Origin of the sequence: Streptomyces sp. NPDC101225, from assembly GCF_044767585.1 — a bacterium.
In the GTDB taxonomy this organism is placed as follows: Bacteria; Actinomycetota; Actinomycetes; order Streptomycetales; family Streptomycetaceae; genus Streptomyces.
In genome coordinates this window covers 1-42,021 of record NZ_JBIWOE010000061.1, presented here as the reverse complement: position 1 = coordinate 42,021, position 42,021 = coordinate 1, and the positions used below count along the sequence as shown (strand labels likewise).

The window sequence follows — 42,021 nt, the reverse complement described above, 5'->3', positions numbered from 1 at the left end:
GCCGGCAGCGACCGCCGCGCCGCGGCCCGCACCGACCGCCAGGCCGACCGGGACCACGACGCCGAACTCACCGCCTACAACGCCTACCTCGCCCGCCTCGCCGCCCGCGACACGCCGACCTGACCCAGGCCCGGATCACCATCCTTCCTCGGGACAGGAGGGCGGTCCGCCGGTCCGGACGAGCTGCTCACATCCCCAGCACCATCGCGAGCATGCCGATGGCCAGCGACAGACGGCATGCCCTGCCCACCTCCGACGCTTGCCACACACTCGACCGTGCGCGGACCGGCCGCCCCGGTACAGTCGGCGCCGTGGCGCATCCGACGGTCGCTGCGGGGACCAGCCGAACCCCGGACCACAGCACATAGATGATGTAGTAGCCCAGCAGCGTCAGGTTCACCAGGGACGGACCCATCGTGGCGTGGCCGCCGTCGTGCATGCCCGCCATCGTTCCCCTGGTCGAGCCACCGGCCGCGAGCGCCATCAGGACCGCCATGTAGGCCATGGCTGCCGCATCGACAGTGTGGTGGAGGCGGTGCGACTCGCCGTGGGCGAACAGCACCACCCGTACGGCGAGGGCGGTGAACAGCACGCCCAACGCCATTGGGCCCCAGGCACCTGTTCTGTGCGCGAGGGCGGGAGCCGCCATGAGGGCCATCCCGATGCCCATCGCCCCCTCGGCCCGTGTGGTACGGCGCTTGTACGGGTCGGCCGCCGCCCCTGCTCTGGACCTCAGCAGACACAGCACGCCCGTGGTTGTGCCGAGGGCTGTCAACAGCCATCCCACCAACGGTGGTTCTCCCATGGAACCCACCCCCGCTCTCCTCCTTCCTCCGCGCGGCGGGGCGTAACCGGGCGCGCGGGGGCAGGGCCCGCGCACAGGAGCCGCGGCACCGGGTGGTGGGCTCCTGCGGTGCTCGGCCATCCGTGAGCTTGCTCGACCATGGGCGGCCGGGGAAACGCGGCAGGCCGGGGTACTGGCGACCAACGAACCGATTGACGCAGAGCCCCGGCGGCCTGGCGCAACGTCAGCGCTCGCGGTTGACGGCTGTCGGAAACCTGACGGCCAACACATCGCGCTGGGCCAGTGGTCACCGATCCCCCGGACCGGACTGATGATGTCGGAGCCGAAACAGTGACGACTCACCTGTTCCCATGCCGGGTTGCCCGGTTCACCACCGTGCGGGGGCATGATTGCCGACTGGAGTGCTGACGCCGCTCTTCGGCCGCACCGCACGGGGCCGACCGGGTCGTGTCCCAGCGAATGGTCTGCGTCCGAGTCCGGGGGCATCGAAGATGCGCGGGCACGCGGGCACTGGTACGCAGCGGCGGGCCGCTCACATGGTGAGTAGTCCGCGGCCGAACCAGTCCTTGTCGTCGCGCACGTCGGGTAGGGCGACGAAGTAGCCGCTGCCGGTGGGTGGGGTGTAAGCGCTTCCTCGACCAGGACGACGACCTGCATGGCACGAACGTCCCGGCCGGTGACTCGGTGATCGTCTCGCTCGACCATCGGCGCCTGGCCGCATTACGCCACGGCGCCATGCCCGCACGTCTCCCGGAGGAACGACATGTCGCTGACGACCGCACCGGATACTCTCCCCACGAGCACTGGCGTCGCGATCATGAACCTGCTCCTGCCCCACCACCGCACAACCGACCGGGACCGCGCATCCGCCGCGGCGTTCCCTCAGCAACGGCGCCGGATCACCGACTTCGTGTGCGACGGTGCTCCAGTTGCCTTCACCCTGCCCGGCTTCCCCTGCAAATCCCCGATCCCGGCAGGTCCTCGGTCATCGCCCCGGCATGGGTGAGCGTCTCTCTCACGTTCCTCAACGCCCTGTGCCCGGAGATGGAGCGCATCTACCCACCAGGCGCCCGCGTGACCATCTGCTCCGACGGCCACGTCTTCGGCGACCTCATCGGCGTCCCTGACGAGCACATCGACGCCTACGCCGACGAACTGCGCATCCTCCCATAAGCCAACTGGGCCTGGAGAGGCTGTCCGTCTTCGACCTGCGTGACGTCCTCGGCGACCTCCCGCACGAGCCGAAACGAGCTCACGTCCACGGTCGGCGCGCCCCCTCCGTCGAGGCGCTGCGGGCCGAGATCCGCGCCGATGACCACGTTCTGGCTCCCTACTGCGGCGTCACCCGCTTCCTCCTCAAGGACGCCGCCGACTACGTCGGCACCCGGTCACCCCCCAGCGCAAATGTCGACAACACGCCTACGGCGTCATCCAGCGCAGCCGCGCCTGGGGCGACCTCGTCGCCGACCACCATCCCCACTCCGTACGCTTAGACATCCCCCATCCCGTCGGCACGCCCAACCTCGGTATCCGTCTCCTCGGCGCACCCGATGTCTGGACCACACCGTGGCACTCCGCGGCTCTGCGCCGCGGGAACGGCAAATGGACTCTCGTGCCCTGAGCCAGAGCCGCCGAGCTGGGGCGTCTGATACTGCGCGGCGGCAGAGCAAGCCACGTCGAGCAAAGCTGAAACTGACTGGCTGAAACCCTTGCGGCAAGCCTGATGCCGGGGCGGCCAGGCAACGGACTGCGCGGCTCGGGCCCACCCTTGAAGTGATCGCTCTCAATGCTTCCGTCGACGCCCGCCCCGGCCCGCAGCTGCTGGCCCGGCCACCACCATGCCCGCTGCCGCCGTTTCTGTTTGCGCACCTGGACGATCGGCGGCGACCACCAGTGCCGCGAGCAGCGTCGTGACCGGGACCGAGGCGACCAGGCCGATCGAGCCCACCAGTGTGCGCACGATCTCCTCCGCCACCAGTTCGCTGTTGGCGACCGTCCCCACGCCGCTCTGCGCGATGGAGAAGAGCAGCAGCAACGGCAGTGCGGCGCCCGCGTAGGCGAGGACGAGGGTGTTGACGACGGACGCGATGTGGTCCCGGCCGATACGGATACCGGCCCGGTACAGCCCTCGCCAGCCCATCGAGGGGTTCGCCTCGTGCAGCTCCCAGACCGCCGATGTCTGGGTGACCGTCACGTCGTCCAGGACACCGAGCGAGCCGATGATGACGCCCGCGAGCAGCAGGCCGCTCATGTCGATCGACGGATACAGGCCGTGGATCAGGCCGGTGCTGTCGTCCGTGTTGCCGGTCAGCGCGGCCCAGCCGATGAACCCCGAGCCGAGCACACCGATCAGCACGAGCGAGAGCAGCGTGCCGAGCACCGCGACGGACGTACGGGCGGACAGGCCGTGGCACATGTAGAGGGCGAGCAGCATGATGGCGCTCGACCCGATCACCGCCACGAGCAGCGGGTTCGAGCCCTGGAGGATCGCGGGCAGGATGAAGAAGGTCAGCACCATGAAGCTCACGGCCAGCGCGATCAGCGCCATGAGACCGCGCATCCGGCCCACCACCACGACGGCGAGCGCGAAAATGCCGGCGAGCAGCGCCATGGGGAACCGGCGGTTGACATCGGTGACCGAGTACTGCAGGTCCTTGGGGGCGGAAGGCTCGTAGGCGGCCACGACCTTCTCGCCCTGGTGCAACTGCCGCGACTGGTCCGGCTGCACGATCTCGGTGAACGTACGGCCCTTGTCCTTGCCGGAGTCGACCCGGATCGTCGCCTTCTTGCAGGTGCCCTTCGCCTGCTGCGAGGCGGAGGAGCCGGCGCTGCCGGCCGGTGCCTGGCTGGAGGCGTTCGCCGACTTGCAGCTCAAATCCACCACCTTGGTGACCGTCGCCTGCTGCGTCTGCCGGTCGAAGCCCACGCCGCTGCGCTGGTGGGCCGGGGCACCGCCGGGCCACAGCACCACCAGCCCGACCAGCACGGCCCCGGTGAACGGGATGAGGACCGCCGCGATGACCTTGCGCAGGTGCTTGGAGACCGGCGCGGCGGGCCCGTGGCTGTGGCTGTGGCCGCCGGGGTGCGGGCGTCCGTGACCGCCCGCGCCCGCTCCGGGGCCGTGATCGGGACCATGTCCGATGCCGGTCACTGTGGCGCGCCCGTCGCCCATGGCGGTGGTGTGCCCGTGGCCTATGGCCGGCGAGGGGATGTGACCCGTGCCGACATCGGGTCTGTAGCCGGGGCCGGGAGGACTCCCGAACTCGTAGTCGTGGCCGTATTCGCTCGCGCGATCACCACTGAGACGGGGCGGGTCGCCGACCCGGTTCCAGTCTCCGGCACTCTGCCGGTCAGCGGCTCCCATGCCGTCTCCCTCGCGGTTGTCCGTGCCCCCTCTGAAGCCGGTCCTGCGCGGCGGCTCTGAGGAAGAGTACGGGAGCGGCTGCGTCATGGACTCAGCCCGAGCATCGCCAGAAGATCAGGACCGGCGCACGTCATCCGGCCCGCCGAGACTGCCGCAAGCACTGGTGCCTCGGTGGAAAGAGCGCTTGCGGATCTTCCCGTGACCGCTCAAGTCCGGCTCGCCTCTCTCCAACGGAGTGACCATCCCCATCCTATGGAGAGGCAAAGAAATCCCTGTGGCGCTCCCGGTTCACGCCCTTCGGGCGTATGTTCCTCCACGTCCTGTCATGTCGCGTTCATTCGGCATGTGGGATGAACGTCGTTTGTCATGCTCATGACTGCGCGGTTTCCGCCGCTGCTACGCGCAATCACAGGCCTGCCCATCCAGTGCGAATCCCCACGTCAACCGGAGGCAGTACCCCATGCGTGAGTCACACCCGAGCGGGCGGAGACGGAGTCTGCGAAGACTCGTCGGTGTCGCCTTTCCCGCCCTCGCTCTGACCGTCGCCGGATTCACCGCCGCACCGACGGCCGGCGCCCAGCCTGCCGCGACCCACCCTCAGACCTCCAAGGTCACGCAGAACAACAAGGCACTGACCGCCCCCGAGCGGCAGACCTACCACTCGACCGGCAAGGCCGGCCAGAAGGTGCCGACCCAGCACTTGTGTGCCACCGCCACGCCCGGTCAGGCGTCCTGCTTCGCCCAGCGCCGCACCGACATCAAGCAGCGCCTGGCCTCGGCGCTGGCCGCCGCGCCCTCCGGCCTCTCCCCGGCCAACCTGCACAGCGCCTACAACCTGCCCACCTCGGCCGGGTCCGGTATGACGGTCGCCATCGTGGACGCCTACAACGACCCCAACGCCGAGTCGGACCTGGCCACCTACCGTTCCACGTACGGCCTGTCGTCCTGCACCAAGGCCAACGGCTGCTTCAAGCAGGTCAGCCAGACCGGCTCCACCACCTCCCTGCCGACGAACGACAGCGGCTGGGCCGGTGAAGAGATGCTCGACATCGACATGGTCAGCGCGGTCTGCCCGAACTGCAACATCATCCTGGTCGAGGCCAACGCGCCCACCATGGCCGACCTCGGAACCGCCGAGAACGAGGCCGTCTCGCTCGGCGCCAAGTTCGTCTCCAACAGCTGGGGCGGCGGCGAGTCCTCTTCCCAGACCAGCGACGACGCCGCCTACTTCAAGCACCCGGGCGTTGCGATCACCGTCTCCTCGGGCGACTCCGCCTACGGCGCCGAGTACCCGGCAACCTCCCAGTACGTGACCGCCGTCGGCGGCACCGCTCTCACCACTTCCTCCAACTCGCGCGGCTGGAGCGAGTCCGTCTGGAAGACCAACTCCTCCGAGGGCACCGGCTCCGGCTGCTCCGCCTACGACCCGAAGCCGAGCTGGCAGACCGACACCGGCTGCTCCAGGCGCATGGAGGCCGACGTCTCCGCGGTCGCCGACCCCGCCACCGGCGTGGCCGTCTACGACACCTACGGCGGCTCCGGCTGGGCCGTCTACGGCGGCACCAGCGCCTCCTCCCCGATCCTCGCTTCGGTCTACGCCCTCGCGGGCACTCCGGGCGCGAGCGACTACCCGGCGAAGTACCCGTACTCCCACACCGGCAACCTGTACGACGTCACCAGCGGCAACAACGGAAGCTGCTCCCCGTCGTACTTCTGCACCGCCGGCACCGGCTACGACGGCCCGACCGGCTGGGGCACACCCAACGGCACCGCAGCCTTCACGTCCGGCGGCGGCACCGGTGGCAACACGGTGACCGTCACCAACCCGGGCAGCCAGTCGTCCACCACCGGTGGCTCGGTCAGCCTGCAGATCTCGGCCTCCGACAGCGGCGGCGCCTCGCTCACCTACAGTGCCTCCGGCCTGCCGACCGGGCTGTCCATCAACAGCTCCACCGGCCTGATCTCCGGTACGGCCTCCACCGCGGGCACCTACCAGGTCACGGTCACCGCCAAGGACTCCACCGGCGCCTCCGGCTCGACCTCCTTCACCTGGACCGTTGGCTCCGGCGGCGGCTGCACCTCGTCCCAGCTGCTGGCCAACCCGGGCTTCGAGTCCGGCAGCACAGGCTGGAGCGCGACCAGCGGCGTCATCACCACCGACTCCGGTGAGGCCGCCCACAGCGGCTCCTACAAGGCCTGGCTCGACGGCTACGGCACCACTCACACCGACACGCTCTCCCAGTCGGTGACCATCCCGGCCGGCTGCCAGGCGACCCTGACCTTCTACCTGCACATCGACAGCTCGGAGACCACCACCAGCACCCCGTACGACAAGCTGACGGTCACCGCCGGTTCGAAGACCCTCGCGACCTACTCGAACCTCAACAAAGCCTCCGGCTACAGCCAGAAGACCTTCGACCTGTCCTCCCTCGCGGGGCAGACGGTCACCCTGAAGTTCAACGGCGTGGAGGACTTCTCGCTGCAGACCAGCTTCGTCGTGGACGACACAGCCCTGACGACCAGCTGATCTTCCGATACGGCCCCCGGGTCCCGCACGCGGAAGCCGCCCGCGTGCCGGGTACGCCGTACCCACCGGCTTGCCGCAGAACGCCACGAGCCGGTGCCGCCGCCCGCCCGCCGTTCAAAGGGGCGGGAGGCGCGCTCGAAACCGGGCACGGATGCGGGCTGCGTCGCTGGCGCGCCCGTCGTGAGCCCCTGGCGTGCCGGGTCACCAACTGCTGTTGGTCACGCCAGGGAGCTCGCCCGCGTGGGCCATCTCACGTACGCGGATGCGGGACAGGCCGAAGGCGCGCAGGTGGCCGCGGGGGCGCCCGTCCACGGCGTCGCGGTTGCGCAGGCGGGCGGCGCTCGCGTCGCGGAGCTGCCGACGCAGTTCCCTCTGCGCGGTCGCGCGGTCCTCGTCGGATGTCTGGGGAGACGAGATGATCGCCTTCAGCTCGGCGCGGCGTGCGGCATGGGGGGCCACGACGAGGCGCCGCTGGTCATTCTTCGCGATCTTGCTCTTCTTCGCCATCAGACCTTCCCTCCCCGGGCGCGGATGCGAGCCACCGCGGCCTCGATGCCGATCGTGTCGACCGTCTTGATGGCCTTGGCGGAGAGAGTGAGCCGGACGTGGCGTCCTTCGCTCGGCAGCCAGTAGCGCTTGCTCTGGACGTTGGGGTCGAAGCGGCGCTTGCTGCGCCGGTGCGAGTGGGAGATGCGATGGCCGAAGCCCGGCTGTCGGCCGGTGAGTTGGCAGTGGGCGGACATGGTTCCTCCTCGGTGGTGGATACCGCAGGACCCTATCTCTTGATGAAAATGAAAACCAGTTCACTGTATGGTGCTGTCCATGGCCCGCAACGAACTGCGCCCGATCATCAAGCTGAGGTCCACCGCTGGCACCGGCTACACCTACGTCACCCGCAAGAACCGCCGTAACGACCCCGACCGACTGACACTCCGCAAGTACGACCCGGTCGTCGCCCGCCACGTCGACTTCCGTGAGGAGCGCTGAGAGCCGTGAAACCCGGAATCCACCCCGCCTACCGCCCGGTCGTCTTCCGTGACCGGGCCGCCGACTTCGCCTTCCTCACCCGGTCGACGGCCACCAGCGACAAGACCGTCGAGTGGGAGGACGGCAACACCTACACGGTCATCGACGTCGAGATCTCCTCGGCGAGCCACCCCTTCTACACCGGCACCCAGCGAGTCCTGGACACCGCAGGGCGGGTCGAGCGCTTCGAGCGGCGCTACGGACGCTCACGGAGCGATCAGTGAGCGCGGACCCGGGGCGGCTGCCGGTGGCGATCTTCGCCGGGTTGCACGCCGACGCCCGCCGGACCGCCGTCGAGAAGATCCTGCGTACGGTGCCCGGCGCGGTGGTGCTGCACCACGACCTGACAGATGCGACGGCTCGGTGCACCGCACGGTGCGCGATGTTGGCGGTCAGCTGGGCAGGGGCGACGCGCCCCTGGTGAACGACTGTGCGTGCTGCGTGCTGCGTGCGGACCTGGTCCCGGAACTGCTGCGGCTCGCGGAGGAGGGACGGTACCGGCTGGCCGTCGTGGAACTGTGGGACTCCGTCGAGCCCCAGGCCATGGCCGCGGTCATCGCCGCCGCGGGCGCACCGCTGGCGCTGACCGGGGTCGCCACCGTGGTCGACCCCGCACTCGTTCTGCCGTACCTGCCGAACGGCGACGACCTGGCCGATGTCGGCCTCGCCGCCGCCCCGACCGACCAGCGCACTGTCTCCGACACCTTCGCGCGGCAGTTGGAGTACCCCGCGGTGATCGCCGTCGTCGAAGGGTATGCGTGCGGTGCGGGCGGCGAGGTCGCCGACGACACCGACCATGCGCTGCTCGCCCAGCTCACGCCGGGCGCACGCAAGCTACGCGTGGAGAGCGGCGCCCTGGGAGAGAGGAACGACCTCACCATGCCTCGACGCACAAGCACCGGGCGGCAGCCCGCCAAGCGTCAGCGCGTCAATCCGCTGGAGGCCGCCGGTATCACGTACGTCGACTACAAGGACACCGATCTGCTGCGGAAGTTCATCTCTGATCGCGGGAAGATCCGCAGCCGTCGGGTGACCCGTGTGACGCGTCAGCAGCAGCGGCCGATAGCGCAGGCCATCAAGTACGCCCGCGAGATGGCGCTCATGCCCCACAGCTCCCGATAGCCGAGACGACCGTACGGAGAAGAGTCACCGCTTTTCGTACGGGTCCGACGGCTGCTTGACCTGCCTGACCGTCTTCGCGTCCAGCACTGGGGGCCAGGCCGCCGACATGCCCAGCCGGCCCTTGGGGTGCCAGGTGCCGGTGACCGTGACCCAGGTGTCCGTCGGCGGGGCGTCCGCGCCGCGCACCTGTACCTTGCTGGTGGTCGCGTCGGCCGCGCAGCACGAGACCAGCAGCCGGGTCACGTACCAGGTGTCGCCGTCGGCGTGGGTGACGAAGCCGGTCAGCCGGACGGTACGGCCCTTCAGCGAGTGACCGCTGTCGTAGACAGCGCGGGAGCTGAACTGGGCCACGCTGAGGTCCACCGGATCACCCGTGGGCAATGCCGGGAACGTGCCGACGCCCTGCGCCGCGCGCTGCGCGTCCTCCCGCGCCGCACTGTAGGAACCGAGTGCGGGCGGCGGGAAGAGCAGCAGCGCGGCGGCGGGCAGCACGAGCAGCCAGGCAAGGCGCGGGCCGGTCGTATGGGCGTGCCCGTGGTCGTGCGGGTCTTCGTCCTCGTCCGGCACCTCCCGCGCGGCCCTCACTCCCGCAGCCACGCCCAGCAGCACCAGCAGCGCCGCGGACGCGATCAGATACGGCCTCAGTCCGGACTGCACGTACCGCAGATACAGAGCACTGAACAGTGAGATGCGCAGCACCGCGGCGCCCACCAGCAGCAACAGCACGGCCGGCCCGTACCGTCTCACAGCAGCCACCACCCAACGAGCACACTGCCCAAAAGCGCGACCGCCCAGGTCACCGAGGAGAAGCGGACGGCGAAGGCCCGGCCGAAGGTGCCCGCCTGCAGCGCGATCAGTTTCAGGTCGACCATCGGCCCGACCACCATGAACGCCAGCCGGGCGGTGGGCGCGAACCCGCTGAGCGAGGCGGCCACGAACGCGTCGGCCTCGCTGCACACGCACAACACCACGGCGAGCAGCGCCAGCAGCGGCACGGACAGCCACGCCGATCCGGTGAAGACGTCGAGGACCGTGCGCGGCACCGCGATGTTGAAGGTCGCCGCGGCCGCCGAACCGAGCACGAGGAACCCGCCGGCGTGCAGGAAGTCATGCTGCAGCCCGGCCGCGAAGGCACCCGCGCGGGAGGTATCGGATCCGGTCGTACGCGCCGCCGGCAGCCGCAGCCACTCCTCCCGCCCGAAGCGCGCCCACAGCCAGCCCATCACGACGGCCGTGGCCAAGGAGGCCACCAGCCGGGCCACCACCATCAGCGGCTGCCCGGGAAACGCGATCGACGTGGCCACCAGGACGACCGGGTTGATCGCGGGCGCGGAGAGCAGGAAGGCGAGCGCGGCGGCCGGGGCCACCCCGCGCCGCATCAGGCTGCCGGCCACCGGCACGGACGCGCACTCGCACCCGGGCAGGACGGCACCGGCCGCGCCCGCGACGGGGACGGCGAGCGCCGGGTTGCGCGGCAGCAGGCGGCTGAAGACGCGCTCGGGTACCAGGGCGCCGATGGCGGCGGAGACGACCGTGCCCAGCAGCAGGAACGGGACGCCCTGGACGACGACAGCGGTGAAGACCGTCCACCAGGCGGCGACGGGCGGGGTGTACAGGTCGAACGCGACCTCCGGCCCGAGAACACCGCCAACCGTGACGATCGCGATGAGCGCGAGACCGCCGAGGACGACGTACACGAGTGCCCGTACGACCAGGCGTACGACGTCGCCGAGCCCGCGCGGGACCTCTGTGTACTCCTGCTCGCTCACACCACTCGCTTCGCCCTACGACACCACGAACGCGCCGACTCTAGCGACACCGGCTGTGCGCCGACCGGGCTTCGCCTCGCGGGAAGTTGTCAAGGTAACGGCTGCGCAGACCCCGGACCAGGGCACCTCGCGGTGTCACCGGCAGCGAACCCGGGTGGCTGGCCGGTGTCCAAACGGCGATGTCGGGGCGCCGGGCGGACTGGATCTGTTCCAAGACGTTCGGCCGGATCGGTGTGCATGCCGGGCCGGGCGGCGCCGTGGCTGCGTTCGCCGCCCGGCCCGGGGTCTTCAGGCGCCTGCTACGAGTTCGGGGTGCTCGTGCTCGCAGGTGTCGTCGATGCCGTAGGTGTCCCAGGCGGGGAATGGGTCGGCGGGCGGCAGGCTCTCTCCGTCGGCCATGAGGCAGTCGGTCAGTGCCGCGTGCAGGGCGTCCGGACGCAGGTGCGTGCCGATGAAGACAAGTTCCTGGGCGTCCGGGCTGTCGGCGTCGCGTGCGGCTGAGGGCTCGAAGCGTGCGACGGAGCCGGCCTGTGACCACAGGCCCGTCACGTGCGGGCGGCTGGCGAGGGTGAAGAAGCCCTTGGAGCGCAGGATCTGTCCGTACGCGCCGCTGTCGAGTTCTGCCGTCACGAACGTCCACAGCTGGCCGGGATGGAAAGGCAGTTCGGAGCGGAAGACGGTAGAGGAGATCCCGTACTCCTCCGTCTCGGGGACGTGGTCACCGTTGAGCTCCCTCACCCAGCCGGGAGCCTGCTGGGCTCGTTCCAGGTCGAACAGCCTGATGCCCAGTACGTCGCTCACCTTCACGCGGCCGTGGACGGCCGGGATGACCGATGCGGCCGGGTTGAGGCGGGTGAGCGTCGCACGCAGCCGGTCGGCGGACTCCTCGTCGACGAGGTCGAGCTTGTTGAGGACGATGACGTCGGCGAACTCGATCTGGTCCATCAGCAGGTCGCTGACGGTGCGTTCGTCGTCCTCGTACTGGTCCAGGCCGCGCTTTGCGAGTTCGTCGCCGCTTGCCAGTTCGGGCAGGAAGCCAGCGGCGTCGACGACCGTGACCATGGTGTCCAGGCGCACGATGTCGCCGAGGGTGGCTCCGTCGTCGCGGGCGAAGGCGAAGGTCGCGGCCTCCGGCATGGGTTCGGAGATGCCGGACGACTCGATGAGCAGGTAGTCGAAGCGGCCCTCGCGAGCAAGCCGGTCGACCTCCTGAAGCAGGTCGTCGCGCAGGGTGCAGCAGATGCAGCCGTTGGTCATCTCGACCAGGCGTTCCTCGCTACGCGACAGGGCCGCCTCGCCGCCGCGCACCAGGGCGGCGTCGATGTTGACCTCGCTCATGTCGTTGACGATGACCGCGACGTGCAGTCCCTCGCGGTTGCCGAGGACGTGGTTGAGGAGGGTGGTCTTGCCCGAGCCGAGGAACCCGGACAGGACGGTGACGGGCAGTCGGCCGGAGGGATCGGACGGCATCAACCCTCAGCCCTCGGGGCGCAGCAGCCCGCGCTCGTACGCCTTCACCAGCCGCTGGGGCACCAGGTATGGCACTCCGTCGACGGTGACCGGCACGAGCACCGGCGTCGTCGCCTTCCACTGAGCGCGGCGGTGGCGGGTGTTGCTGCGAGACATCTTCCGCTTGGGAACGGCCATAGGGGTCCTCCTGGATCGGGTAGCGAGTAGAGGATACATGAAAATGAACACCATTACGGACTGGCTTCCTTCCGGTTCACGCTTTCCTGAATTCAGGAATCTGTGTACCGTTGATCTGTGCTGACTGGCGCCTCCGACATCGACGTGCTGGTCCGGTTCGGCCGGGCGCTCGCCGATCCGATCCGCTGCCGCATCCTGCTCGCCCTCCGGGAAGCGCCCGCCTACCCCGCCGACCTCGCCGACGCGCTGGACGTCTCCCGCACCAGGCTGTCGAACCACCTGGCCTGCCTGCGTGACTGCGGCCTGGTCGTCACCGTCCCTGACGGCCGCCGCAGCCGCTACGAACTCGCCGACGAACGCCTCGGTCACGCACTCGACGACCTGCGCACCGCCGTGGTCGCCGTCGAGGGCGACCGGACGTGCACCGAGGCAGACGACAAGGGGTGCTGCTGACCATGAGCGCAGCGACATCCGTGGTTCTCGGCCCTGGTCCGGCCAGGCGCGGCGCCCTGGCCAGGCGGATACGGCTGCTGGTCGCGGCGACCATCACCTACAACGTGATCGAGGCGATCGCCGCCCTCACGGCCGGGGCCCTGGCATCGTCCACGGCGCTGATCGGCTTTGGCCTGGACTCCGTGATCGAGGTGTCCTCCGCCACGGCCGTCGCCTGGCAGTTCTCCGCCCGCGAGCATGCGGTGCGCGAGGCCAGGGAGAGGACAGCGTTGCGGATCATCGCGCCGTCGTTCTTCGCGCTCGCCGCCTACGTCGCCGTGGACGCCCGTACGGGCCCTGACCGGCACGGGCGAGGCCACGCGCTCCCTGCCAGGCATCGCGCTGGCCGCACTCTCGCTCGAGGTCATGCCGTTCCTGTCGGCGGCCCAGCGCCGCGCCGGACGGCAACTCGGCTCCGCCTCCGCCGTGGCCGACTCCAAGCAGACCCCGCTGTGCACCTATCTGTCGGCGGTCCTGCTGAGCCTGGTCGCCAACGCCGTGCTCGGCTGGTCGCGGGCCGATCTACTGGCGGGCCTGGTCATCGCCGCGATCGCGGTGAAGGAAGGGCGGGACGCGTGGCGCGGGGAGGGATGCTGCGCGGCACCGGCAGCCGTCGCGCCGGGCGAGGACCGGCGGGAGGAGGATGCCTGCGGTTGCGCCGCCGGGGGCGGCTGCTGCCCGTGACGGAGACCGCTCTGCGGTGACCGGTCCTCGAACCGCCGTCCCTGGCCGGGAAGCTGGGGAGGTGCTGCCCGGCCAGGGACGCGAAGGGCCGGCTCTCAGGCGGGCTGGGGAGCCGCTGTTCGGGCTCCCCAGCGCCGGGCACGGTAGGTGCCGGCCAGTCGGCAGACGGCGTAGATGCCGAACGAGATGGTCGTGACGTAGGGGCTGATGGGGATGGAGCTGCCCAGCGCGAGCAGGATGCCGCCCTCGATCGAGGCCACCGCGAAGACCACGCTGAGCAACGGCAGCAGGACCGGTGAGGCGGTGACGCGGGCGGCGGCTGCGGCGGGGGTGACGACGAGGGTGAGGACCAGGAGCGCGCCGACGACCTGTACCGACAGGGCCACCGCGAGCCCGAGCACGAGCATGAAGGCGAACGACAGCCCCCGTACCGGCACCCCGCGGGCGGCGGCGACGTCCGGGTCGGCGCTGGCGAAGGTCAGTGGCCGCCACATCACCACCAGGGCGGCGAGGACCACGGCGGAGGTGCCGAGGAGCCAGGCCATCTGCGGGGTGTCGACGGCGACGATCTGACCGGTGAGCAGGCCGAACTTGTTGGCGGCGCGGCCTTTGTAGAGGGCGAGGAAGAGGACGCCGAGGCCCAGGCCGAACGGCATGAGGATACCGATGGCGGAGTTGCGGTCCCGGGCCCGCGTGCCCAGGACGCCGATCGCGCCGGCCGCGAGCAGCGAGCCGACGATCGAGCCCGCGACGATGTTGGTTCCCAGCAGCAGGGCGGCCGAGGCGCCGGCGAAGGACAGCTCGCTGATGCCGTGCACCGCGAAGGGCAGGTCGCGCATGATGACGAAGACCCCGGCCAGGCCGCCGATCAGGCCGAGGGCGGCGCCGGCGATGAGGGAGTTGCGGACCAGGGCGAGGAGTTCGCCGTAGTTGTCGAAGGCGAAGATCTGCTGCCATATGCCGTCGGCGAGTGTCATGGGCGTACTCCTTCCCTCTCCGTGTGGTGCGGTGGGGTGGCCGGCTCGTCGGGCACGCCGACGACCACGACCCGGCCGCGCACGCGGACGACGTCGACCTGGGTGCCGTAGAGCCGGGACAGCGACTCGGAATTGAGTACTTCGTCCGGGGTGCCGACGCGGTGGCCGCCCGGGGCCAGGTACAGCACGCGGTCGACGAGGTCGAGCACAGGGTTGATCTCGTGGGTGACGAAGACGACCGCCGTGTCGTGGGAGCGGCGGCGGGCGTCGATCAGTTCGGTGACGGCCCGCTGGTGGTGCAGGTCGAGGGAGACCAGCGGTTCGTCGCAGAGCAGGATGCTGGGGTCGGTGGCCAACGCCTGGCCTATGCGCACGCGTTGACGTTCGCCGCCGGACAGCATGCCGAGCGGGACGTCGGCATAGGGCGTGGCGCCGACCGCCTCCAGGATCTCGTCCACCCGGCGGCGGACGCCGGCCGTGCGCAGCTGTGGTCCGAAGCGGTGGCCGTCGATGCCGAAGCGGACCAGGTCGCGGGCGCGCAGCAGCGCCTGCGCGGACACCTCCGCCTGCTGGGGGATGTAGCCGATGTGCCGGGCGGCCTCGCGCGGGGCGCGGCCCAGGACGGTCACCGTTCCGGCGGAGAGGGGCTGTCGGCCCAGCAGGGCCCGCACCAGGCTGCTTTTCCCCGATCCGTTCGGTCCGAGCAGGGCCCAGAACTCGCCCGGCCGTACGTCGAGTTCGAGGTTCTGCCACACCGTGCGCGCGCCGTAGGACAGGGCGGCGCCGCGCAGGCCGATCACCGCGGCGGGGCCGGTGCCGTGGTGATCGGTCTTTTCCTGGCGGGCCTGGGGTACGGAGGCCATGACCGGCCGGCTCACTTGTCCAGCGCGCTGGCGAGCGCGTCGACGTTGGCGGTCATCCAGCCCAGGTAGTCCTTGCCGTTGGGCAGGGTCTCGGTGACGGGGACGACGGGGATGCCGCCCGCCTTGGCCGCGTTCTCGATCTTCTCGGTCTGCGGGCCGGAGGTCTGCGCGTTGTAGACCAGGGCCTTGACCTGCTTGGCGCTGTACAGGGCGACGGTCTCCTGCAGGATCTTGGGGGAGACGTCGTCGCCTTCCTCGATGGCCTCGCTGAACTCCGCAGGGGTCTTGTTCACCAGGCCGCTCGCCTCGGTCAGGTACAGCGGCACAGGTTCGGTGATGCCGATGGCCTCGCCGCCGTGCTTCTTCTTGATGTCCGCTTCCTTCGCCTCCAGTCCGGCGAGCTTGCCCTTGAAGGTCTCGGCGTTCTTGGTGAAGGTGGCGGCGTTCGCGGGGTCGGCCTTGCCGAGAGCGGCGGCGATCCGGTCGGCGATCTTGGCGACGGTGGGGAAGTCGTACCAGACGTGCTCGTTGAGCTCGCCGCCCTTGGGAGCGGTGCGGCCGGAGACCTTGACGGCGTTGATGACCTCGGCGGAGGAGTTGTTGCCGCTGCCCAGCATGCGGTCGACGAAGTCGTCGTAGCCGCCGCCGTTCTCGATGACGACCTTCGCCTTCGACAGGGACAGCTGGTTCTGGGTGTTGGCCTCGTAGGAGTGCGGATCCTGGTCGGGGTTGCTCATGACCGAGGTGACGTCGACCTTGTCGCCGCCTATCTGCTCGGCGATGTCGCCGTAGACGTTCGTGGAGGCGACCACCTTGACCTTCGACGAGGAGGCGGCGCCCTGCGCGGTGCTTTTGTCGCTGCCGGAGTCCGACGAACTGCCGCAGCCCGCCAGGAGAGCCAGGGAAGCGCCGGTGATCAGCGCCAGGCGCCGGGACGGGGACGAGGGCATGTATTCCTCCACGACAGATGAGAACGGGGTGCTTGCCCCTCACGCTAGATGAAAACGAATGTCATCAGCATGCCAGATCTGATCGATATGAAAATCGTTGCCAAGACTTGACGTCCCGGCTACGGGTGCGACGCCTGCCCCTCCGGTCGGCGCCCGCAGCGGTTGCAGATCCCCGTGAGCTCGACGGTGTGCTCAACCTCGGCGAAGCCGGTGGCCGCGGCCACGCCGTCGGCCCAGCGTTCGACCGCCTCCGCCTCCACGGCCAGGCTGATGCCGAAGTCGCGGCAGACGAGATAGTGCCGGTGCCCGTCCGCGGGCCGGGGCGGGTAGAGGCGCTCCCCGGTCTTTTCCCGTACGACGTCGACGTGTCCTTCCCGCTCCAGCATCCGCAGGGTCCGGTACACGGTGGTCAGTCCCACGACAGCACCCTCGGTGGTCAGTGCCGCGTGCAACTCCCGCGCGGAGACGAAGCCTTGGCGGCCGTGCAGCCCCCGGAGAACGGCGGCCCGCTGCCGGGTCGACCGCCAGGCCGGCGCACGTTCGCCGGTCGACACCCCGTGCATGACGCCTGCCTCCCGCCCCGTTGGGGACCGATTCGCCGCACAGGCTAATTGAATATGAATTCCATGACTACTGGCGTCTGAGTCCCGAGAGGGCGCCGCTGCGGTGGCGGCGCCCGACGAGATGACCGCGTGCGGCGCCTCGTCTCAGCAGTCGCGGAGCTCCGGCGACTGGTTGAGGATCTGCGCGCGCTGGGAGGTGAAGCGCGTGTGGGTCTCGCCGCCGCGCGCCTCGGGGTGGAAGGCGGCGACGCGGTGGCAGTTCTGGAAGGCGAGGGCGATGCCGAAGTGGCGCTCCAGGCTGCCGCGGATCGCGTCGCTGGACAGGGCGCGCAGCAGCTGCCCGCGCTCCTTCTCGGAGGGCGGCGGGGTCTGGTTGTCGGCGAACTCGGCGGTGCTGCCGCGTAGTTCGCCGGCCAGGCGGGCGATGAGGTTGTAGGCGTAGGGGAGGGAGGTGCGGACGGTTTCCACGAAGTCCTGCTCCCGCACCTGGCCGTTCTCGGCTTCGGCGAGCAGCTGCGGGGAGACGTCGAGCGACATAAAGGGGGTGTCCTGTTCTGTAGTGCTGTTCTTGAGGCGGGTGTCTGGGGGGTGAGGGTCAGACGAGGGCGGCCAGCGCCGCGGGGCCGTGCCGGAAGTCCGGGTCGACCTGGGCGGCGAGGTCCTGGCCGGTGGCTGCGTTGGCCCAGGCGGCGGCGTTGCGCAGATGGAAGTCGACGGCGTGCTGCTGGAAGGCTGCCCAGTCCTTGGGCCGGGCGTCCACGGCCGCCCGCAACCGGTCCAGGGTGCGGGTGTTGTGCGGCTCCAGCTCGCCGTGGTCGCGGCCCTGTTCCTGGGCGCGGACGTAGGAGGACTGCTCGCAGTGGGCGAGCAGGTCCTCACCCACGTGGGCGCGCAGGAAGTCGAGGTCGTTCTCGCCGGTGACCTTGTTGCCGACCACGGCGACGGGGATGCCGAACTCGGCGGCGTGGTCGCGGTACTGGCGGTAGACCGAGACGCTCTTGCGGGTCGGCTCGACCACCAGGAAGGTCATGTCGAAGCGGGTGAACAGGCCGGAGGCGAAGGCGTCGGCGCCGGCGGTCATGTCGACGACGACGTACTCGCCGGGGCCGTCCACGAGGTGGTTGAGGTAGAGCTCGACCGCGCCGAGCTTGGAGTGGTAGCAGGCCACGCCCAGATCGCTCTCCTCGAAGGCGCCGGTGACCATCAGCGGGACGCCGGCGACCTCCTGGACGTGCGGGGTGTGGATGTCGTCGTCGCCCAGCAGCCGCAGCAGACGGGAGCCGCGGCCGGGCGGCGTCGTCTTGACCATGGCGTCGCGGGAGGGGATCCGCGGATTGGTGCCGCGCAGGTAGTCCTTGATCTCGCCGGTCCGCGCGCTGAGCGGCGGGGTAGTGAAGAGCTCGTCCTCGCCGAGGCCGAGGGCGTAGGCCAGGTGCTGGTTGATGTCGCCGTCAATGGCGAGGAGCGGGGCGCCGGAGCGCACCAGGTGACGGGCGAAGAGAGCGGACAGGGTCGTCTTGCCACTGCCGCCCTTGCCCACGAAGGCAACGCGCATGACTAGGCCCCCCTATTGGAAATGGGTTTCATGAGCATAGGCTGGTGGTGCGCGGAACGGGAGTCAAATCACCCGCGCCCCAACTCACTCGCCTGCCAGGTGAATTGGGGCGCCCATGGTGCAAACGGGAGCTCTCTTTGACCATCACCAAGGAGGTATGGACGTGAGCGATGCCGCCGGCAGTCCGCGTCTCCGCCCTTTCACCCTCGTCGTCTGCGGCACCTGCCGTGCTGCCGTGACCGGACGGGCGAGAGACGTGTTGCGCCGCGCAGTCCGGGACTGCCCACACGCAGTCATGGTCTCCACCGGCTGCCTGGAGAAGGTGCTGCACTGCCGACGCGGCCGTGGGCTGTACGCCGCCGTGCAGCCGTGCGGGTCGACCGCCGGCCCGCCGGGGCCGTCGTGCGCCTGGGCCCGCTCGTGGGCGAGGCCGACGCCGAGGCGATCGGCAGCTGGCTGCGGGCCGGCATGCCCGACGACGGATCGCTGCCCGACGGGCTCCGTGCGGCCCCCGCTCCGTGGCGGGTCGCCCGCCTCAACTGATGGGGCTACTCCGGGGCGTGCCGGATGGCGTCCAGCACGATGTGGGCGACGTGGTCGTCGGCCAGGGCGTAGTGGATCTCGCGGGCCTGACGGTGCGCCGTCACGATGCGGGAGGTGCGCAGCACGCGCAGGTGCTGGGAGACCAGCGGCTGGCTCACTCCCAGGGCCGCCACGAGTTCGTGGACGTACTTCCCGCCCTCCGACAGCTCACGGACGATACCGATGCGGACGGGCGAGGCCAGCGCCCGCAGGAGATCGCTGGCCGCCTGCAGTGCGCGTATCGGTTCGTCCGTCGAGGCTGCCGGAGAAGGTGGGATTGTCACATGCGCAGATTAGCATGTGACAATGGTTTTCGGTTTGTGAAGCCGTGGAACGAGGTCCTGGTCAGTGGTCGTCCCAGTGTCCCGCATGGGCGGCGTGGCGGTGGCCGTCGTGCACGTAGTCGACGTGGTCCTGGTGCGGGACGGACACGTGGCCGCAGCCCTCGCCGTGCTGGTGGTCGTGTCCCTCGTGGGTGGCATGGCCACTGCTCGCGCACTCGTCTACGTGGCCGTGGTGGGCCTTGTGGAGGTGGCCGTCGTGCGCGTAGTCCGTGTGGTCGCCGTGCGGGATGGCGACGTGGCCGCAGCCCTCGCCGTGGGCGTGGGTGTGGCCGTCGTGCGTGCGGTGTTCGGTGGCGGTGGTCATGTCGCGCTCCTGGGTGTGCTGTTCGGGGCCCTGCCGGTGGTGCTGCCGCAGGACGCATATGGCGAAGTTAATATATAGCAATCCATGCATGTGTGGTGGGAGGGGCACCCACGTCGGTCGGGACGCGTGGTCAGCCGGGGTCGCGTGCCCCGAGGCGCAGGTGCTCGATGTGGTGGACGGCCTGGCCGAGGAGCTGGGCGACATGGTCGTCGTAGAGGCTGTAGACGATGCTGCGGCCGTCGCGGCGGCCGGTGACCAGGCCAAGCGCGCAGCAGGCGCAGTTGGTGGGAGGCGCCGGACTGTTCCATGCCGACGGCAGCGGCGAGTTCGCCGACCGGGTACGGGCGTTGCCGCAGGGCGGTGAGGATCAGCAGGCGCGACGGGGTGGCCAGGGCCTGGAGCGTGGTGGCGACGGAGGCGGCGGTGGCCTCGTCGAGCCGGGCGGCCGCGAGGACGTCACGGCCGCCTGCGGCGTCGAGGTCATCGGCGTGCACGGGTGCGGGCCTCGCGTGGCGGACGGATGCGCTGGAGCTCCAGCATGGCCGGTGGTTCGGCGACGCCCGGGCCACCCGCCGCCGCCCAGTCAAGCAGGTCGTCGGTGCAGTCGTCGTCCATGGCGAAGCCGATCCAGACGGCGCGGCCGCCGTCCTGCGGTCGACGGCTGGACGACGATGACGTTGGCCTGGTCGCAGGGGCCGAGGCAGTCTGTCGTGCGGACTTGTAAGCCGCCTTCCGCCGCGTCCGCGCGCAACCGGTCGAGCTGCCAGGCGTGGTCGGTGCCGGGGGACTTGCGGGGGTTGCCGCAGCAGCAACCCCGGCACACGACGAGCGTGCAGGGCCGGGGCGCCGCCGCCCGGATCACGGAGCGGTTCACAGTGCCGTCCGGGAGGGAACGCCGTACGTGCGGACCCGACCGTCCCGCCAGGCGACGGCCAGCAGGTGCGGGCCCGCCCAGGCCAGCGCGGCGACCGCCGTCCCGTCCCCGTCCAGCTCCCGTGCCGGACGCAGGCGTTGCTGCGGCCGTCCGGCGGTGGCGTACCACAGGGCTACGCTCCCGTCCACGCCCCCACTGGCGAGGTGACCGAGGGCGCCCGGCCGCCAGGCGAGCGCGGTGATCGTCTCGTGGCAGCGCAGCGAGCGCGGGGCGGTGCCCTCGGGGCCCTTGCCGGAGAAGTCCCAGACGGTCACGTCGGGCGCGCCGTCGGCGGCCAGCCAGAAGCCGCTGTCGTCGAAGGCGAGGCGGGAGACCTTCTCCGGATAGCCGGACATGGTCAGTTCGCCGCCGTCCCGGGCGCGCCAGATGTGGATGGAGGCGTCCTGGTTGCCGCTGCAGATCCACTGCCCGGAGGGCGCGACGGCGAGAGCGAGGTGCGAGCCGACGTACGGATAGGTGGCGACCGGCGTTTCGGTGTGCCGTTCGTGGCAGCGCACGGCGCCATACGCGGCCACCGCCAGGCGCCGCCCCTGCCGCATCCAGGCGAGGTCGGTGACGGTGGACGCGGCGGGCTCCGTACGCCACAACTCCCCTCCGTCCGCATCGAGTACGAGGGCGCGTCGGCCGGAGGCGACGGCGACCCGCATGCCGTCCGCCCAGGCGGCGGCCGACGACCAGCTGCCGGACTCGCGGACCGTCGTCCGTCCGTCGGCGCGCCGCCACAGGGCGTACCCCATCGGACCGGTCGCCACCAAGTGCCCTTCATCCGGCGCGAGTTCGACGCTCAGTGCGCCTCCGGGGAGCTTGAAGGATCCGATCTCGGCGCCCATCGCCGCGTCGAGGACCGTGACGGTGCCCTCGGCTCCGGCGGCGGCCACCAGGTCACCCCGGGCGCTGAGCGCGACGGGTGCGTCGTCTACGCCGATGTCCCAGGTGAGCGGGGACTCCACAGTCGTATTCACGCGACCGCTCCCGCCGTGGCCAGGCAGTCGGCGAAGCCGCCTTCGAGTGCCTCACGGTCGAGGTTGCGGCCGATGAACACCAGCCGATTGCGGCGTACTTCGTCCTCCCGCCAGTCGCGCGCGAAGGTGCCGTCCAGCAGCATGTGCACGCCCTGGAAGACGTACTGCTTCGGTGCCCCGGCGATGGCGAGGATGCCTTTGGAGCGGAAGAGGTCGACACCCTTTGTGCGCAGCAGGGTGCCAAGCCAGGCGTTGAGCCGATTCTCGTCGAGTTCGCCGTCCAGCTCGATGCCGACCGAGGTGACGGTGGTGTCGTGCTGGTGCTCGGTCTCGGTGAGGAAGGCCGGGTCGTCGGCGAGCACCCGCTCCAGGTCGAACGCGCCCACGTCCAGCACCTCGTGCAGGTCGATGCGGGCGTGCTGTGAGGGGATGATGCGGACTGCGGCGTTGATGGCGCGGATGCGGCTGACGACTTGCACGATGGCCTCGTCGTCGGCCAGGTCGGTCTTGTTGAGGACGATCCGGTCGGCGAAGGCGATCTGCTCCACGGCCTCGTTCTCCACGCCAGCCGGCTTGACCTCGTCCAGGTGCTGGAGCACATGGGCGGCGTCGACGAGGGTGACGATGGCGTCCAGGCGCAGCTGGGCGGCGATCTCGTCGTCCATGAAGAAGGTCTGCGCGACGGGGGCGGGGTCGGCCAGGCCGGTGGTCTCGATGAGGATGTGGTCGAACTTCTCGCGCCGGCGCATCAGCGCGATCAGGATGCGGATGAGATCGCCGCGCACGGTGCAGCAGATGCAGCCGTTGTTCATCTCGAAGATCTCTTCCTCGGCATCGAGGACGAGGGCGTCGTCGATGCCGACCTCGCCGAACTCGTTCTCGATGACGGCGATCCGCATGCCGTGGTTCTCGGTGAGGATGCGGTTGAGGAGGGTGGTCTTGCCGGAGCCGAGGAAGCCGGTCAGGACGGTGACGGGGACCCGCTCGTCGTGCGGCTCGCGGGGTTCGGGGGTGGTCAAGTCTGGCTCCTGTCAGTGCAGTTGGTCGGTGAGCAGGGCGGCGCGCAGGTCGTCCGCGGTGATCTGCTCGGCGGGCTGGTGCAGCGTCCAGCGGCGGGCATCGCCGTCCATGGGGAGCACGGCGATGACCGTCTCCACCGGTGGGCAGCCCGGTTCGGTGCAGGTGAGCTGGCGGACCATGACGGCGGTGTCGTCGTCGAGGCCGAGCAGAGTGCGCACGGTCTCCTTCAGCTCGCGCAGCTGCGGACTCGGCTGCGCGGGTCCGGGGCGCGATCCCAGTGGCATGGCGGTTGTTCTCCTTCGTCCCCGGACGATCGGCGTGCGTCCGTGCGGGGCAGACAGTCGGCGCAGATGCCGGTGAGTTCGACGGTGTGCTCGACGGCGGCGAAGCCGGTGGCGGCGGCGATCCGGCCTGCCCACTCCTCGACGGCCTGGGAGTCCACCGGGCGGCTGCGGCCGCAGTTTCGGCACATCAGGTAGTGGCGGTGGCCGTCGGCGGGGCGCAGCCGGTAGAGCCTCCCTCCCGTCTCGTCCCGTACGACGTCGACGCCGCCGTCCGCCTCCAGCCCGCGCAGGGCGCGGTAGACGGTGGTCAGGCCGATCGCGTGGTCGTCGGCGACCAGCAGGGCGTGCAACTCCTGGGCCGACAGGAAGTCCTGGCAGCCCCTCAGCGCACGCGTGACCGCCGTGCGCTGCCGTGTCATCCGGCCGCCCATGGCGCATCACTCCCTTTGGCTCGTGTGGAGTCGGTCGGCACCTCCTACCGTAGATAGAAATGAAATCCATGTCCATATGAATCGTGGGTCATGTATTGAAACGGCTGGAATGGCAATGGTCCGCCGCACCGGGGTGGGTGCGGCGGACCATTGGAGGGTGGATGGGCCGGGACGGGTCAGCGGCGGCCCTCGGCGCGAGCCCGGACCCAGGCGGACTCGCGCAGCAGCCTCAGGCCGTTGAGGCCGACGATGACGGTCGAGCCCTCGTGGCCGAGGACGCCGAGCGGCAGCGGCAGGGTGCCGGCCAGGTCCCAGACGACCAGGCCGGAGATGAACACGGAGGCGATGACCAGGTTGTGGACGACGAGTCGACGGGCCCGCCGGGAGAGCGCCACGACAGTCGGCACGGTGCCCAGTTCGTCGCGCACGATGACCGCGTCGGCGGTCTCCAGGGCGAGGTCGGATCCGGCGCGGCCCATGGCGAGGCCGGTGTGGGCGGCGGCCAGAGCGGGGGCGTCGTTGACACCGTCGCCGACGACCAGCACCTTGCGGCCGGCCCCCTCCAGTTCCCGGACCGCGGCGACCTTGTCCGGCGGGAGCAGTCCGGCACGTACATCGGTGATGCCGACCTCGGCCGCCATGCGGGCGGCGGCGCGGGAGTTGTCGCCGGTGACCAGCGTCGGCGCGGCGCCGGTGAGCGCGGTCAGGGAGGCGACGGTAGCGGCGGCGTCCGGGCGCAGCCGGTCGGCGATGCCCAGAACCCCGGCCGGGACGCCGTCGACCACCACCAGGACCGCGGTGCGTCCGCCTTCCTCCAACTCGGCAGCGACCGTGGTGTGCGCGCCCTCAGCACCGGACAGCAGCCGGGCAGGGGCGCCGACCGCGATCTTGCGGCCGTCGACGGTGGCGGTGACCCCGACGCCGGGGGTCGAGGTGAAGTCCTCCGCGACGGGCAGGGCGAGACGGCGGGCGCGGGCGGCGTCCACGACGGCTCGGGCCAGCGGATGCTCGCTGGGGTGCTCGGCCGCCGCTGCAAGACGCAGCAACTCGTCCTCGGTGAGCCCTGAGCCGAGCAGCGGTCGGACGTCGGTCACGCGCGGGGTGCCCTCGGTCAGTGTCCCGGTCTTGTCCAGCGCGACGGCGTCGACCTGACCGAGGCGCTCCATCACCACGGCGGACTTCACCAGCACGCCGTGCCGCCCGGCGTTGGCGATCGCCGACAGCAGCGGCGGCATCGTCGCCAGCACCACCGCGCACGGAGAAGCGACGATCATGAACGTCATGGCCCGCAACAGCGACCCGGTCAGCGCGGCACCGAAGGCGAGCGGCACCGCGAACACGGCGAGCGTGGCGGCCACCATGCCGATGGAATAACGCTGTTCGACCTTCTCGATGAACAGCTGGGTCGGCGCCTTGGTCTCGGACGCCTCCTCGACCATCTGCACGATGCGGGCGATCACCGAGTCGGAGGCGTCGCGCTCGACACGCACGCGCAGGGCGCCGTTGCCGTTGAGGGTGCCGGCGAACACCTCATCGCCCAACTCCTTGGCCACCGGAAACGGCTCGCCCGTGATAGTGGCCTGGTCCACCTCGCTCGCGCCGTCCAGCACCCGGCCGTCGGTGCCGATCCGCTCGCCGGGCCGGACCAGGACGGTGTCGCCGACGGCGAGGTCGGCGGTGGGCACGGTCTCTTCGGCGCCGTCGGCACCAATCCTGGTCGCGGTGGCCGGGGCCAGGTCGAGCAGCCCTCGCACCGAGTCGGCGGTGCGCGCGGTGGCCAGCGCCTCCAGCGCGCCGGAGGTCGCGAAGATGACGATCAGCAGGGCGCCGTCCATCACCTGGCCGATCGCCGCAGCGCCCAGCGCGGCCACGATCATCAGCAGGTCGACGTCGAGGGTCTTCTCCCGCAGCGCCTGCAGCCCGGCCCGGCCCGGCTCCCAGCCGCCGGCTGCATAGGCGAGGGCGTACAGCGAACCCCACACCCAGGCGGGCGCACCGGCGAGTTGGAGGGGCAGCGCGAGCAGGAACAGCACCGTGGCCGCCGCGGCCCACCGGGCCTCGGGCAGCGCGAAGACCCGGGTCCGCCGCCGCAGCGTGGCGGCCTCGGGATGCGCGGTCGGGACGGCCGCAGGCCGCTCGGTCAGGGCGGAGGAGGGCATGGCAAAGGAACCCTTCATCAGGGCAGGACGTACCGACCCATCCACCATACAGGTACATATGAACAGCTCTTCAAGTGTTGCTTGTATGATGGCTACCATGGGCCATGAGCCAGTCCCCGCGAACAACCCCGTCCCGCACACCCGGCTGGACGCGGACAGCGCCGCCCGCGTGGCCACCACCCTTCAGGCCCTGGCCACCCCCTCCCGGCTGCTGATCCTCTCCCGCCTGCGGGAAGGCCCGTGCGCCGCCACCGAGCTCGCCACCGAGGTCGGCATGGAACAGTCCGCCTGCTCCCACCAACTACGGCTGCTGCGCAACCTCGGCCTGGTCTTCGGCCGGCGCCAGGGCCGCTCGGTGATCTATGCCCTCTACGACAACCACGTCGCCGAACTCCTCGACCAGGCCGTCTACCACATCGAGCACCAGCGCCTCGGCCTCAGCGGCGCCGACGACGCGGACCAGACGGAGGAGACCACGCCCGGCCTGACGCGCTGATCAAAAGTGCGGGATGTGCTTCCCGCGGATGTCCTGGACTGCGGCGTCCTACGGTCATGCCGGTCCCTCAGGCGTGTCGGACAGACACGGCGGCAACGAGTGGTCAATCCAGTCGGGGCAGCCGACCGGGCCTCTGCCCAGCGGGTAGAACACCGGTATCTGTTCGGTGTGCTCCGTCCGCTTGGGATGGCGGTGATGCGGATGCCGCACTCGTTGCATGCCTCCGGGGACAGGTCCCCAGTTCGACGAGCAGGCCGCGCACGCGCTGTTCGATCACGTCCCGGATCGGCCGGACGGTGGCGAATCCTTTGCCGGGATGCGGTGACCGCGCTGCCGATGACCGTTCTCACAGTGGGCAATGCCGATGCGTTGCATCGCCGGTTCAGGGCGGCCAGCCCTGCGCCGCCTTTCCTTGGCAGACGGCTGAGGGCGGTGTCCTGAGCGCTACATGTAGTAGGCGTAACGGGTGGCGATGCGGGCGTCGGCCGGGACGTGTTTGAGGATGGAACCGACTCGGTAGGCGGTGCGCAGGGTGAGCGGGTCGTGTTCGTCGAGCTGGGCGTTGTTCCAGTTCATCTTGGTCAGGGCGAGGATGTCGGTGCTGGCCGTCAGTAGATCTGTGCCGTGTGTTGCGGGCCGGATCAGCAGTGGCTGGGGGACGTACAGGCCGGGGTAGGTCCGGAAGTACGGCACGGAGCCGCGGGTGTACAGGAGCAGAGAACGGGCGTTCAGTGGGACGCTGGTGCCGCGTAGTGGCGGGAGTTGCCCGGTGCGGTACAGGCGCGGGGCGCCGCGCCGCTGGATCCACAGCAGGTCGACATGGTCGATGTCGCGCAGGTCGGCGGCCTCGTGGAAGCCGTCGATCTCCCCGGTGGTGAAGTTCGAGGTCTTGTGTACGCCGGGCGTCGGAGAGCGTCAGGTGGGGCTGGCGGTCGGACTTGGAGACCTCTACGGTGCCGCCGCGGACGACGCGCCGCTGTCGCCGCGTTCGTTGAACACCTGGGCGACGGCGGCGTGCAGCGCGATGGTGGAAAGGAGTCTGCCGTGGCTCCCAGGCCAGGTTACACAGCCGTGCAACCTGGCCTGCGGCTGTGGGAGCTGGTCGTGAGCGCTTCCCTTCAGTTGCGCAGCAGGACTTGACCGTGAGCTGGTGAGCACACACAGTTACCCCTGTGATCCGGGGGGTGTAGTTGGACGCGAACGCAATGGGCCCGACCGCTGTTGAGCTGTTCTGGACGGTGCCGCAGCCGGACGATGCCGGCGCGCAGACGGCTGACCTGTTCGATTGGCAAGCGGCGATGGCGACCGTCGATGGTCTGTCCCTGTACGAAATGGCGCTCGACGATGATGGCCTCCTCGCAGCCGACAACACATGCCGTATCGTCTGCGAGCGCCACGAAGACTGGGCAGTCGCGGTTGACGATGACGTCGAACTGGTTTCAGCCAAACACCGAGACGCCCCCTACGGCGCCTACACCACCGTCAACCAGCTTGCCGACGACGGTGGGATCGCCCACCTGTTCAACCGATGGCACACTCTGGGCGAGAAGCCTACCTGCCGCCTGGTGACCACTCCTGGACTGTCGGGTGCCGCTCAAGAACTGGCCGCCGCCATCGAGCACCTCCGCAGGCTGCGCATGGCCAGCCTTCCGCTCGCCCCCGGCGAGGAGCATCAGAAGTCCATCAAGGACTTGTGCAAGTGCATACGGCAGCACACCAAGTCGGAGCGCCTCCCATCTGCGTGGAATCAGAACAGCAACCCGAGGGAACCAGCAGAGGAAGAGCAGGCCCAGGTCGCCCGGTTCCTCTCCATGCTCGTCATCGACCACACCCGTCTGCCGCGGGGCTTCGTCGCCTACGCAGCGGCCAACATGTACGCCAAATCCGCACTGGAAAGACTTCGTGCAGATGTAGCGCCAGACCCGGTCTGGCAGGCCGTTCACGACCTCATGCGCGCCCGGATGAGAGCCGCTGGCCCCATGCCCCGGGGGAAACTCCCAGCGGTCCTCGCCTACAAACCAGGTACCCCGCTGCCGAGTGCCGCGGACTTGGAGCGCTCGGACGTCAGTCGCATCGTCTCCATGACGGATATCGACATCGCGATCAGAACGGCGATTGCCCATCCGCGCGGCTTCCAGCCGCTCGTTGCCCAGCCACGTCTGAGCCGCCTGGCAGTCAAGATGGCCGCCGGTCACTGCGGCGACAACAGCATCGAACGGGCAGAGGAACTGCAACGGGAGTACCGGGACTACTGGCGCCACCGGCTCGACGGGGATCCCGCTGCCCGCGCCGAGCAGGCCAGGCTTCGCCGACGCCTGCACCGCGTGAGCGACGAGGCGGCAGCCGCGACATCGAATGCCACTGTTCAAGGCCAGGCGCTGTGGCAAGAGATTCAGCGGCGCGTCGATGACCTTCCCGAGGAGGCGCTGCCCGTAGGCATGGACGGAGACCTGGCCCTGGGCGGCATCTGCGACCTCACCAGCCAGTGCAAGGTGTGGTTCAGCGAGCGCTTCGACATCGACGCTGAAATCACGCGCCGTCGAGCTCAGCGAGAGGAGGCATCATGAGCCACGATGCCTTCGAACTGGCCCTGCTGCGCGAAGACCTGGCCTACCACCAGGCCCGAATCCTGCTCCTCGTGACGGCTGTTGCTGCCACGCCCGGACACCAGAACAAGCTCGACGGTCTTACCAAACTGGCGAAGCTCGACTTCCTGGTCCGCTACCCGGCACTCGCACCGCAGATCCTCGAAGAACTCCAACCTGCAGATCCACGGCTACACCTCACCCCAGCCGACGATGCGCACCCCACAGATGTCGAAGCTCCCATGACCCGCTACAAGTACGGCCCCTGGGACGATCGCTACTACTCCGTGATCGGAGCCCTCGTCGGACGAGGGCTCCTCACCTACAGGCGCGGCCGACAAGGAAGCGTCGCCCTCGCCCCCACACCGGCCGGCAAGCAACTCAGCCGAGACATGTCCGCCACGAACCAGTGGGCGCCTATCAGCGACCGGTGCCACGCAGTCGCCGAAGCATCCTCCGGACTCACAGGGAACGCCTTGAAGGACCGCATCTACCAGCGACTCGCACCGCTCATGAACCGCCCCCACCGGCAGGTGATCCGATGAGCACACCGTTCCGGATCAACGCTGTCACTCTCGCCACCACGGAGGGCGAGGCCAACTACCAGTTCCCTTCTGATCTGACCGTACTTGCCGGACCGACTGGCGTCGGCAAGACCACCCTGCTGGAACTCATCAAGTTCGGCTTCGGCGGCGACGCCAGGCTGGCAACCGTCGCCCAAGAGCACGTCAACGACGTCATCCTCGACGTCACCATCGGCGCCCAGAGACTGCGCATCGCGCGCAGTCTCGACAGCACCAAGCGCAAGAAGGCCAGGGTCACCGACCTCACCGCGCAAGAGCGCCTCCCGGACCACCACATCGGCACGGCCCAGCCCAGCCTCAACACCCTCCTGCTCACAGCCCTCGGGTTCCCGGACGACATGAGGGCCGCGGCATCAGGGCAGAGCACCAAAGCAGGCAGCCGCATCACATTCAACGACGTCCTCTCCGTTCTGTATCTACCGCAGTACGAAATCAACATCGACATCGCCAACAGTCGTCAGAGCTATCTGGAGCCCAAAAGGAAGATCGTCTTTGAGCTCATGTTCGGGCTCACCGATTCGTCCATTCTTGATATGCGCTCTCAGGTGAATCTACTCAAAGGGAAAATCGCAACAGAGACTGAGCAGTACAAGGCGGTACTCCAGTTCCTGCGTGACAGTGAGACGACGCAAAGAGTCGAGGCCGAAGAAGCTCTTCAAAGGGCAATCGCCACAGAACACGAAGCGGAATCCCAGCAGGCCGCACTGCGCGATGAGATCGATCCCGTAGTCGATCGCCACACACAAGTCATGCGCGACCTGCTCACGGAGGCAGAACGCAGTCTCGCCGACGCCCGCGCCACAGTGAAAGAGCTGCAGCGCCAGAAAAACGAATGCGCCCAGGAGCAGCGGCGAGTCCAGTCGGACCTGGATCGGCTCAACAGAATGCGCGACGCCGGCGAGAGACTCGCCAATATCGAATTCCTTGTCTGCCCGCGATGCATGCAGTCACTGTCCGAACGAGAGGTGCCTGCAGACACCTGCCGCGTCTGCCTACAACCGGACCCCGTGGAGACCTCTGGCGAACAGGACCAGTACGAGCTGCGCCAGCTGACCCAGCAACTCGAAGAGATGGACGACCAACTTGCCTCTCTGATCCTGGGTATCAGCGAAGCGAACGACGCGGCAGCGGGCAGGGAGAACCTGGTCCAAAAACTCACCGCAGAACTCGACAGCCGCACCGCTGACCGCGTCACTCCCAGACTTCAAGCCTACAGCGACGCCACCCAACGCCTGGCGACAGCCCGGGCGCAGCAGGGACAACTCGAAGGAGTGCTGCGCCAGTGGGACCGCGTCAACGACCTGGAGAACGCAGTGCAGGAACTACGCACTGAACAGGAGCGACTCCAGGCCCGGATCGACCAGGCCACACAAACGCTGGCGCAGCGGCGAGACGAGATGCTGGACGAGATCTCGGAAGAATTTCAGGCAGCAGCCACGACACTTCGCATTCCAGGAGTGCAGACGGCGGCAATCCACCCCACCAATTATTTGCCAATCCTCAATGGGAAAATCTTCTCGGACCTCATGCCTCCCGGTGGTGGCATGATGACGGCAACCCAACTCGCCTACTGGACTTCGCTCCTGGCCGTTGCCCTCAGAAACCCGGACACTCCCTATCCGGCGTTCCTGCTGATCGATACACCCAGGCTGGCTCTCAACACTCCAAATGACGCTCTTGCGGCGGCGCTGTACCGGAGGCTGGTAACGCTGGCCGATGCAAACCAGAGGAAGGTTCAGTTCATCATCGCGGACAATAATCTGCCGGCCGAGTACCGAAGCCATTACGCTGAGATCGACTTCGACTACGATAGCCCGACGGTTGCGACAATTCACCACCCGGGTCTGTCGAACGTCAAAACAATCGGAGATCCTGCGGACATCTCGCAGGAGTCCTGAGCGACGCCCCCCCCCGGGATACCGAATATGCGCCCAGAGGCCTGCTGGCAGGCGGATGGGAGCGGAGCGATCAAGTAACGAGAGCTGATCAGACGTCCCGGACAGCACACCGAACTGCCGGCTGATCGAATCGAGCGCAGTTGATTGTGCTATCCGGTCATGGCATTTCCAACCCGGTCGACGCCGGGCCGGGCGGGTAACCCTTTGCACGGAGCCAGGTGTCCAGGGCGAGGGCGACGATGTCGCCATGGGGGAGGTCGGTGTCGGCGTTGTAGCGGCGGATCCGGCGCTGGAGTTGAAGGACTTCGGGGACCGCATGGTTGAGTTGTCCGCGCTTGGTGTGCCGGTTTCTGATGATGTCCAGGGTGTCCGGATGCGGCGCAAGGGCGTCGTCGGTTGGCTGGCACTGGGCGTCGAGCGCGTCGGCGATTTCCCGCAGCTGGCGGGCGTACGGAGAGTGATCAGGCACGACATCGGCTCCGGTCGGTCCGGATAGGCGAATAGCTATCCGCCTATAGGGCTATTGGAATAGTCGGCACGGGACGGCCGCCTCCTGCATGGCGGTGGCCGCCCCGTGCCTGCGGTGGGGGTCAGAACCCGCGGGTGGTGAGCCATTCGTCCAGCGCGACGGAGACGATGTCGCCGATGGGCAGGTGGTCGAGTTCGTTGTCGAGGGCGAAGCGCTTGATTCGCTTCTTGAGCTTCAGCGCGGCGGGGACCGACGAGTCGAGGCTCTCGCGCGTGATGATGCGCTGGTTGAGGATCACGGCGGTCTCGGGGATGTCCTTGGGGCGGCCGGGACCGTGAGCCCACGGCGTTCCCTCGCTGGGTGCTGCCTCCGGTTGCACGTACTGCTCCTGGTGAGACCCCGGACCATCGGTCCTCACAGGGAAGGCGGTACCGCCTGCGGCCGGAGAAGCTGCCGGACGAACCGCCACCTCGGCGGCCGGGGCCACATCTGGAGCCGCGGACGTGATGGGGGACAGGTCGTGTGGCGCAGCGGGCTCGCTTGGCTGCGCCGGACGCACCACAGGAGCTACAGGTTCGTAAGCCGGGACCACGGGCGGCACCTGCCGCTCCACCTGCACCTCACCGCCCCCCGCCTCGGAGGCAACGACGTCCGGGCGAACCGGCCGACTGGTGGCCGGCTCCGGCACGGGGCTGCTCGGTTCCACCTCGGCGGTCGGCTGGGTGGACGTCTCCGCTGCTTCGGGCACTGCCTCGGTTCGGCCCTGCGCCGATGCCTCGATGGGAACGGTGGAAGGAGCGGGCTGAGTTTGAGACCGATCGACAACGGGACGGCCTTCGTCCTGGCCGGCCGCGCGTTCGGCAGCGAACTGCTCGGGGGTGAGCTCAGCGGCCGGGGGAGGGGGCGGCGGGGTCGCCTTCTTGGCCCCGCCCAGAGTGCGACCGCCGGCGCGGCGGGCCGGGGGCTTCATGCGTTCGGTCATGCCGCGGTCAGCTCCTTCATCAGGTTGGCGTACTCGCTCAGTTCGGTCGGGATCTCGCCGAAGGCCTCCATGTAGTGCACCCAGGAGTGGATGGTGGTCTCGGCGAGCGGGAACGCCTCGTCGCGGTCCGGGCCGATGCCTTCGCCCTCGGCGGGGTCGAGCAGTTGGTCCTTTGCCCGGCTGGGCAGGCTGGTGCGGTCGTCGGCCTTGACCATGACGACGTGGGCGGTGACGCCGTGTTCGTTGCGGGCAGCGGCGCGCTCGGCCTCGTCGAAGGTGGCCACGAGCTTGCGGCGCTCGATCTTGGTGGGGGCGACCGGGACGAGCAGCAGGTTCGCCTCGGTAACAGCCTCGTGGAAGATGCGGGCGCTGCCGCCGCCGGCGTCGACCACGATCGCGCCGAACTCGGCGCGCTTGGCACGGATGTACTCGGCGATGTCGTCGAACGGGTACCGCTCGACGACCAGGTTCTCGGGAATCTCGAAGCCGGCGGCCTGGGCGACCTTGAACCAGTCGTAGGTGGACTGGCTGGTGGCGTCTGCGTCCAGCAGCAACGTGGGCAGGCCGAGGACGACGGCGTAGTAGAGGGCGATGAACCAGGCCGAGGTGGTCTTGCCGGTGCCGCCCTTGAGCATGCCGACGACGATCACGAACGCGTCCCAGACGTGTTCTGTGGCCGCGGCCAGGGTCTTGTGACGGGTGTTCTCGTTCACGTGTGCTTGATCTCCTCGAACGGGAAGGGGTGTTGGCTGGGTGCGCGCATCGGCGAGCGGGCCGACGACAGGGGGCGCCCGTGCTGTCTTGTGGCGGCCGGCATGGCGCACGGCCGCCCTCTTGATCTGCCAGGCAGGGCGGGGAACACCCACGAGGACGAGGGGGCTCATGGCTGCTTCCTCGGGTCGTGGGTCGGTCCGTGTTTGTGCTGGGGCCGCATGCGAGTGCCCGCCTGGTGCAGGAGCCGGTAGACGGTGGCTACGGAGTAGCTGTGCTCGCGGGCGAGTTCCGGCACGGTGGCTCCGGCCTCGTACCGGGCCCGCAGGGACAGCGCGACCTTGTACCGTTCGGCGGCCCGGGCTGCCGCGCGCATCCGCAGGGTCTGCTGGGTGGTGCGCACGGTGCCGCCGGCCTCGATCAGCAGGCGCCGGGCACCGCGCCTGGTCTCTCCCGCCGCGGCGGCGAGTTCGGTGAGGGTTGCGCCTCGCTGCTCGTACAGGGTGCGGAGGTGGGCCGCGAGGCGCTTGCGGGTTTGTGGGTTCTGCCGCAGCCGGCGGGTCTGCCAGGAGGTGCGCATGACGGTGCCGGCGTCGTGCAGCCGGTTGAGGACGGTGCCGTACGACAGGCCAGTGGCGGTGACGAGCTCGTCGACTGTGGCACCGGACTCGTACTGCTGGCGCAGGGCCTGGGGTGTCACCGCCTCGCTCGCGCCAGGCGTGGCCGGGGGATTTGGGTTCATGCGACGGACTCCCATTCGCTGAGGGCTTCGGCGTGGGCGGCGGCCAGCTCGTCGTAACTGCGCTGGTCGGATGGGGTGATGAGGATTAGGCGGCCGTCGGTGGCGACCCGCCAGTCGGCGGCCGGACGGCCGGTGAGCGGGTCGAGGACGAGCCCGTCGGGGGTGTGCCACGTCGCCGGGACCTCGTCGGGGCGCGGCGCTGGGACCAGGACCTGACGGCCGTCGTGGACGAGCACCACAGCCCTGCCGCGATGCTCCGCAAGCCGGTCCAGTGCCTCCTGGTAGGCCGCCCGCTCCGCCGTGTGCAGGGCCTTCCGCCGGGCAGCGACGCCCCAGGTGCCGTGTTGCTCGGCGACCTTGTCCCAGCCCCGTGCCGGCGTGTGGCCGTTGCCAGCGTCCGGGAGGCGGATACCGAACCCCTCCAGCGCACGCGGTGTGAGGGTCCAGGTCTCTCCGGTGTGCTGGACGAGACCGTGGTCGGCGAGGCGCCGCAGGGTCCGGTAGGTGGTGGCGCGAGAGACCGAGGACGTACCGACGAGATCGCTGACGCTCTGGTGGGGGTGCTGGTGCAGGGCGCTGATGATCATGAGGGCGGCACTGCCGAGGGCGTGGTGGGCAAAGGCGTCGTGGCCCATGAGTTGGCCGAGGACGGTGGAGTCGATGTCGGCCGTCGTGGCCGTCTCAGGGGTGGTCCACTCCTCAAGTGCCGGGTCGGGGGGGAACTGAGTGGACCGGAAACGAGACAGCAGAGCCGTGCCACCGTGACCGGGGATGCTGCCGTCGCCCAGGTACCAGGTCGAGCCCTCCTGGCCATGGCCGACCCGCAGACGGCGAAGCCAGCCTCCCGGCTTCAGGACGGTCTCATAGACGGCCCGCAGTGTCGTGCGTGAGATGCCCGCCTCTTCGGCGGTCTGGCGCTCGCTGGCGTGGTGCAAGGGGCCGCCCGCGATCTCGGCGAAGTTCAGATGCGCCCGCAGCACCCGCAGCGCGGTCCGTCCCCGCTCCCCGCGCCATGGCGTGGTCTCGATGCGGTCCCGCAACGCGGCAAGCACCTCGTACACGTCGTGCCGGGAACTCAGCGCGATGGTGGTGCTGATCGTCTTGGAAGCGCTGCTCCAGACCCGGCGGATGTAGTCCAGGGCACGCGCCTGCCCGGAACGCACCGCAATGTGTCGGGTGTGCCGTCCGCCTTCATGATCGGGATGTAGCAGAAGCTGCGTGAGCTGGTCGACGGTGCCGCCGGCGCGGGCCACGTGGCAGGCGATGGCCGCGGTGATCCGGTGCCCGTGCTCGGCCGCGCCCTGGCGGTCCGCGCGCAGGACCACGCTCCGGCGGTCGGAGCCGAGCCTGCTGTAACTGCCCGTCGCGTAGCGGCCGGTGAGGTCGCCGAGCAGGATCAGATCGGCCGCAGCCGACGGCAGTTGGGAGAGGCCCTGGGGGCCGCGGAGGCGGGTGAGGTGTCGTTGGGGGAGTGGCTGGTGGGTGCTGTCTGTCACGGTGGGGTCGTCTCGCAAGGACGTGGACGCCGCCCAGGCCCGCTAAAACCACGGGTGGCATCCGGAACCGACCTCCCATCGGTGCCAGGCGAGGCCTCCAGGTTTGCCGTCCTGGAGGCGTCGTGTGCCTGGCTCCGCACAGGGAGGCAGGCGTCCCCATCGCAGCTCGACCACGGTGATCGGGGGCCTCTGACTGCCTGTGAGCGGCCCGAGCCGAATTCCGGCTCGAATGCCCTGGCAGGTCACAGCCGATCGGGGTTCAATCAGAGACAGGGCCTCTGAGTTCACACCCGAGCGACTGAGGCCCGACCGGTTCGGAAGGGGCCGGCACAGAGCGCGATTGCCTCTGGCCGACTTTCCGCCCGACTCGGTCGGCTGGCAGAGTGACTGCGTCTGATCGCCTCCGATCGGACCCGGCTGCTCAGAGAGCCAGGATCAGAGGGATCGCCTCTGACTGGCTCTGAGCACCCCGGGTCGAATCGGGGTCGAATCAGAGCGGTTTCCTCTGACTGCCTCCGATCGCCTCTGCAACCCGTCCTTGCAGGTCACAGCCGGTCCGATCCCGGAAACCCGCAGGTCAGAAAGGTGCTTCAGGAATACCCGGCGTATAGCCTGACTCGTCTGCCGCTCTTCATTTCCGCAGGTCAGAGGCCATGTTTACTGACTGAACAAATCCTTGGGGTCGAATCCGGGTCGAATCTGCCCCACGGGTATTGTCGTTTCTGTCTGCCGCCTACGCTGTATATTCGGGCATTCCGGGTTTCAAGTGGGGTCCGGTGTCGCTCTGTAGCAGACATCTCGGACTCTGATGCACTTGGAAGTACATGTACGAGGTGTCTCCTTGCCGACCCGCTTCGGCTGAAGCTCGATGACGTTTGGCGCGTCCGGCAGCGGAGCCTGTTAGGAGTGATCACTGGCGAGGGCGTCTCGCTGCCTGCTCCTGCCGGGAACAACTGGTTCCTGGCCGAAACCGACCTGCCGGGCGTTTCAGGGGCCGTCCAAGAGCTGCGCGGTGGTCGGACCATGCGGCAGAGGCCCGCTGCCTCGAGCGGCAGCCTGCGCTCTCGCAACATCCGGTACACCACCGGAACTGCCATTTCTCTGTGCCGACATCAGCGCGGCCTCGGTCGGCTCGCTGTCACCAACGCCGAACTGGAAAAGCTGGTACCTCGACGAGTACAGGGGCGGACGGCCTTGGACTTGAGGACCTCGGCACGGGTGGTGCACCTGTCGTGGTCGGCGTCGAACCGGTGCCGGAACTTGATGCGCTCGTAGCCCGCGGGGTCCTCGTCGCAGACGGGCAGACGGGCAGACGGGCAGACGGGCAGTCGGGCGAGGGCCTTGCGCACCGGCAGGACCACCGTGTCGCCGGGGCTGGCGGCGTATGCGGTGGAGGGGGTGAGCAGGAAGGTGAGCGCGGACAGCGTGGCGGCCGCGGCTGCAAGGTGACGGGGCACGGGACTCCCGTTCGAAGATCACAAACAGGTTGTGATCTTCGTAGTGGGCTGGGTCCCGGCCACTCACGCTGACGTGCATTCGGTTCACCCGCGCCGGCGATAAGTCGCACCGCTGGCAGGTGGCTTCGCAGGGATGCGAGTCTCGATCAGACCTGGAGTGTTTCAGCTGCGAATCGCAGGCCCGGCTCGTGTTCTGGGGCCGGGCCTGCGGGTTCATGGGTGTGGGGGTGTCAGGTGTAGTAGCCGCTGCAGTCGACGACGAGGTCGACGCTGCCGGGGCTGTTGTTGTAGATGCTGATCTGTCCGCTGCTGTCGGTGGGTGTGAGGGTGAGGTTGGCGAGGGTGTCGCCGGTGCCCCAGTTGATGTTGCTGGTGGCAGGTTTGCCGGCGCTGGTGGGGTAGGCGGTGGCGTAGCCGCCTGCTGTGGGGCCGGTGATGGTGAGCATGGCGGCGAGCGTGGGGGTGGTGGCCATGGTGATCTGTTGGCTGGTGCTGCTGGTCAGGGTGTAGGCGGTGTTGGCGGCGACGGCGCTGGAGCTTCCGCCGATGCCGTTGCGGGTGTCGACCAGGCGGGTGGGGTTGACGGTGTGGAATGTCTGGCCGGTGGTGCTGGTGGTGTAGTAGCCGGAGATGTCGGCCAGGACTGCGGTGGCGTTGCCGTGGACGGAGATGGTGATGGTCCCGGAGGGGCCGATGGGCACGTCGCCCGAGAGTGAGGCGATGGCGTTGCCGTTGTTGAAACTGAGGCTGGTGCCGGCGGTGGGGACGTGTCCGGTGGCGTAGGCCTGGAGGTAGCCGGTGCCGGCGGCGTTGGCGGCGGCGAGGTTGACGGCGACGGCGGTGGCGTTGCTGGGGACGCCGTTGACGCCGGTGATCTGCAGGGTGAAGTCGGTGCCGGCGGCCACGGTGCCGGTGCTGGTCAGGCTGGTGTGGGCGACGCTGGAGCGGGTGTCCAGGGCGCGCACCGCGCTGGACAGCGGCGTATAGGTCTGGTCTCCGGTGAGAGCGGGATCGCTGCCTGGCCAACATCTTGCGGACCGACATCAAGGCCCACCGCCCGCTGCCCGCCGACAGCGAGCTCGGCCAGGCCGTGGCCGTGCTCGCCCGCGCCCACCAGGACGCGATCTGGGACAAGGGCCAACTCGTCAACCGACTCCGCTCCCACCTGCGCGAATACTTCCCGGCTGCCCTGCTGGCCTTCCACGGCAGCGGCAAGCTCGGCCTCGACTCCGCGTATGCACGTGCGATCCTCACCTCCGCGCCGACCCCGGCCGCAGCCGCCAAGCTCACCCGCGGCCAGCTCCGCGCACTGCTCAACCGGGCGGGCCGGCTCCGCCGCTCAGTCGACGAGGAAGTCGAGCGTCTGCGGGAACTGTTCCGCTCGCAGCAGATGCGCCAACTGCCGCTGGTTGAAAAGGCGATGGGAAACCAGACCACGGCCCTGCTGCGGCAGCCCGATGCCGCCTGCACGAGCGGCGACGTCCTCTCCAACGCCACCGAGGAGGCGTTCCTGTCCCACCCGGATGCACAGATCATCACCAGCTTGCCGGGCCTGTCGGTCATGTCCGGCGCACGCGTGCTCGCAGAGATCGGCGACGACCCCACCCGGTTCGCCGACGCCAGAGCTGTCAAGGCATACGCCGGCGCCGCGCCGGTAACGCGCGCCTCGGGCCGCAGCCACATCGTGGTGGCCCGGACCGTCAAGAACAGGCGCCTGGCCGCCGTGGGCTACATGTGGGCGTTCGCGGCGCTGCGCTCCTCCGAGCCACGTGCCCACTACGACCGCCGACGGAACGGCGGCGAACGCCATACCCCGGCCCTCCGGAATCTGTTCAACAAGCTCCTCGGCTGCCTCTACCACTGCCTCCGGAACCGCACTCTCTACGACGCCGAAAAGGCATTCCCGGAGCGTCTCACCCTCGCCGCATGACCGCCGAACTTGACCCACCAACGACATGAGATGTCTCGTCCACCCCGCCCAGACGCCGCTGACGCTTCTTGACCAGCTGCGGCTCGAACGACCCGGCCCTATCCCGCGGCACCGCGATCTCGACCGGCCCCGACTCGGTGATCACCGTCTTGGAGCGGTGCCCGTTGCGGTAGTTGTCCCAGCCACCCTCGGCCCGCTCACCGGGCTCGTGCCCGAGATGATCGGTGAGTCCGCCCTCCAGTGCGGACTCCAGCACCCGCTTCGTCAGCAGCTGCAGCAGGCCGCCCTCCCCGGTGAGCTTCACCCCGCCGGCCTGAGCCCGGGCAACCAACTCGGCGACCAGCCCGTCATCCACGGCGCTCGTCCCGCTCACAGCGGCCTTCCCGGCCTCGGTGTCACTCGTCACGTCAGTCATCAACTGTCGCTTCCAGCTCGGGAGTTACACCACTCACCGTACAGACCCGCGCCCCGGTGACCTTCGAAGCCGTCGCGCGAGCCGCGGAGGTCTCCCGATCCTGGCTCTACACCCAACCCGACCTCCGCGCCGAGATCGAACGGCTGCGAGCCCTCGACCGCCGCCCGCTGCCGACGCAGGGGCCCCCACGACAACGTGGCAGCGACGCCTCGCTCGCCCAACGACTGGAGATCGCCCTGGCCCGCAACCGAGACCTCACCCAGGACAACCAGCGGCTCCGCCGCCAACTCGCCCACGCACTCGGGCAACTCCGAGCCGCTGGCCTCCCCGTCCTCGAAGAAGCGACCGCACCACGACACACTTCCTCACGATCGGCCCCTGCTGACGCCACTCACGAACGACAGCTCTGTCTCGTCACCGACACCGTCCTCAACGAGACGGAGCAGGTCACAGCCCTACACAAGCGATCAGCTCGAGATAAGCAAGGGCCGCCGCTACGGCACGCTGCTGGTCGACGCCGAGACCCGGCTGCCGATTGAGGTATGGGACACCCGAGAGGCCGAACCGCTCATCCGCTGGCTGCATGCGCACCCAGGAATCGAGGCCGTCTGCCGCGACGGCTCGGCAACCTTCCGTGGCGCGATCAGCTCCGGTGCCCCGGCAGCCGTCCAGGTCAGCGACCGCTTCCACCTGTGGCAGGGACTCGGACGCAAGGTCTACGAGGTGGTCGCCGCCCACCGGGACTGCCTGCCCGATCCCGGCCCCGAGGCGTCCGCGCCCCGAACTCCGGGCGGGCTCGCCGCCGCCCGCGCCCGCCGCCTCCACACCGCGGTGCACGAGCTGCTGGAGCAGGGGATGGCGCTGCGCGCCATCGCCCGCCACCTGGACCTGGACCGCAACGCGGTGCGCCGCTATGCCCGCGCCGCGACCTGGCAGCAGGCCGCCCCCAGCTGGCCACAGCGGGCCAGCATCCTCGCACCCTACCAGGGATACCTGCACCGTCGATGGGCGGAGGGCGAGCACAACATCGCCGCGCTGTTCCGGGAGGTCGCCGAGCGCGGCTTTTCCGGCAGCGAGGCCACGGTCCGCCTCTATGCGGCATCCCACCGGGAGGCCCTGGACGCGGGTCTGCCCCCGCCCGGGCCGGACCGGAGCGCCTTCGAGGTCTCCCGGCTGCTGATGACCAGACCGCAACGCCTCGATGAGGACCAGCGCACCTTCGTCAAGCAACTCGTGGCGCGCTGCCCGGAGCTGGACACCCTCTACGACCGCATCCAGTCCTTCGCAGCCGTCTTCGCCAAGAAGCGCACCAGCCTGCTCGACCGCTGGATCACGCAGGTCAAGAAGAACGGGATCTCCCAACTGGCCAGCTATGCCAACGGACTCCTCAACGACCTCGACGCGGTACGGGCCGGCGTGGCCCTGCCGCACAACTCCGGCGTGGCGGAAGGCCGGGTCACCGACCTGAAACTGATCAAGCGCCAGATGGCAGGCCGAGCCGGCATCCAGCTGCTACGCAAGCGCGTCATCCTCGTCGCCCATTCCCGTCGCGCCCTCCGCCCCCACGACGATCTGTGGATGATCAACGGCTACGAAAATCTTGTATGAGCCAAGAGCCGCACCCATCTCCGATCCCGTCAACGACAGAACCAGAGCCTTCCTCCGCCATGTCCAGGGTCCTTCACGAACTGCGGGGCCGCGACAGTAAGGACTCCGTCATGTCCGACGGATACCGGCGCGCCCGATCGGGATGATCTACCGCGTCGCCGTACACGCGCGCGAGGCAATTGGACGATGGAGCCGCCGAGTTGAAGTGCCTGGCGACTGGGGCGGAAGACTGCGGCAATGGGACCATTTGTCCTTCGCAATCACGATGGATCCGGGACCAGGGCAGCGCCCGCGCCAGGCAGCAGCCAGATCCCCGCGAGCGCGGCGTACGATGCCGACGTAGAAGGCGGTGACGGTTTGCCGGGCCGGTCCGCACGGAGGGGGAGAGCTGCTCCGAGGCCGTGGGGTGAGGCCCGGCGTTGATCATATCCGCGAGGCTCTGGCCTCCGCCTCAGTGCTACGGACCTGACGAGGCGCCCCCTCGTGAGGGGGCGCCTCATTCATGTTGCTCTCCGAGCCTGCCCCTGGTGAACCGTAAGGATGTGCGGTCCGGCTCAGAAGCTGTTGTCTTTTCGATCTTGAGAGATGCGCGTCGAACGGGAGTCCCGATCGGGTGGTCGCGGGGCGCTGGGCGCATACGAACAGGGCCTCCTGAACAACTCGTTGGTGTCGAATCACCGAGCAGCAGGAGGCCCCGGTGCAGCAGTGTTGCGTGCCGATGGCCGGGCAGTCCAGCGCGGTCACCTGGGAGTGTGACTGCCTGGCTCACCGGTTCGGAAACGCCGCCGACAACCCGATGCGTGAGCGGCGGTATCCGACGGACATGACGGACGCGGAGTGGGCCCGGGTCCTGCCGCTGCTGCCGGTGCCGGGCTGGATGCGCGGCCGGGGCGGCCGGCCGGAGGCGTACTGCCACCGGGCCATGCTCGATGCGATCCGGTATCTCGTGGACAACGGGATCAAGTGGCGGGCGATGCCCGTCGACTTCCCGCCGTGGGACCGCATCTACGCATTCTTCCGCCGCTGGCGCGACCACGGCCTGGTCAAGGAGTTCCACGACCGGTTGCGTGCGAGGGTCCGCGAGGAGCTGGGGCGGGATGCGGAGCCGACGGCCGGGGTGATCGACTCGCAGTCCGTCAAGGCGGACGCCGTCGTCGGCGGGGACAGCCGGGGCTTCGACGGCGGCAAACTGATCAACGGCCGCAAGCGGCACGTTGTGGTCGACACGCTCGGCCTGCTGCTGGGCGTGGTGGTCACCGCCGCGGACACCGGCGACCGCATCGC

The 42,021-nt window shown here is 69.3% G+C and carries 44 protein-coding genes and 5 pseudogenes; 17 read left to right on the top strand and 32 right to left on the bottom strand.

Going from position 1 to position 42,021, the window contains the following annotated elements; genetic code table 11:
- Positions 1-187: 187 nt before the first annotated feature.
- Entirely contained in the window at positions 188-805 is a 618-nt protein-coding gene (locus ACIRPX_RS42760; RefSeq protein WP_404205527.1) for a DUF5134 domain-containing protein, read from the bottom strand.
- Between the two features lie 1,002 nt (positions 806-1,807).
- Here ACIRPX_RS42760 and ACIRPX_RS42755 point away from each other — a divergent pair.
- Both ACIRPX_RS42755 and ACIRPX_RS42750 read left to right on the top strand, forming a co-directional pair.
- Entirely contained in the window at positions 1,808-1,978 is a 171-nt protein-coding gene (locus ACIRPX_RS42755; protein WP_404205526.1) for an L-tyrosine/L-tryptophan isonitrile synthase family protein, read from the top strand.
- Between the two features lie 160 nt (positions 1,979-2,138).
- Positions 2,139-2,426 (top strand): L-tyrosine/L-tryptophan isonitrile synthase family protein, encoded by a 288-nt coding sequence (locus ACIRPX_RS42750; protein ID WP_404205530.1) that lies wholly within the window; start codon positions 2,139-2,141, stop codon positions 2,424-2,426.
- A gap of 162 nt (positions 2,427-2,588) precedes the next feature.
- Here ACIRPX_RS42750 and ACIRPX_RS42745 read toward each other — a convergent pair whose 3' ends face one another.
- Positions 2,589-4,256: a YibE/F family protein gene (locus ACIRPX_RS42745; protein ID WP_404205525.1), complete on the bottom strand. Its 1,668-nt coding sequence runs from the start codon at positions 4,254-4,256 to the stop codon at positions 2,589-2,591.
- A gap of 373 nt (positions 4,257-4,629) precedes the next feature.
- On the opposite strand from ACIRPX_RS42745, the gene ACIRPX_RS42740 reads away from it, so the two are divergent.
- On the top strand, positions 4,630-6,696 hold the full coding sequence (locus ACIRPX_RS42740) for a putative Ig domain-containing protein (RefSeq protein WP_404205524.1): 2,067 nt from the start codon (positions 4,630-4,632) through the stop codon (positions 6,694-6,696).
- 201 nt (positions 6,697-6,897) lie between these two features.
- Here ACIRPX_RS42740 and rpsN read toward each other — a convergent pair whose 3' ends face one another.
- Positions 6,898-7,203 (bottom strand): 30S ribosomal protein S14, encoded by a 306-nt coding sequence (gene rpsN / locus ACIRPX_RS42735; protein ID WP_404205523.1) that lies wholly within the window; start codon positions 7,201-7,203, stop codon positions 6,898-6,900.
- Positions 7,203-7,439, bottom strand: a complete 237-nt coding sequence (rpmB, locus tag ACIRPX_RS42730; protein WP_404205522.1) for a 50S ribosomal protein L28 — start codon at positions 7,437-7,439, stop codon at positions 7,203-7,205. Before rpmB ends, rpsN begins: the two co-directional genes overlap by 1 nt.
- Before the next feature lie 79 nt (positions 7,440-7,518).
- Between rpmB and rpmG the strand changes: the two genes are divergently transcribed.
- From rpmG to rpsR, 4 genes and pseudogenes are all read left to right on the top strand, one after another.
- Positions 7,519-7,683, top strand: a complete 165-nt coding sequence (gene rpmG, locus ACIRPX_RS42725) for a 50S ribosomal protein L33 (protein ID WP_161297569.1) — start codon at positions 7,519-7,521, stop codon at positions 7,681-7,683.
- A 5-nt stretch (positions 7,684-7,688) separates the two neighbouring features.
- Complete coding sequence (locus ACIRPX_RS42720) at positions 7,689-7,946, top strand: type B 50S ribosomal protein L31 (RefSeq protein WP_404205521.1); 258 nt, start codon at positions 7,689-7,691, stop codon at positions 7,944-7,946.
- Positions 7,943-8,583 (top strand): annotated as a pseudogene (locus ACIRPX_RS42715) (GTP-binding protein); the annotation flags it as partial. The gene ACIRPX_RS42720 and the pseudogene ACIRPX_RS42715, both read left to right, overlap by 4 nt.
- 18 nt (positions 8,584-8,601) lie before the next feature.
- Positions 8,602-8,844 (top strand): 30S ribosomal protein S18, encoded by a 243-nt coding sequence (rpsR, locus tag ACIRPX_RS42710; protein WP_404205529.1) that lies wholly within the window; start codon positions 8,602-8,604, stop codon positions 8,842-8,844.
- A gap of 24 nt (positions 8,845-8,868) precedes the next feature.
- On the opposite strand, the gene ACIRPX_RS42705 is transcribed toward rpsR, so the two are convergent.
- From ACIRPX_RS42705 to rpmF, 4 genes are all read right to left on the bottom strand, one after another.
- Complete coding sequence (locus ACIRPX_RS42705) at positions 8,869-9,591, bottom strand: TIGR03943 family putative permease subunit (protein WP_404205520.1); 723 nt, start codon at positions 9,589-9,591, stop codon at positions 8,869-8,871.
- Entirely contained in the window at positions 9,588-10,613 is a 1,026-nt protein-coding gene (locus ACIRPX_RS42700; protein WP_404205519.1) for a permease, read from the bottom strand. The genes ACIRPX_RS42705 and ACIRPX_RS42700 overlap by 4 nt, the downstream gene beginning before the upstream one ends.
- Positions 10,614-10,901: 288 nt before the next feature.
- Complete coding sequence (locus ACIRPX_RS42695; RefSeq protein ID WP_404205517.1) at positions 10,902-12,083, bottom strand: GTP-binding protein; 1,182 nt, start codon at positions 12,081-12,083, stop codon at positions 10,902-10,904.
- 6 nt (positions 12,084-12,089) lie between these two features.
- On the bottom strand, positions 12,090-12,260 hold the full coding sequence (gene rpmF, locus ACIRPX_RS42690; RefSeq protein WP_404205516.1) for a 50S ribosomal protein L32: 171 nt from the start codon (positions 12,258-12,260) through the stop codon (positions 12,090-12,092).
- Between the two features lie 117 nt (positions 12,261-12,377).
- Here rpmF and ACIRPX_RS42685 point away from each other — a divergent pair, with 117 nt between their 5' ends.
- On the top strand, positions 12,378-12,713 hold the full coding sequence (locus tag ACIRPX_RS42685) for an ArsR/SmtB family transcription factor (RefSeq protein ID WP_404205515.1): 336 nt from the start codon (positions 12,378-12,380) through the stop codon (positions 12,711-12,713).
- Positions 12,714-12,715: 2 nt separating this feature from the next.
- Positions 12,716-13,436 (top strand): annotated as a pseudogene (locus tag ACIRPX_RS42680) (cation transporter).
- A gap of 95 nt (positions 13,437-13,531) precedes the next feature.
- Here ACIRPX_RS42680 and ACIRPX_RS42675 read toward each other — a convergent pair.
- From ACIRPX_RS42675 to ACIRPX_RS42650, 6 genes are all read right to left on the bottom strand, one after another.
- Positions 13,532-14,413, bottom strand: coding sequence for a metal ABC transporter permease (locus tag ACIRPX_RS42675; protein ID WP_404205514.1), 882 nt, complete (start codon positions 14,411-14,413; stop codon positions 13,532-13,534).
- The gene (locus tag ACIRPX_RS42670) at positions 14,410-15,276 is read right to left on the bottom strand and encodes a metal ABC transporter ATP-binding protein (RefSeq protein ID WP_404205513.1); all 867 of its coding nucleotides are present in this window, start codon (positions 15,274-15,276) and stop codon (positions 14,410-14,412) included. Before ACIRPX_RS42670 ends, ACIRPX_RS42675 begins: the two co-directional genes overlap by 4 nt.
- A gap of 11 nt (positions 15,277-15,287) precedes the next feature.
- Positions 15,288-16,226 (bottom strand): metal ABC transporter solute-binding protein, Zn/Mn family, encoded by a 939-nt coding sequence (locus tag ACIRPX_RS42665; RefSeq protein WP_404205512.1) that lies wholly within the window; start codon positions 16,224-16,226, stop codon positions 15,288-15,290.
- A gap of 119 nt (positions 16,227-16,345) precedes the next feature.
- Positions 16,346-16,789 (bottom strand): Fur family transcriptional regulator, encoded by a 444-nt coding sequence (locus tag ACIRPX_RS42660; protein WP_404205510.1) that lies wholly within the window; start codon positions 16,787-16,789, stop codon positions 16,346-16,348.
- A 144-nt stretch (positions 16,790-16,933) separates the two neighbouring features.
- The gene (locus ACIRPX_RS42655) at positions 16,934-17,326 is read right to left on the bottom strand and encodes an SCO5389 family protein (protein WP_404205509.1); all 393 of its coding nucleotides are present in this window, start codon (positions 17,324-17,326) and stop codon (positions 16,934-16,936) included.
- 58 nt (positions 17,327-17,384) lie between these two features.
- On the bottom strand, positions 17,385-18,344 hold the full coding sequence (locus ACIRPX_RS42650) for an ATP-binding protein (protein ID WP_404205508.1): 960 nt from the start codon (positions 18,342-18,344) through the stop codon (positions 17,385-17,387).
- A 369-nt stretch (positions 18,345-18,713) separates the two neighbouring features.
- Here ACIRPX_RS42650 and ACIRPX_RS42645 point away from each other — a divergent pair, with 369 nt between their 5' ends.
- Complete coding sequence (locus ACIRPX_RS42645) at positions 18,714-18,887, top strand: hypothetical protein (RefSeq protein WP_404205506.1); 174 nt, start codon at positions 18,714-18,716, stop codon at positions 18,885-18,887.
- Positions 18,888-18,892: 5 nt separating this feature from the next.
- On the opposite strand, the gene ACIRPX_RS42640 is transcribed toward ACIRPX_RS42645, so the two are convergent.
- From ACIRPX_RS42640 to ACIRPX_RS42600, 9 genes and pseudogenes are all read right to left on the bottom strand, one after another.
- Positions 18,893-19,210, bottom strand: a complete 318-nt coding sequence (locus ACIRPX_RS42640) for an ArsR/SmtB family transcription factor (RefSeq protein ID WP_404205505.1) — start codon at positions 19,208-19,210, stop codon at positions 18,893-18,895.
- Positions 19,211-19,271: 61 nt separating this feature from the next.
- Positions 19,272-19,574, bottom strand: coding sequence for a hypothetical protein (locus ACIRPX_RS42635; protein ID WP_404205504.1), 303 nt, complete (start codon positions 19,572-19,574; stop codon positions 19,272-19,274).
- A gap of 130 nt (positions 19,575-19,704) precedes the next feature.
- A pseudogene (locus tag ACIRPX_RS42630) lies at positions 19,705-20,068 on the bottom strand (ArsR/SmtB family transcription factor).
- Positions 20,055-20,448, bottom strand: a pseudogene (locus tag ACIRPX_RS42625) ((2Fe-2S) ferredoxin domain-containing protein). The pseudogenes ACIRPX_RS42630 and ACIRPX_RS42625 overlap by 14 nt, the downstream one beginning before the upstream one ends.
- Positions 20,445-21,470, bottom strand: coding sequence for a WD40 repeat domain-containing protein (locus ACIRPX_RS42620; protein WP_404205503.1), 1,026 nt, complete (start codon positions 21,468-21,470; stop codon positions 20,445-20,447). Before ACIRPX_RS42620 ends, ACIRPX_RS42625 begins: the two are co-directional and overlap by 4 nt.
- Entirely contained in the window at positions 21,467-22,489 is a 1,023-nt protein-coding gene (locus ACIRPX_RS42615; RefSeq protein WP_404205502.1) for a CobW family GTP-binding protein, read from the bottom strand. The genes ACIRPX_RS42620 and ACIRPX_RS42615 overlap by 4 nt, the downstream gene beginning before the upstream one ends.
- Before the next feature lie 12 nt (positions 22,490-22,501).
- A complete protein-coding gene (locus tag ACIRPX_RS42610) occupies positions 22,502-22,708 on the bottom strand; it encodes a hypothetical protein (RefSeq protein WP_404205501.1) in 207 nt (68 codons plus the stop codon).
- An 8-nt stretch (positions 22,709-22,716) separates the two neighbouring features.
- Positions 22,717-23,205, bottom strand: a complete 489-nt coding sequence (locus ACIRPX_RS42605; protein WP_404205500.1) for a Fur family transcriptional regulator — start codon at positions 23,203-23,205, stop codon at positions 22,717-22,719.
- A 176-nt stretch (positions 23,206-23,381) separates the two neighbouring features.
- On the bottom strand, positions 23,382-25,364 hold the full coding sequence (locus ACIRPX_RS42600) for a heavy metal translocating P-type ATPase (protein WP_404205499.1): 1,983 nt from the start codon (positions 25,362-25,364) through the stop codon (positions 23,382-23,384).
- Positions 25,365-25,461: 97 nt separating this feature from the next.
- On the opposite strand from ACIRPX_RS42600, the gene ACIRPX_RS42595 reads away from it, so the two are divergent.
- Positions 25,462-25,860, top strand: coding sequence for an ArsR/SmtB family transcription factor (locus ACIRPX_RS42595; protein ID WP_404205498.1), 399 nt, complete (start codon positions 25,462-25,464; stop codon positions 25,858-25,860).
- 444 nt (positions 25,861-26,304) lie between these two features.
- On the opposite strand, the gene ACIRPX_RS42590 is transcribed toward ACIRPX_RS42595, so the two are convergent.
- Complete coding sequence (locus ACIRPX_RS42590) at positions 26,305-26,553, bottom strand: hypothetical protein (protein WP_404205497.1); 249 nt, start codon at positions 26,551-26,553, stop codon at positions 26,305-26,307.
- Between the two features lie 497 nt (positions 26,554-27,050).
- On the opposite strand from ACIRPX_RS42590, the gene ACIRPX_RS42585 reads away from it, so the two are divergent.
- The 3 genes from ACIRPX_RS42585 to ACIRPX_RS42575 are packed head-to-tail and all read left to right on the top strand — an operon-like array spanning position 27,051 to position 30,927.
- Positions 27,051-28,427, top strand: coding sequence for a hypothetical protein (locus ACIRPX_RS42585; RefSeq protein ID WP_404205496.1), 1,377 nt, complete (start codon positions 27,051-27,053; stop codon positions 28,425-28,427).
- A complete protein-coding gene (locus tag ACIRPX_RS42580) occupies positions 28,424-28,990 on the top strand; it encodes a hypothetical protein (RefSeq protein WP_404205495.1) in 567 nt (188 codons plus the stop codon). Before ACIRPX_RS42585 ends, ACIRPX_RS42580 begins: the two co-directional genes overlap by 4 nt.
- Positions 28,987-30,927, top strand: a complete 1,941-nt coding sequence (locus ACIRPX_RS42575; protein ID WP_404205494.1) for an AAA family ATPase — start codon at positions 28,987-28,989, stop codon at positions 30,925-30,927. Before ACIRPX_RS42580 ends, ACIRPX_RS42575 begins: the two co-directional genes overlap by 4 nt.
- Positions 30,928-31,084: 157 nt before the next feature.
- Here the strand turns inward: ACIRPX_RS42575 and ACIRPX_RS42570 are convergent, their stop codons facing one another.
- The 7 genes from ACIRPX_RS42570 to ACIRPX_RS42540 form a co-directional block, all read right to left on the bottom strand.
- Positions 31,085-31,396, bottom strand: coding sequence for a hypothetical protein (locus tag ACIRPX_RS42570; RefSeq protein ID WP_404205493.1), 312 nt, complete (start codon positions 31,394-31,396; stop codon positions 31,085-31,087).
- A 121-nt stretch (positions 31,397-31,517) separates the two neighbouring features.
- Positions 31,518-31,775: a hypothetical protein gene (locus tag ACIRPX_RS42565; RefSeq protein WP_404205492.1), complete on the bottom strand. Its 258-nt coding sequence runs from the start codon at positions 31,773-31,775 to the stop codon at positions 31,518-31,520.
- 599 nt (positions 31,776-32,374) lie between these two features.
- A complete protein-coding gene (locus ACIRPX_RS42560; protein ID WP_404205491.1) occupies positions 32,375-33,091 on the bottom strand; it encodes a ParA family protein in 717 nt (238 codons plus the stop codon).
- Positions 33,092-33,258: 167 nt separating this feature from the next.
- Positions 33,259-33,831 (bottom strand): helix-turn-helix domain-containing protein, encoded by a 573-nt coding sequence (locus ACIRPX_RS42555; protein WP_404205490.1) that lies wholly within the window; start codon positions 33,829-33,831, stop codon positions 33,259-33,261.
- Positions 33,828-35,327, bottom strand: coding sequence for a MarR family transcriptional regulator (locus ACIRPX_RS42550; protein ID WP_404205488.1), 1,500 nt, complete (start codon positions 35,325-35,327; stop codon positions 33,828-33,830). Before ACIRPX_RS42550 ends, ACIRPX_RS42555 begins: the two co-directional genes overlap by 4 nt.
- A gap of 1,112 nt (positions 35,328-36,439) precedes the next feature.
- On the bottom strand, positions 36,440-36,784 hold the full coding sequence (locus ACIRPX_RS42545; RefSeq protein ID WP_404205486.1) for a hypothetical protein: 345 nt from the start codon (positions 36,782-36,784) through the stop codon (positions 36,440-36,442).
- A gap of 230 nt (positions 36,785-37,014) precedes the next feature.
- Positions 37,015-37,749 (bottom strand): hypothetical protein, encoded by a 735-nt coding sequence (locus ACIRPX_RS42540; protein WP_404205485.1) that lies wholly within the window; start codon positions 37,747-37,749, stop codon positions 37,015-37,017.
- Positions 37,750-37,802: 53 nt separating this feature from the next.
- Between ACIRPX_RS42540 and ACIRPX_RS42535 the strand changes: the two genes are divergently transcribed.
- Positions 37,803-38,714, top strand: a complete 912-nt coding sequence (locus tag ACIRPX_RS42535) for a transposase (RefSeq protein WP_404205528.1) — start codon at positions 37,803-37,805, stop codon at positions 38,712-38,714.
- Between the two features lie 34 nt (positions 38,715-38,748).
- Here ACIRPX_RS42535 and ACIRPX_RS42530 read toward each other — a convergent pair.
- Positions 38,749-39,129, bottom strand: a pseudogene (locus ACIRPX_RS42530) (transposase); the annotation flags it as partial.
- 195 nt (positions 39,130-39,324) lie between these two features.
- Here ACIRPX_RS42530 and ACIRPX_RS42525 point away from each other — a divergent pair.
- Together ACIRPX_RS42525 and ACIRPX_RS42520 are read left to right on the top strand one after the other, a co-directional pair.
- Positions 39,325-40,737, top strand: coding sequence for an ISL3 family transposase (locus ACIRPX_RS42525; RefSeq protein ID WP_404205484.1), 1,413 nt, complete (start codon positions 39,325-39,327; stop codon positions 40,735-40,737).
- A 697-nt stretch (positions 40,738-41,434) separates the two neighbouring features.
- On the top strand, positions 41,435-42,021 hold a 587-nt coding region (locus tag ACIRPX_RS42520), incomplete at its 3' end, for an IS5 family transposase (protein WP_404205483.1).

Bases quoted from the DNA above. Each gene is read 5' to 3' on its own strand.
- ACIRPX_RS42655 (WP_404205509.1), bottom strand. From the start codon at position 17,326: ATGTCGCTCGACGTCTCCCCGCAGCTGCTCGCCGAAGCCGAGAACGGC.
- ACIRPX_RS42635 (WP_404205504.1), bottom strand. From the start codon at position 19,574: ATGACCACCGCCACCGAACACCGCACGCACGACGGCCACACCCACGCC.
- ACIRPX_RS42595 (WP_404205498.1), top strand. From the start codon at position 25,462: ATGGGCCATGAGCCAGTCCCCGCGAACAACCCCGTCCCGCACACCCGG.
- ACIRPX_RS42665 (WP_404205512.1), bottom strand. From the start codon at position 16,226: ATGCCCTCGTCCCCGTCCCGGCGCCTGGCGCTGATCACCGGCGCTTCC.
- rpmF (WP_404205516.1), bottom strand. From the start codon at position 12,260: ATGGCCGTTCCCAAGCGGAAGATGTCTCGCAGCAACACCCGCCACCGC.
- ACIRPX_RS42575 (WP_404205494.1), top strand. From the start codon at position 28,987: ATGAGCACACCGTTCCGGATCAACGCTGTCACTCTCGCCACCACGGAG.
- ACIRPX_RS42695 (WP_404205517.1), bottom strand. From the start codon at position 12,083: ATGCCGTCCGATCCCTCCGGCCGACTGCCCGTCACCGTCCTGTCCGGG.
- ACIRPX_RS42760 (WP_404205527.1), bottom strand. From the start codon at position 805: ATGGGAGAACCACCGTTGGTGGGATGGCTGTTGACAGCCCTCGGCACA.
- ACIRPX_RS42660 (WP_404205510.1), bottom strand. From the start codon at position 16,789: ATGCACGGGGTGTCGACCGGCGAACGTGCGCCGGCCTGGCGGTCGACC.
- ACIRPX_RS42555 (WP_404205490.1), bottom strand. From the start codon at position 33,831: ATGAACCCAAATCCCCCGGCCACGCCTGGCGCGAGCGAGGCGGTGACA.
- rpmG (WP_161297569.1), top strand. From the start codon at position 7,519: ATGGCCCGCAACGAACTGCGCCCGATCATCAAGCTGAGGTCCACCGCT.
- ACIRPX_RS42650 (WP_404205508.1), bottom strand. From the start codon at position 18,344: ATGCGCGTTGCCTTCGTGGGCAAGGGCGGCAGTGGCAAGACGACCCTG.
- ACIRPX_RS42580 (WP_404205495.1), top strand. From the start codon at position 28,424: ATGAGCCACGATGCCTTCGAACTGGCCCTGCTGCGCGAAGACCTGGCC.
- ACIRPX_RS42600 (WP_404205499.1), bottom strand. From the start codon at position 25,364: ATGCCCTCCTCCGCCCTGACCGAGCGGCCTGCGGCCGTCCCGACCGCG.
- ACIRPX_RS42670 (WP_404205513.1), bottom strand. From the start codon at position 15,276: ATGGCCTCCGTACCCCAGGCCCGCCAGGAAAAGACCGATCACCACGGC.
- ACIRPX_RS42675 (WP_404205514.1), bottom strand. From the start codon at position 14,413: ATGACACTCGCCGACGGCATATGGCAGCAGATCTTCGCCTTCGACAAC.
- rpsN (WP_404205523.1), bottom strand. From the start codon at position 7,203: ATGGCGAAGAAGAGCAAGATCGCGAAGAATGACCAGCGGCGCCTCGTC.
- ACIRPX_RS42745 (WP_404205525.1), bottom strand. From the start codon at position 4,256: ATGACGCAGCCGCTCCCGTACTCTTCCTCAGAGCCGCCGCGCAGGACC.
- ACIRPX_RS42740 (WP_404205524.1), top strand. From the start codon at position 4,630: ATGCGTGAGTCACACCCGAGCGGGCGGAGACGGAGTCTGCGAAGACTC.
- rpsR (WP_404205529.1), top strand. From the start codon at position 8,602: ATGCCTCGACGCACAAGCACCGGGCGGCAGCCCGCCAAGCGTCAGCGC.
- rpmB (WP_404205522.1), bottom strand. From the start codon at position 7,439: ATGTCCGCCCACTGCCAACTCACCGGCCGACAGCCGGGCTTCGGCCAT.
- ACIRPX_RS42605 (WP_404205500.1), bottom strand. From the start codon at position 23,205: ATGGGCGGCCGGATGACACGGCAGCGCACGGCGGTCACGCGTGCGCTG.